This is a genomic window from Marinobacter sp. G5_S1_61_S3 (genome assembly GCF_054968585.1).
The window spans coordinates 1-42,083 of record NZ_JBQKUK010000026.1; the positions used below are offsets into that span (position 1 = coordinate 1).

The 42,083-nt window shown below is 59.4% G+C and carries 44 protein-coding genes; 17 read left to right on the top strand and 27 right to left on the bottom strand.

The window, feature by feature from the left end:
- Nucleotides 1-70 precede the first annotated feature (70 nt).
- The 7 genes from ACTRWH_RS19535 to ACTRWH_RS19565 all read right to left on the bottom strand — a co-directional run bounded on the left by ACTRWH_RS19535 (nucleotide 71) and on the right by ACTRWH_RS19565 (nucleotide 6,427).
- The gene (locus tag ACTRWH_RS19535; protein ID WP_462826753.1) at nucleotides 71-952 is read right to left on the bottom strand and encodes an alpha/beta fold hydrolase; all 882 of its coding nucleotides are present in this window, start codon (nucleotides 950-952) and stop codon (nucleotides 71-73) included.
- 96 nt (nucleotides 953-1,048) lie between these two features.
- A complete protein-coding gene (gene modC / locus ACTRWH_RS19540) occupies nucleotides 1,049-2,125 on the bottom strand; it encodes a molybdenum ABC transporter ATP-binding protein (protein WP_085678748.1) in 1,077 nt (358 codons plus the stop codon).
- Nucleotides 2,122-2,802 (bottom strand): molybdate ABC transporter permease subunit, encoded by a 681-nt coding sequence (modB, locus tag ACTRWH_RS19545; RefSeq protein ID WP_462826754.1) that lies wholly within the window; start codon nucleotides 2,800-2,802, stop codon nucleotides 2,122-2,124. Before modB ends, modC begins: the two co-directional genes overlap by 4 nt.
- A complete protein-coding gene (gene modA, locus ACTRWH_RS19550) occupies nucleotides 2,802-3,602 on the bottom strand; it encodes a molybdate ABC transporter substrate-binding protein (RefSeq protein ID WP_462826755.1) in 801 nt (266 codons plus the stop codon). Before modA ends, modB begins: the two co-directional genes overlap by 1 nt.
- 23 nt (nucleotides 3,603-3,625) lie before the next feature.
- A complete protein-coding gene (locus tag ACTRWH_RS19555) occupies nucleotides 3,626-4,423 on the bottom strand; it encodes an SDR family oxidoreductase (RefSeq protein ID WP_462826756.1) in 798 nt (265 codons plus the stop codon).
- A gap of 64 nt (nucleotides 4,424-4,487) precedes the next feature.
- Nucleotides 4,488-5,405 carry an alpha/beta fold hydrolase gene (locus tag ACTRWH_RS19560; RefSeq protein WP_305936496.1) on the bottom strand — a complete coding sequence of 306 codons (918 nt, stop codon included), beginning with the start codon at nucleotides 5,403-5,405 and terminating at the stop codon, nucleotides 4,488-4,490.
- A gap of 98 nt (nucleotides 5,406-5,503) precedes the next feature.
- Nucleotides 5,504-6,427, bottom strand: coding sequence for a sterol desaturase family protein (locus tag ACTRWH_RS19565; RefSeq protein ID WP_305936497.1), 924 nt, complete (start codon nucleotides 6,425-6,427; stop codon nucleotides 5,504-5,506).
- 134 nt (nucleotides 6,428-6,561) lie between these two features.
- On the opposite strand from ACTRWH_RS19565, the gene ACTRWH_RS19570 reads away from it, so the two are divergent.
- Nucleotides 6,562-7,575 carry a helix-turn-helix domain-containing protein gene (locus ACTRWH_RS19570; protein ID WP_421859527.1) on the top strand — a complete coding sequence of 338 codons (1,014 nt, stop codon included), beginning with the start codon at nucleotides 6,562-6,564 and terminating at the stop codon, nucleotides 7,573-7,575.
- Here ACTRWH_RS19570 and ACTRWH_RS19575 read toward each other — a convergent pair.
- Nucleotides 7,565-8,302 (bottom strand): glutathione S-transferase family protein, encoded by a 738-nt coding sequence (locus ACTRWH_RS19575; protein WP_036210924.1) that lies wholly within the window; start codon nucleotides 8,300-8,302, stop codon nucleotides 7,565-7,567. The genes ACTRWH_RS19570 and ACTRWH_RS19575 overlap by 11 nt on opposite strands.
- A 139-nt stretch (nucleotides 8,303-8,441) precedes the next feature.
- On the opposite strand from ACTRWH_RS19575, the gene ACTRWH_RS19580 reads away from it, so the two are divergent.
- Nucleotides 8,442-9,218, top strand: coding sequence for an META domain-containing protein (locus tag ACTRWH_RS19580; protein ID WP_462826757.1), 777 nt, complete (start codon nucleotides 8,442-8,444; stop codon nucleotides 9,216-9,218).
- Here the strand turns inward: ACTRWH_RS19580 and ACTRWH_RS19585 are convergent.
- The 4 genes from ACTRWH_RS19585 to ACTRWH_RS19600 all read right to left on the bottom strand — a co-directional run bounded on the left by ACTRWH_RS19585 (nucleotide 9,193) and on the right by ACTRWH_RS19600 (nucleotide 13,341).
- The gene (locus tag ACTRWH_RS19585; RefSeq protein WP_036210927.1) at nucleotides 9,193-10,059 is read right to left on the bottom strand and encodes a substrate-binding periplasmic protein; all 867 of its coding nucleotides are present in this window, start codon (nucleotides 10,057-10,059) and stop codon (nucleotides 9,193-9,195) included. The genes ACTRWH_RS19580 and ACTRWH_RS19585 overlap by 26 nt on opposite strands.
- Before the next feature lie 104 nt (nucleotides 10,060-10,163).
- A complete protein-coding gene (locus ACTRWH_RS19590) occupies nucleotides 10,164-11,222 on the bottom strand; it encodes a betaine/proline/choline family ABC transporter ATP-binding protein (RefSeq protein WP_036210930.1) in 1,059 nt (352 codons plus the stop codon).
- Between the two features lie 11 nt (nucleotides 11,223-11,233).
- Nucleotides 11,234-12,268, bottom strand: a complete 1,035-nt coding sequence (locus ACTRWH_RS19595) for an ABC transporter permease (RefSeq protein ID WP_091642485.1) — start codon at nucleotides 12,266-12,268, stop codon at nucleotides 11,234-11,236.
- A gap of 104 nt (nucleotides 12,269-12,372) precedes the next feature.
- Nucleotides 12,373-13,341: a glycine betaine ABC transporter substrate-binding protein gene (locus tag ACTRWH_RS19600; protein ID WP_462826758.1), complete on the bottom strand. Its 969-nt coding sequence runs from the start codon at nucleotides 13,339-13,341 to the stop codon at nucleotides 12,373-12,375.
- A 297-nt stretch (nucleotides 13,342-13,638) separates the two neighbouring features.
- Between ACTRWH_RS19600 and ACTRWH_RS19605 the strand changes: the two genes are divergently transcribed.
- The 4 genes from ACTRWH_RS19605 (at nucleotide 13,639) to ACTRWH_RS19620 (ending at nucleotide 16,803) form a co-directional block, all read left to right on the top strand.
- Entirely contained in the window at nucleotides 13,639-14,739 is a 1,101-nt protein-coding gene (locus ACTRWH_RS19605) for a M14 family zinc carboxypeptidase (RefSeq protein ID WP_085678757.1), read from the top strand.
- 2 nt (nucleotides 14,740-14,741) lie between these two features.
- Nucleotides 14,742-15,476: an alpha/beta fold hydrolase gene (locus ACTRWH_RS19610; RefSeq protein WP_462826759.1), complete on the top strand. Its 735-nt coding sequence runs from the start codon at nucleotides 14,742-14,744 to the stop codon at nucleotides 15,474-15,476.
- A gap of 96 nt (nucleotides 15,477-15,572) precedes the next feature.
- Nucleotides 15,573-16,190: a glutathione S-transferase family protein gene (locus tag ACTRWH_RS19615; RefSeq protein ID WP_036210943.1), complete on the top strand. Its 618-nt coding sequence runs from the start codon at nucleotides 15,573-15,575 to the stop codon at nucleotides 16,188-16,190.
- A gap of 4 nt (nucleotides 16,191-16,194) precedes the next feature.
- A complete protein-coding gene (locus tag ACTRWH_RS19620) occupies nucleotides 16,195-16,803 on the top strand; it encodes a DUF4202 domain-containing protein (protein WP_075194226.1) in 609 nt (202 codons plus the stop codon).
- Between the two features lie 51 nt (nucleotides 16,804-16,854).
- Here ACTRWH_RS19620 and trpC read toward each other — a convergent pair whose 3' ends face one another.
- The 6 genes from trpC to rpe all read right to left on the bottom strand — a co-directional run bounded on the left by trpC (nucleotide 16,855) and on the right by rpe (nucleotide 22,355).
- Nucleotides 16,855-17,667: an indole-3-glycerol phosphate synthase TrpC gene (gene trpC, locus ACTRWH_RS19625; RefSeq protein ID WP_462826760.1), complete on the bottom strand. Its 813-nt coding sequence runs from the start codon at nucleotides 17,665-17,667 to the stop codon at nucleotides 16,855-16,857.
- 13 nt (nucleotides 17,668-17,680) lie between these two features.
- Nucleotides 17,681-18,709, bottom strand: coding sequence for an anthranilate phosphoribosyltransferase (trpD, locus tag ACTRWH_RS19630; protein WP_091642476.1), 1,029 nt, complete (start codon nucleotides 18,707-18,709; stop codon nucleotides 17,681-17,683).
- 11 nt (nucleotides 18,710-18,720) lie between these two features.
- Nucleotides 18,721-19,302, bottom strand: coding sequence for an aminodeoxychorismate/anthranilate synthase component II (locus ACTRWH_RS19635; protein ID WP_036210957.1), 582 nt, complete (start codon nucleotides 19,300-19,302; stop codon nucleotides 18,721-18,723).
- 16 nt (nucleotides 19,303-19,318) lie between these two features.
- Nucleotides 19,319-20,806 (bottom strand): anthranilate synthase component I, encoded by a 1,488-nt coding sequence (trpE, locus tag ACTRWH_RS19640; RefSeq protein ID WP_462826761.1) that lies wholly within the window; start codon nucleotides 20,804-20,806, stop codon nucleotides 19,319-19,321.
- A 176-nt stretch (nucleotides 20,807-20,982) separates the two neighbouring features.
- On the bottom strand, nucleotides 20,983-21,672 hold the full coding sequence (locus ACTRWH_RS19645) for a phosphoglycolate phosphatase (protein ID WP_036210963.1): 690 nt from the start codon (nucleotides 21,670-21,672) through the stop codon (nucleotides 20,983-20,985).
- A complete protein-coding gene (gene rpe, locus ACTRWH_RS19650) occupies nucleotides 21,669-22,355 on the bottom strand; it encodes a ribulose-phosphate 3-epimerase (RefSeq protein WP_036210966.1) in 687 nt (228 codons plus the stop codon). The genes ACTRWH_RS19645 and rpe overlap by 4 nt, the downstream gene beginning before the upstream one ends.
- A 167-nt stretch (nucleotides 22,356-22,522) precedes the next feature.
- Here rpe and ACTRWH_RS19655 point away from each other — a divergent pair, with 167 nt between their 5' ends.
- Nucleotides 22,523-23,542, top strand: coding sequence for a DUF3530 family protein (locus ACTRWH_RS19655; protein WP_051947071.1), 1,020 nt, complete (start codon nucleotides 22,523-22,525; stop codon nucleotides 23,540-23,542).
- Between the two features lie 7 nt (nucleotides 23,543-23,549).
- Here ACTRWH_RS19655 and ACTRWH_RS19660 read toward each other — a convergent pair whose 3' ends face one another.
- The 4 genes from ACTRWH_RS19660 to ACTRWH_RS19675 all read right to left on the bottom strand — a co-directional run bounded on the left by ACTRWH_RS19660 (nucleotide 23,550) and on the right by ACTRWH_RS19675 (nucleotide 26,449).
- Nucleotides 23,550-23,837 carry a type VI secretion system PAAR protein gene (locus ACTRWH_RS19660; RefSeq protein WP_007155253.1) on the bottom strand — a complete coding sequence of 96 codons (288 nt, stop codon included), beginning with the start codon at nucleotides 23,835-23,837 and terminating at the stop codon, nucleotides 23,550-23,552.
- Between the two features lie 138 nt (nucleotides 23,838-23,975).
- A complete protein-coding gene (locus ACTRWH_RS19665; protein WP_036210969.1) occupies nucleotides 23,976-24,731 on the bottom strand; it encodes a DnaJ domain-containing protein in 756 nt (251 codons plus the stop codon).
- 3 nt (nucleotides 24,732-24,734) lie between these two features.
- Nucleotides 24,735-25,415: an N-acetylmuramate alpha-1-phosphate uridylyltransferase MurU gene (murU, locus tag ACTRWH_RS19670; protein ID WP_085678780.1), complete on the bottom strand. Its 681-nt coding sequence runs from the start codon at nucleotides 25,413-25,415 to the stop codon at nucleotides 24,735-24,737.
- Nucleotides 25,412-26,449, bottom strand: a complete 1,038-nt coding sequence (locus ACTRWH_RS19675; protein ID WP_036210976.1) for an aminoglycoside phosphotransferase family protein — start codon at nucleotides 26,447-26,449, stop codon at nucleotides 25,412-25,414. The genes murU and ACTRWH_RS19675 overlap by 4 nt, the downstream gene beginning before the upstream one ends.
- A gap of 341 nt (nucleotides 26,450-26,790) precedes the next feature.
- Here ACTRWH_RS19675 and ACTRWH_RS19680 point away from each other — a divergent pair, with 341 nt between their 5' ends.
- The 9 genes from ACTRWH_RS19680 (at nucleotide 26,791) to slmA (ending at nucleotide 35,342) form a co-directional block, all read left to right on the top strand.
- Nucleotides 26,791-29,091: an LPS assembly protein LptD gene (locus ACTRWH_RS19680; RefSeq protein WP_462826767.1), complete on the top strand. Its 2,301-nt coding sequence runs from the start codon at nucleotides 26,791-26,793 to the stop codon at nucleotides 29,089-29,091.
- A 64-nt stretch (nucleotides 29,092-29,155) separates the two neighbouring features.
- Entirely contained in the window at nucleotides 29,156-30,478 is a 1,323-nt protein-coding gene (locus ACTRWH_RS19685) for a peptidylprolyl isomerase (RefSeq protein WP_036210979.1), read from the top strand.
- Nucleotides 30,475-31,476 (top strand): 4-hydroxythreonine-4-phosphate dehydrogenase PdxA, encoded by a 1,002-nt coding sequence (gene pdxA, locus ACTRWH_RS19690; RefSeq protein WP_462826762.1) that lies wholly within the window; start codon nucleotides 30,475-30,477, stop codon nucleotides 31,474-31,476. Before ACTRWH_RS19685 ends, pdxA begins: the two co-directional genes overlap by 4 nt.
- Nucleotides 31,473-32,303, top strand: coding sequence for a 16S rRNA (adenine(1518)-N(6)/adenine(1519)-N(6))-dimethyltransferase RsmA (rsmA, locus tag ACTRWH_RS19695; protein WP_462826763.1), 831 nt, complete (start codon nucleotides 31,473-31,475; stop codon nucleotides 32,301-32,303). The genes pdxA and rsmA overlap by 4 nt, the downstream gene beginning before the upstream one ends.
- Nucleotides 32,296-33,096 (top strand): symmetrical bis(5'-nucleosyl)-tetraphosphatase, encoded by an 801-nt coding sequence (locus ACTRWH_RS19700; protein WP_305936507.1) that lies wholly within the window; start codon nucleotides 32,296-32,298, stop codon nucleotides 33,094-33,096. Before rsmA ends, ACTRWH_RS19700 begins: the two co-directional genes overlap by 8 nt.
- A gap of 61 nt (nucleotides 33,097-33,157) precedes the next feature.
- Nucleotides 33,158-33,478 (top strand): DUF423 domain-containing protein, encoded by a 321-nt coding sequence (locus tag ACTRWH_RS19705; RefSeq protein WP_227544346.1) that lies wholly within the window; start codon nucleotides 33,158-33,160, stop codon nucleotides 33,476-33,478.
- 27 nt (nucleotides 33,479-33,505) lie between these two features.
- Entirely contained in the window at nucleotides 33,506-33,706 is a 201-nt protein-coding gene (gene thiS / locus ACTRWH_RS19710; RefSeq protein WP_075194233.1) for a sulfur carrier protein ThiS, read from the top strand.
- A 55-nt stretch (nucleotides 33,707-33,761) separates the two neighbouring features.
- Complete coding sequence (locus ACTRWH_RS19715) at nucleotides 33,762-34,571, top strand: thiazole synthase (RefSeq protein WP_085678789.1); 810 nt, start codon at nucleotides 33,762-33,764, stop codon at nucleotides 34,569-34,571.
- Between the two features lie 174 nt (nucleotides 34,572-34,745).
- Nucleotides 34,746-35,342 (top strand): nucleoid occlusion factor SlmA, encoded by a 597-nt coding sequence (slmA, locus tag ACTRWH_RS19720; protein ID WP_075194234.1) that lies wholly within the window; start codon nucleotides 34,746-34,748, stop codon nucleotides 35,340-35,342.
- Here the strand turns inward: slmA and ACTRWH_RS19725 are convergent.
- The 3 genes from ACTRWH_RS19725 to ACTRWH_RS19735 all read right to left on the bottom strand — a co-directional run bounded on the left by ACTRWH_RS19725 (nucleotide 35,333) and on the right by ACTRWH_RS19735 (nucleotide 38,335).
- Nucleotides 35,333-36,157 carry an inositol monophosphatase family protein gene (locus ACTRWH_RS19725; RefSeq protein ID WP_041336399.1) on the bottom strand — a complete coding sequence of 275 codons (825 nt, stop codon included), beginning with the start codon at nucleotides 36,155-36,157 and terminating at the stop codon, nucleotides 35,333-35,335. The two genes, slmA and ACTRWH_RS19725, sit on opposite strands and share 10 nt — an antisense overlap.
- A 49-nt stretch (nucleotides 36,158-36,206) precedes the next feature.
- Entirely contained in the window at nucleotides 36,207-37,502 is a 1,296-nt protein-coding gene (locus ACTRWH_RS19730) for a pyridoxal phosphate-dependent aminotransferase (protein ID WP_036210999.1), read from the bottom strand.
- A gap of 92 nt (nucleotides 37,503-37,594) precedes the next feature.
- Nucleotides 37,595-38,335: a transporter substrate-binding domain-containing protein gene (locus tag ACTRWH_RS19735; protein WP_462826764.1), complete on the bottom strand. Its 741-nt coding sequence runs from the start codon at nucleotides 38,333-38,335 to the stop codon at nucleotides 37,595-37,597.
- A 186-nt stretch (nucleotides 38,336-38,521) separates the two neighbouring features.
- Here ACTRWH_RS19735 and ACTRWH_RS19740 point away from each other — a divergent pair, with 186 nt between their 5' ends.
- A complete protein-coding gene (locus ACTRWH_RS19740) occupies nucleotides 38,522-39,184 on the top strand; it encodes a response regulator (protein WP_051947072.1) in 663 nt (220 codons plus the stop codon).
- 5 nt (nucleotides 39,185-39,189) lie between these two features.
- Here ACTRWH_RS19740 and ACTRWH_RS19745 read toward each other — a convergent pair whose 3' ends face one another.
- Entirely contained in the window at nucleotides 39,190-40,932 is a 1,743-nt protein-coding gene (locus ACTRWH_RS19745) for an ATP-binding protein (RefSeq protein ID WP_462826765.1), read from the bottom strand.
- A 76-nt stretch (nucleotides 40,933-41,008) separates the two neighbouring features.
- Nucleotides 41,009-42,083, bottom strand: a 1,075-nt coding sequence (locus tag ACTRWH_RS19750) for a lipase secretion chaperone (protein ID WP_462826766.1), incomplete at its 5' end; no start/stop codon positions are given.

Here is a 42,083-nt window from a genome sequence, read left to right on the forward strand (position 1 = left end):
GAACCGTATGCCCGGTGGTGTGAGAGGACGGGGGAGGTAACTCCCCCTCCTACTCGATGTATGGGGCAGCTCAGGGGTGTGCAGCCACGAATGTGCGGACGGCACGAGATACGGCTTTGGGTTCCGTCAGTGGCGCCCAATGGGTTGTATCCAGCGTTTGCAGGGTTAATTTTCCGGTCCAGCGAACCAGATGCTCGTTCAGTTGAGGGCGCACATATGCGTCCCTGGTCGGGATGATTACCTGGACCGGACAGCGCGCCACCCGGGTTCGTGGCCGCAGCAACCGGGTCAGGAAGTTCGCCCGGTAAAGCTTGACCCCATACAGCCCGTCGGACTTCTGGGAGGCGCTGAACCTGGCATCGGCAACCTGCTCATGATGCTTCAGGTACCCTGGCCAGAGCCTGTCGAGGCCGGCTTTCCAGATCATTTCCGGGATCACAGGCACTTGGAACAGGAACACGTACCAGGAGCTTGTGAGTTGCTGGAGTACCTTCGCTGCCCCTGCCAGCCCGGGTGTTGCCAGCTGTTTCCGGAGCCAGAAGCCGATGTGGTCCAGACAGGGGCCGGAAATGGAGGTGTAGGAGCGAATGCGATTCTGCAAGGGCTCTCCGGTGACGGACTCCCAACTCTGGATCGCCCCCCAGTCATGCGCGATCAGGTGGAACTCGCGTCCGGGGATCAGGGTGTCTACCACCGCTTGGAGGTCGTCGGCCAGCAGGGCCAGGCGATAATCCCGGGTTTTTCGGGGCTTGCCGGACTTGCCGGCACCACGGACATCGTAACGGATCACCAGATACTCCTGGCTCAAGGCGGCGCTGACCTTGTCCCAGACCTGAAGATTGTCCGGGTAGCCATGAACCAACACCAGCGGCGTCGAGTCCGGATGGCCTTCGGTAACGGCATGGATAGTGAGCCCGCCGCTGTGCACCCAGTGTGTTTGATGATTGCCCACAATCAATACCTGCCCTGTGTTTGAGAGTCAGGTCAGGGTAACCATCCTGGCGCCGACGCCGGATAGCAGGGCGGGCCAAACACCGGGCCAAAGGTGTCAGTCCACGAGAGCTACGGACTTTATTTGCATCCACACGGTCTTGCCGGGTTCAAGGCCGAGCTGGTCTACGGAGCGGGTGGTCAGCCTTGATAACAGCGGGGTTGGCCCCGCCAGAAGCCGGACAAGGCTAACGCCCGGCGCCACATCCGGATCGACCTGATCGATGATGGCCGGAACCAGGTTCTGGATGCTCTGGTCGGAATGCTCAGCCAGCGCGAGGCTGATATCCCGCGCCAGGACCTGCACACGAACCCTGTCTCCCGGTGTCAGCCGGTCGTCCTGGCGCAACCACAGTTGGCCCCCGTCGAACCTGAACAGGGCCAGATGCCAGCGTGGGTCCAGATGGTCGATCCGTCCTTCCAGCAGAACCCCGGCATCGTCTTCCAGTCGAAAGGGGTTGTTGGTGCGGGCGAGCGTTTCCTGCAGCGGGCCCTGGGCCACCACCCGGCCATCCTCCATCATCACGATGTGGTCGGCCAGGCGGGCGACCTCTGGCGTGGAGTGGGACACGTAGATGATGGGAATCGCGAGGGTGTCCCGGAGCCTCTCGAGGTAGGGCAGGATGTCCTGTTTACTGGCTCGGTCCAGAGCAGACAGCGGCTCATCCATCAGTAACAGCCTTGGACTGGTCAGCAGTGCCCGCGCAATCGCGACCCGCTGGCGCTCACCGCCGGAAAGTCCGGCCGGCATGCGCTCCAGGAGGGATTCCAGGCCAAGCCAGCGAACGGCGTCATCGAATCTGATCTGTCGTTCGCCGGCGGGAATACGGCGGTAACCGAACTCCAGGTTCCTGCGGACGTTCAGGTGGGGAAAAAGCTGGGTTTCCTGGAACACGTACGCCAGGGCGCGCTTGTGTACCGGCCGGACGAACTCTTCCGTCTGCCAGGGTTCGCCCAGAACGGTCATGGTTCCGGGCGCGTTCTGAAGGCCTGCCATGCACCGAAGCAGCGTGGTCTTGCCGCAACCGGAGTGCCCGAACAGGGCGGTAATGCCGGTACCCGGGAGGGTCAGGTCAACGTCCAGGTCGAACCCCGGAAAGGCACACCGGAAGCGGGCATGGATAGTGGCGGTCATCTGAGAGCTCCCGCGCGGGCTTTGCCGTTAAGCGCGTAGAGGGTCACCAGAACCACAAAGGAGAACACCACCATGCCGGCGGACAGCCAGTGGGCCTGGGCGTACTCAAGGGATTCCACGTGGTCGTAGATGGCCACCGACAACACCTTGGTTTCACCCGGGATGTTGCCACCGATCATCAGGATCACGCCGAACTCACCGATGGTGTGGGCGAAGGTGAGCACGGAGGCGGTCAGGAATCCGTTTCTTGCCAGGGGCACGGCGATAAACAGGAACCGCTCCCACGGGGCGGCACGAAGGGTTGCGGCGGCTTCCATGAACCCCTCGCCTACGGCTTCAAAGGCATTCTGCAGAGGTTGAACGGTGAATGGCAGGGAGTATATGACCGACGCCACCACCAGGCCCTCAAAGGTAAATGGCAACAGGCCGATCCCGAGGGACTGTGTTATCTGGCCAACCCAGCCGTCAGGCCCCATGACCAGCAACAGGTAGAAACCGAGCACTGTGGGTGGCAGCACCAGGGGCAGGGCGACGATCGCTGCAACCGGCTGGCGCAGCCAGCGCCGGGAGCGGGCCAGCCACCAGGCGATGGGCGTGCCAATGAGCAGCAGCAACAATGTGGTGGTCGTGGCCAGCCTGAGTGTCAGCCAGACCGGGTCCCAGTAGGTTCCAAGCATCAGTCAGCCGTGTCGTAAGCGGGGTCATAGCCATAGCCCCGGATCGTGGCGATGGCAGTGTTCGATTTCAGGAAATCCATCCAGGCCAAGGCTGCCTCATTGTTGGTTCCCCGGTTCAAAAGGATAGCCTGTTGGTCAATGGGTTGGTAATAGTCCTGGGGCACGTTCCAAAGGGAGCCTTCCTTGTCGTCCCAGGATGTTACCTGAGACAGGGCTACAAAGCCGGCCTGGGCGTTGCGGCTGACCACAAACTGAAAGGTCTGGGCGATGGAATCGCCACGAACCAGCTTCGCCTGCAGTGCCTGCCAATGGCCTAAATGTTCCAGAACCTGTTGTGCTGCAAGGCCGTAGGGCGCGGTCTTCGGGTTTGCCATGGCCAGCCTTGCGAACGTTTGCTGGGCCAGGTAGCTCTCAGCGTCCCCGAAAGCGTCCGGGGTCGGGCTCCAAAGCACCAGCTTGCCCCGGGCATAGGTGAAGCGGGTATTGGGGGCGCCGGCCCGCGCCTTCTCAATAAGCGCCGGCCTGCGTGCATCGGCGGCCATGAACACGTCGAAGGGCGCACCGTTCCGGATTTGGGCGTACAGCTTGCCGGTGGACCCGAAGCTGGCTGAAACCGTGTGGCCGGTCTTGGCTTCAAACTGTTTGGCCAGTTCGCGGGTGGTGTCGGTGAAATTAGCAGCAACGCCGAGGCTGACTTCACCGGCCATGACCGGGAGGCTGGCTATTGAAAAAAACAGCAGCGTGGCAATGCGTAAGAGACAGACTCTTGGTAGATGATCCGCTGACGTGGATTGGTACATAACCGTTTTCAGTGACTCCAGATTCAGTTCTGCTTGCGCGCCAACTTAAACATCATCTCGGGAGCGACACGCTTGACCCAAAGCGCTGCCATTTCCTTGCCCTTGCCGACGGGAATCTCGCGTTTTCCCTTGGCCAGCGCACTGACGATGACATCCGCGCACTCGCCGACGTCCATGCCACCGGCAATGTTCTCGTCTTCCTCGCCGAAGGCAGAGCCATCGGCCGCCAGGGCATTGCGGGAAATGTCCGTGCGGATAAATCCGGGGGTGATGGTGGAGACCAGAATGCCATCGTCTTCCACCTCGGCCCGCAGGGCGTCGAAGAAGCCCATCACCGCGTGCTTGGCGGCACAGTAGCCGGTGCGCAGGGGGACGCCGACTTTACCGGCCACGCTGGCGGTCACCGCCAGGTGTCCGGATTGGCGCTCCAGCATATGGGGGAGCACGGCCTTGGTCAGCGCAATCTGCCCCATCACATCCACATCCAGTAGCTTCTGGTACACCGACAGATCGGTATCCTTGCACAGAGAGCGTTGGGAAAGGCCGGCGTTGTTGATCAGCAGGTCGATCTGGCCGAAGTGACTGATGACGTGGTCGGCAGCTACCGGAAGTGAGGGCAGGTCGGTAACGTCAAGAGGCAATACCAGCATGTTTTCCGGGGCGGCGCCGGCATCAATGCAGTGCTGGCGGACCCTCTCCAGCTCTGGCTGGCGTCGCGCCGAAAGAACAACTCTTGCATTTTCGCGCGCAAACCTGGCTGCCAGGGCCTCACCAATGCCGGACGAGGCGCCGGTGATCCACACGACTCTGTTGGTAAACATGGGCTTACTCCGATTAGTTGGGTGGCATTGATCTTAGCGCCCCGGGCCGGTCGGCGTCATGTTTTTACGCGCCGGAGTCTGTCCCGGTACGCAGGCAGTCGAGGATGTGGTGCCAGACCGCGTCAGCATTGGTTTCATTGACCAGTTCGTGACGGGCGCCGGGAAACAGACGGTCGGAGGCAACGAGCAGGCCGGCGCCACGAAGGTTGGCAACATGCCGGTTGAAACCGTGTCCCATCTCGCCAACCGGGTCGCTGTCACCGGCCAGCAGGTGTATCGGAAGGTCCTTGCGCCATGTTTTTGGATTGATGGTCAGCATGCCACCAATGAAGTCGGACCATAGGCCTGCCGTGCAGGGAAAGCCGCAGAGTGGGTCTCTCAGGTAGCGGTCCACCTGTTGCGGGTCGCGGCTGAGCCAGTCATGGCTGGTGCGATTGGGGGAGAACGCCTTGTTGAAGGCACCGAAGGTCATATTGTCGATCAGGCGGCTGTGGTGCCGCTTCCCGCGCAGTGCCCGGATAGAGCGGACCAGTGCCAGGGAGGCCCGCAACTTCGGCTTGTCGATACGATTGGTCGCGCAGAGGATCAGTCTGTCGATCTGGTCACCATACTGCTGGCTGAAGGCCTGGGCGATGAACGAACCCATGCTGTGGCCGAACAGCGTTAGCGGGAGGTCGGGGTGTTGCTTTCTGGCATGGACAACGACTTGCTGCAGGTCGTCCACTACTTTCTGCCAGCCCTTGTGGTCGGCGTAATGGCCAAGGTCAGTTTCGGGGCAATGCGGTCCGTGGCCTCGATGCTGGATCGCAATCACCGATACCCCCTGCTGGTTCAGCCAGAGCGCCAGCGGCTGGTAGCGGGCTGCATGCTCCGCCATGCCGTGGGCAATCACCAGCACGGCCGACGGGGCCTCCGCCGCCCACGACAGCAACGGAATTCGATGGTGATCGGGGCTGTTGATGAAACTTTCCTGCAGGTCCATGTTGGTCGATTCCGGGCGGGTTGTTGGCGTAAACGGGAGTCTAGCCGGAAATCGGACCTTAATGTGAGACGGAGCCGGAAAATCCGGCTTTTGTGGCGCTAGTCCGCGTCCCGATCCCATTCGGGTGGCTTCCACAGGTGCTTCAGGCGGGCTTGCAGGCCGCCTGGTCGGGCCATGGCCCGGAACAGGTCCACGTACTCGTGGGTCCACAGCACCAGCAGGTTCCTGGAGTGTATTGGTCGGGTAATGCCGTAGTCCGGTGGTGCCTGTTCGTCTTCGGCGACAAAGGTGCCGAACAGTCGGTCCCAGACGATCAGGGTGCCACCGTAGTTGCGGTCGATATAGCCGGGGTTGCGGCCATGGTGAACCCGGTGATGGCTGGGGGTGTTGAACACGGTTTCCACCCAGCCTGGCAGTTTGCCAACCAGCGTGGTGTGAATGAAAAACTGGTACACCAGTGAGAGGGCATAAGCCACGCCGATCCACACAGGATTGAAGCCGATCAACGCCAGGGGCACATAGAACAGCCACATGCCGTTAAAGATATTGGTGGCATTCTGGCGCATGGCGGTGGAGAAATTCATACGCTCGGAGGAATGGTGGACCACATGGGCGGCCCAGAACCAGCGTATGCGGTGGCTGGAACGGTGCATCCAGTAGAAACAGAAATCCACTCCAAGAAACGTCAGAAGACCCGTTGCCCAGTTCAGTTCCAGATCCAGCAGGCGGTGATGGTAGAGGAATGCGTGTACGGGAAAGGCGATCAGGCCCGCGAACAGCAACTCCGTCAGTTGGTAGCCGGCACCCAGGGCAAAATTCCGCAGGGCTTCCGGTACGTCCATGCGCGTGGGGTCGTGGCGAATCCGCAGGTACTCCCACAGGGTGACGGCAATAAACACCGGCGTAGCGACAACGAATATCAGTTGGCGTTCGTCCAGTGCCAGCCAGGGGGCGAGGGTGTTCCAGAGGGGCAGCAACCCGCTCTCCTCAAGAACCGCCCTCATCATGTCCATCAATGCCATGGTGAAACCGTATTGTGATTGTAGGTGTGACTGTATTCTGCGCCGATGGCGATGCCATAAATTGACAATAAACGCCACAAAATTGATGATTAGTGCCAACAATGAATGACGCAGCGCGTGGAGGACCGTGAACGATGGCCAAGGTAATGCGGGTAACCGGAGCCTGGACGGGACTGCTATCGGACTGGCTTGAACAGGAGGGACTGGAGAATGCCCCGGTCAGGATAGCGCTGGCGCGCTGGGCGTCGGAAGACAACGTACCGGTGCCAGTGTGGCGTGACCTGCTGGCGCAGGGACTGGCTCTGGCGCCTCAGTATGCCGCTCCCGAGCTAAAGGTGGGGGCCTGTGTGCGTCCTGCCCATGTGGGTGTGCTCGGCTATCTGGTGCTGGCGTCCGACACCCTCGGCGAGGCCATGTTGGCCTACCAGCGCTACGAAACCCTGTTTTATGGTGCCAGCCTGGCGGAAATCGAGGTCGTCGGCGATCAGGCGGAAATGCGCTGGCCGCCCTCGGAGAATGAGCTTGGCCAGCAGGCGGACGGCGCTGCAATTGCAGCATTGGTGACCTTTATGCGTCGCCAGATTGATCAGCCACCTCCGCCCTCGCTAGTGAGTTTTCTGGGTGACGTCAGTGCTGAGGCGGCCAGGGAATACGAACGGTTTTTTGGCTGCCCGGTGACCTGGAACGACAGCCATGTGCGGGTCCGGTTTCCGCTGCATTACCTCAGCCTGCCCATGCCCCGGCGAGACCCGACACTTCGCGAGTTGCTGGACCGGCAGGCCCGTGCCCTGCTGCGGGCGTTGCCGGAGGCGTCACAGGCGGGCTCGGGCATTGATCGCCAGCTACAGCAGGTACTGCTGAAACTGTTGTCTGATGGCGAGCCCACCCTTGCGCGTGCAGCCCATGACATGCACATGTCACCGCGAACGCTGCAGCGACGCCTGGCTCGGTATCAGTTGAGCTGGCAGCAGTGGCTCGATCGGAACCGGGAACAGCTGGCGCGACAGTACCTGGACGACACCTCACTGACGCTGACCGACATTGCTCTGCTGTTGGGCTTTTCCGAGCAAAGTGCTTTTACCCGGGCCTACCGCCGCTGGACCGGCAATTCACCCGGCCGAGAGCGCCGTCAGTGGCTCAGCGATTAGCAGCATAGACCTTTTCCAGCGTGTGGATCTGTGGCTGCCATTGATCCAACCAGGCCTGGATGTCTTTGGGGATTTTCGCCGGTTTGGGCCAGGGCACCGGGTATTGGCCGGGCTGGAACATGGGTGCGAACAAGGATGCCGCGGCGAGGTCGGCGCGGGAGAAGCTATCTCCAGCCAGGTAGGGCTTCTCCTGGTAGGCATTCGCCAGTTCGGTCAGGTAGCGCTCCATGGTTTCCCGCGACTGCGCGGCGGTTTTCTCGTTGATCTTCATCCATTTGCGCATGACCTCGTCCACCCGGCTAAAGGCCAGTCTCAGTAGAATCCGATTGTAGAAGGGCGTGCCCGCAGCCAGCATGGGAACGACCACCTTGGGGCGTTGCAGGAAGTGGTGGTAGGAGTAACAGCGCACGCTGGGGCCGGCTTCGTCGTCCAGCCGCTGCTCCCAGGACAGCGCGGCCTCGCGGGCTTGCGGGTCGGTCGGCGTCAGCGGGTTTTCGGGAAACGTGTCGTCCAGATAGTCAATGATGGCTTTCGATCCCTGAACCCGGTGACCGTTATGGTCCAGTACCGGTACCGATGAATCAGCGCCCGTCAGTTTGCGGATGGTGTTGATGTGCTGGCCGGGCAGAAGGCTGATGGCTTCGTAGCTCAGACCTTTGTGATCCAGGGCCCAGCGAGCCTTTTCGCAGTAGTGTGAAATAGCAAACTGGTAGAGTTTTATCGCCATGACGTGGAATGCTCCCGGGTGTTTTGATGGCCTAAGCGTAATGCTTTAAGACAGGAAATGGTAACGGCTCTGCTTTAAAATCGGCAGCCATCATGGATAATCTGCAACTGTTACAACCACAGGGAATGAGGAATAGACAATGAAAGGAATCGCTGCGTTGTGGCCGCTGACGTTGGTCATGCTTGGACTAATTGCCGGCTGCGCGTCTGGCCCTGGTGAGGGTAGTCAGGAGGAAGCGGTCAAGGCCTGTAGCCAGGCGCTGCCGCCGTGTTTTGCTCCGGGACCCATTGAACAGCCTTTTGTTGCCCGGGGGAATGAACCGTTCTGGCGGGTGATCGTCGAGCCAGGGCAACTGGAGGTGGAGCGAATGGGTGTGGAGCCGGTCGCATTGCGTTATGACATGGTTGAGCAAAGCCCCACCGAGCGGACTTTTCGCGCTGAGGGCGATGGCATTCGGATTGAGCTCAAAGCGGCCAGCCAGTTATGTCGCGACTCCATGTCTGGCATGCCTTATCCCCGCCAGGTTCGTCTTGCCATAAACGGCGAGGCAACCAGCGGCTGCGGGGGTGACCCCGAAGAGTTGCTTCTGGGGCCTGAATGGGTTGTTGAGGATATCGGAGGTCGCGGCATTGTTGACAGCTCCCGGGTCACACTGAACTTTCAGGAGGACCAGCGTGTTTCCGGGCGTGCGTCCTGCAATCAGTTCAGCGGCGGATGGAACCTGACTGGCGAGGGCCTTGAGTTTACCCGGATGGCGTCCACCAAAAAGGCTTGTGCCCCGGCGCTGATGAACCAGGAAGACCGATTCCTGTTGCTGTTGGGTGAGGTTCGACGCTTCGACATTGGCCGGCACGGTGAGTTGCTGCTGGTGACCGGAGATGGACGTCTGATCAGGGCATTTCAGTCCACAGACTGAGTCCGTACTGGTCCAGGATCTGCTGTACCCGGCCGCTGTCCATGAGTTGTCGGGTGCCTTCCGTTAAGAGTTTCGCAAGTTCTTTTGCGTCTTCCCGTACCGGGGAAAACGCGACGAAGGCATCGATTTCGTCGACCAACCCTGCTTGCCGTGGCGCGGGGACAGTGTCGTTGTTGTTCATTTCCCACCAGGCCATCACGTAGATATCTTCCGCAAAAATGTCAGTACGGTGTTGGTCCAGCAGGTAGATGGCCCGATCAAGGGGTGACGGCCCCGCGATCACCCAGATTCGTTCCGGGTTGGCCTGATGCTCCTCAATGTACTGGTCCAGCTCATCGGTATAGGAGTACCCATTGATGACCAGCAGCTTCTGGTTATGGAGCGACGCCAGCCCGTCGTATACCCAGCGGTTGTCAGGGTGGGTAAACAGCGCAATGGCTGAGCGCCCCTGGGGGGTGTCTGGAAACACGAAATCCGGGGCATCGGTTGTGAAGGCACCGACCACTGCGTCCAGTTGACCTTCACGCGTTAATTGCAGCGCCCGTGCCCAGCTAACGTTGACGTACTCCACGGTATAGCCGGCTTCGCCAAGGACCTCGCGGGCAATGTCCACCATGTAGCCCTCGCGATCGCTCCCCGCTTCGCAGTTATGGGGGCACCAGGGATCGGATGCGATAACGATCGTCCGGGGCCGGGGTGTCGTATTGGAAAGGGCAGCGGACAGGGCCTCATTGGTTGGCGTCTGCGTGTCGACGTCTGAAGAAGGGCTCTCTTCGTCAGGAGGAGGTGAGCAGCCGTGCAACAGGAGTACGGTTAGTAGAGCCACTGCCAGTCTGGGCATGATCGTTGTCTGGGGCACCGCGAAGCTACGGCGACCTATTTATAATAGCCCGTCTGTCACGCTGCTGTCATCCAGGAGCCCACCTCCACCGGGATGGCCCCCGATCAGTAACGGCTGCGATTGTCTCCTTCCGATGCATCGACCGGCACCAGTGCCTTGACCAGTTCTTTCATCTCGAGAATGCCTACCTGATTGCCTTTTTTGACCACCCGATAGACAAGGTCGGTATCGCCGTCGGATCTTGCGATCACCGACTCCAGGTTGTCCCGATCGGAAATGTCGCCGGCACTGTCAGCGGGAGGTTCCGTGGTTTTTGCCATCACGGAACGCACTCTCAGAACCCGTGCACGATTGATGTCGCTGATGAAATCCGTAATGTACGGATCGTTGGGATGCATGAGAATTTCCTGGGGTTCGCCCTGCTGGACGATGTGTCCGTCCTTGAGGATAACCAGGTGGTCCGCCAGCTTTAGCGCCTCGTCCAGATCGTGGGTGATGAACACCACGGTTTTCTTCAGTTCCTCCTGCAACTCCAGCAGCAGGTCCTGCATGTCGGAGCGAATCAGCGGGTCCAGGGCGGAGAAGGCCTCGTCCATCAGCATCACGGGCGAGTTGGATGCGAGTGCCCGGGCAATGCCCACGCGCTGCTGCATACCGCCGGATAGCTGGTGCGGGTATTGGTTTTCGTTGCCTTCCAGCCCCACCCGGGCGAGCCATTTCTTGGCTTCGTCCTCGAAGTCCCGCACCGTATGGCCTCTTACCAGCAGCGCCATGCCGGCGTTCTCCAGCACGGTCTTGTGGGGAAGCAGGGCGAATTTCTGGAAAACCATCGACATTTGTTCACGCCGCAGCTTCCGCAATCCGTCCTCGTCGAAGGCGAGTACGTTTTTGCCATCCACCTTGATCTCACCGGCAGTGGGTTCGATCAGCCGGTTGAGATGGCGTATCAACGTGGACTTGCCTGAGCCCGACAGACCCATGATGACGGTGATCTCGCCTTCTCGCATATCCACGTTGATATCCTGGAGACCCAGTACGTGGTTGTGCTTTTCCAGCAGTTCGGCCTTTCCCATGCCCCGGCGGACATACGCCAGGGCGACATCGGGAATGGGGCCGAAAATCTTGTAGAGGTTCCGGATGGAAATCTTGATATCCCGGTCCACGATTCGCTCCCTTACTGTTTCTGTGAGGCGTTGATGCGCGCCAGTGAGGCCTTGGTTACCCGGTCAAGGATCACCGCCAGAATCACGATGCCAAGGCCGGCAACCAGCCCGACACCCAGTTCCAGGTTGCGAATGCCCTGAAGCACCAGCACCCCGAGCCCCGGTGCCGACACCAGGGAAGCGATAACCACCATGGCCAGGCTCATCATAATGGTCTGGTTTACACCCGCCATAATGTTGGGCAGCGCCAGTGGAATCTGGACCTTGAAGAGTTTCTGCTGGCTGGTCATCCCGAAGGCGTCAGCGGCTTCGATTACATCCTTGTCCACCAGGCGGATACCCAGGTTGGTGAGACGGATGACCGGCACAATGGCGTACAGGATGATGGCAATGCCGTAGAGCTTGGACTCGGTCACGCTGAACAGGAAGATCAGCGGAATCAGGTACACAAAGGGCGGCAGTGTCTGCAGCATGTCGAGCACGGGAATGGTCAGGCGCTGCATCATGTCGCTGCGGGACATGGCAATGCCGATGGGCACGCCCAGCAGCACACAGAGGAACGCGCAGACAAAGATGATCGATAGCGTCTCCATCGCATACTGGTAGTAGTCAATAAAGGCCAGCAGAACCAGGCTGCCCGCCACAAATCCCACCAGTTTCCAGGATTTGGTGACGACAAACACCACGGCCAGCAGCGCCGGTATCACGATCCACCAGGGCGTGTTCAGCATGCCGTAGAGTGTCCCGTCCAGAAACCAGCTTAGTGGTTGGGTCAAAGGGTCCAGAACAACACTCAGACTGTCCTTGATGGACAGGAAGCCCTCTTCAAGACCTTTTGTCAGTTCCCTGGATTTGGGGAAGGCCGCACAGGACTCGTTAAGCGCGTCCATGGATGGAAAAGGCAGGTCCCATAGTGACTCTGCTTCGGCGTCCGTTCCTTTGGTTTTTTGCAGCAACGCCGCCATTGACATGGGGGCATCACTTTGGCCGTCAGAGCACCAGTCTTCCAGACCCAGTGATGAAAACACGAAATCGTAGGTCGCCATTTGCGGTCAGTTCCCAGAAGCGTTCAGATGAAAATGGGTAATGTGAGTTCGCCTGTTCGGTTTGACAGGGCCGGGAGACGGCCCTGTCAGGGTAGGTGGAGAGATTACTCTCCCAGCACCGAAGCCAGGCGTTTCTTGGCCGAATCGTTCAGCCAGCTTGACCACTCGTCGCTGTTGTTGCTCAGGAAATACACGGCCGCTTCTTCTGCCGACGCGTTGTTGGAATCCATCCACGCCAACAGGGCGCTCATGGTGTCGGTCTTGAATGTCAGCTTGCTGAGCATTTCCGCGACTTCCGGCTCACGATCCTTGAAGTCCGTGGTCACGGATGTCAGTACGGTGGCGGCAGGAAATTCAGACACGCCAGGGTTGTCCGCTTCCTGGGTCTGATTACGGGTATGAACCTCCGGCTTGTAATCACCCAGTTCGACGCGGGTCATGTCGAACTTGCCGAGCGGGACAGTGGGGCCCCAGTAATAGCCAAACCAGGGCTCTTCAGACTGCACGGCGGAGGCCATGGACGAGGCCAGGGTTTCACCGGAACCGTGGTTGAACACCTCAATGCCAGAGCTTTCCAGGTCGAGCGCCCTGATCAGGTTGTCACTGACCACACGACAACCCCAGCCACTTGGGCAATTGTTGAAGCGGTTGTCCACCAGTTCCGGATTAGCCATGACACCTTCGATGGTGGTCAATTCGGGGTGCTTCTCGGCCAGGTAGGTTGGAATCCACCAGCCTTCAACGCCACCGGGCTCCAGTACTTTTGTCAGGCGCTCGATCTTGCCCTGTTCTTCCAGTTCCAGGTAGGCCTCACCTGCGGAGTTGAGCCACAGTTCGGTAACGATGTCCGGTTCACCATTTTCGGCGACCGAGGTAACAGCGGGGACGGTGTCGGAGGGAACCACGGTGACATCACAGCCGTACCCCTGCTCCATGATGAATTTGGCGACGCTGGTGACAACTGTGTTGGATGCCCAGCCCATTTCGGTGATGGAAACTTCACCGCAATCGGCCTGAGCAAGTGCAGGCACGGACATCGCGCAAAGCAGCGCGACTGGCGTTAGCTTTCGCATGATTGGTTCTCCTTATGGATTTTGAAAATACGCGGAAACAGATCCGCTGGAGCGGTTCTGAAGACCGCTCTAGAGGTGAAGACGCCGTATTGATACTGCGTTTTCAGAGGGCAAGACAAATGTTGTGACCTCGGTTACTACGTATCTTTAGAGTAACGCCCTGAGCGTGAGTTACAAGCCATTCATGTAAAATGTCACCAGAAAATGCACATGCTTTCCGGTGTTTTGAGCCCCAGTGTCAACGAACTGAAGCAATTCAGCAGTAGTTTGAAGGGTTGTCTGAAACGGGAGAGCCCCATGACCGAGTTGCGCAAACTGACCCCCCATTCTGCTATTCCTGCCGAACAGGCCCGTCGGGATAGCCGCCAACGCCATCTGCTGAGAACCTTTCTGCCGGAGATGATTCGTCTTGAGCGTGTGCTGGCGGAAGCGCCGGGACAGGTTACTGTGAAGACGCTCTCTCGGGTTGCGCTGAAACACATTGACCTTCCGATCTACCGGGTTGACCTCGGCAGCGAGGCACCCGATGCGCCAGTGGTGATGCTGGTGGGTGGCGTTCACGGTCTTGAACGCATCGGCAGCGAAGTCGTCATGGCCTGGTTACGCAATCTGCTGGCAAGGATGTCCTGGGACGGGCATCTCCAGGCCCTGCTGAAAAAAGTGCGGGTTACCCTGCTGCCCATCCTCAACCCCGGCGGCATGTACCTGAATCAGCGCAGCAATCCCAACGGGGTCGACCTGATGCGCAACGCACCGATCACCGCCCAGGACCGCAGTGCGTTCCTGTTGGGCGGGCAGCGCTTCTCTCCGCGCCTGCCGTGGTTCATTGGTGATCCCGAGCAGGGTATGGAAGCGGAGAACCAGGCCCTTGAGTCGGTGATCTCGGAGCTCCTGCCAGGCCGTCCTTTCAGTGTCGCGCTGGACTGTCATTCCGGTTTCGGCTGGCAGGACCAGATCTGGTTCCCCTATGCCTACCGTCGTCGCCCCATGCGACGGATCGAATCGGTGATGGCATTGAAGCTGATCTGGGAGCAGGCATGGCCGGAACACAACTATCGCTTCGAGCCCCAGTCCCGTCATTACCTGACCCACGGTGATCTGTGGGACTATTTCTACAAGAAGATCAACCGCAGCGGTGAGGGCGCCTTTATTCCCCTTACCCTGGAACTGGGCTCCTGGCGATGGATCAAGAAGCGCCCACGACAGTTGCTGCGACTGGACGGCTTTTTCAATCCGCTGGTACCCCATCGCCATCGGCGCGTACTGCGAAGTCACCTGACCTTTATCGATTTCCTGGTCAGCGCCGCCGCCCATCACGAAAACTGGTTGCCGCACTCGGATGAGGCGTCCATGCTAAGGGAGGCCGCCATCGCCCACTGGTACAGGGATCATCACTGACAATGCACTGGATTCTGTTGCGCGGACTGACCCGGGAGCAGTCACACTGGGGTTCTTTTCCCCACAGGCTTGAGGAAGCCTTTCCCGGTCATCAGTTTCATCTGGTTGATATTCCGGGCACGGGCGTGCACTTCAAGGATTCCAGCCCTGACCGTATCGCGGAGATCCGGGAGAAGGTTCGCCGCAGTGTTGGTCACATTCCAGCGCCATACAATCTCATCGCTTTGTCCATGGGCGGGATGGTCGCCCTGGACTGGGCTCAGCATGTCACCGAGGGTGAAATTCAGAACCTGGTGCTGATCAACACGAGTTCCGGATTCAGCCTGCCCTGGCGACGGATGCGTCCGGGGGCCTGGCCTCGTATCGTTCGCCTCCTGACGCGACGGGAACTGTTCGATCGTGAGGTGGATATTCTGCGGTTGACGAGCAATCGACCGGTCGACCTCGATGTCATGAAACACTGGTACAGCATCCAGCGCCAGCGGCCAGTCAGCTATGCCAACGCCTATGCCCAGATGAAAGCAGCGATGGCCTACAAACCCCTGCCTCAACGCCCTCTGCCGGACGCACTTGTACTTGCCAGCAAGGGTGACCGTATTGTCCATTGGAGCTGCAGCAAGGTGTTTGAGCAGCGTTGGCAATGGACGCTGAAAGTCCATTCGTCCGCCGGCCATGACCTGCCAATGGACGACCCTGAATGGGTCATCCAGCAGATAAAAAACTGGCTGCCCAAATGATTACGGTTGCTTGACGCAACCGGTGTTCCGCGTCAGTCTTCTACACAATTCCTCAGATTCACCCCGAGATACTTATTTGGATTGGAGTCGATAACAATGAAAATCTTTGAGACCAAGACAGCGCCCAACCCACGCCGGGTAAGGATGTTCATGTCTGAGAAGGGCCTGTTGGACAAGGCCGAGTTTGTTGAGATCGATCTGCAGAAGGGTGAGAACCTGACGCCGGAGTACGCGGCCAGGAACCCCATGAAGAAAGTACCCGTGATGGAACTGGACGACGGCACCTGCATCGCCGAAACCATGGCGATTTGCCGCTACTTCGAGGAAAGCTATCCGGATGCGCCAACCCTGCTTGGGGACACAGCATTGGAGAAAGCGCAGGTGGAACAGTGGCTGCGGTGGATCGAGTTCTCCTTTTTCCTGCCCACCGGTATGTGTTTTCAGCACACCAGTGGCTATTTCAAGGACCGCATGAACCCGATCAAGGAATGGGGTGAAGAGTGCCGCACCTCGGTGGAAAAATTCATGCACTTCCTGAACAAGCATCTGGATGGCAGGGAATACATCTGTTGCGACCGGTTCACGGCCGCGGATATTAATGCCTTTACCACGGTGGCCTTCGCCCGTGTGGTGGATATTCGCATCAAGCCGGAGCAGGCCAACCTCCAGGCCTGGTATGATCGCATCAAGCAACGTCCTTCCGCCCAGGTATGACCCGATGACCCAACAGACCCCACTGGCCTGTGCTCTTGATAGAATCGATACCGCCAACCGTGCAGACCCCAACATCGAGCAGGTTGGCGGAATACCCTTGCCCAAGGAATACGCCTACAGCCAGCACATGACCCGCTGGCTGTTTGAGCTTGAGCCGCAGCCCTCCGAACGCATGCAGATTGCCTGCCGCGCCCAGCACATCGAGCGCTGGACCATCCCCCGTAGCGATTTCCCGGAAGGTCGCAAGGCCTATTACGAATGGCGCCAGGCCTGCGGCCGCATGCATGGCCGCCGGGCCGCCGGAATCATGGAGGAATGTGGCTACCCACAGGAAGAATGCCAGAAGGTGGAAACCATCCTGACCAAGCGGGAGTTGCGCAAGGACGCAGACACACAGCTGCTGGAAGACGTTGCCTGCATGGTCTTCCTGGAACGCTATTTCGCGGATTTCTATGAGGAAAAAGCCGATTACGACCGGGAGAAATGGCTGCGCATTGTCCGCCGTACCTGGGGCAAGATGTCTCCGCGTGGGCATGAAGCCGCGCTGAAGCTGGCCGAAGGGATGCCGGCGCATTTGCTGGCGTTGCTGCAGGAGGCGTTGGCTGAGGATTAGTCCGTGCTCAACCCATGCCCGCTGACTTGTTCGAGCTTTGCGTAAGCCCTCCTAAAAAAACAGCTCCTGCAGTTTCTTGCCAGGTTCTTCGGCCCGCATGAAGGACTCGCCCACCAGGAAGCCGTAGATACCCCGGTTGGTCATGGTCTCCACATCGGCCCGGGTCATGATGCCACTTTCGGTGATCGTCAGGCGGTCGGCCGAAATCCGTTCATGAAGGTCGAAGGTGGTATCCAGTGAGACCTCAAAGGTGTGCAGGTTGCGGTTGTTGATGCCCACCAGCGGTGTTTTCAGGGTGAGGGCATCGTCCATTTCCTCGCCGTCGTGAACCTCGACCAGCACGTCCAGGCCAATTTCATGGGCGATGCCTTCCAGCTCCTGCATCTGGTCCCTGGTCAGGCAGGCGGCGATCAGCAGGATGCAGTCGGCGCCAATGGCCCGGCTCTCGTAGACCTGATACGGCGCCACCATGAAGTCCTTGCGGATGACTGGCAGGCTGCAGGCGGCGCGGGCGGCTTGGAGGTAGTCTTCATGGCCCTGGAAGAAATCCTTGTCAGTGAGTACTGACAGGCAGGCGGCACCGCCTTTTTCATAGCTTTCGGCGATGGCCTCGGGAACAAACGGATCGCGGAGAATGCCTTTGCTGGGGGAGGCTTTTTTGATCTCGGCAATGACCGCAGGCGTTTGCTGTTCGATGCGTCGGCGAAGGGCGCTCGCAAAGCCCCGCGCTGGCGGTTGATCGCCAGCCATGGCCTTCCGATCGCCAATAGAAACCCTGCGCGTACGCTCATCAATTTCCTCCCGCTTCCGATCAACGATCTTTCGCAGGATGGTAGGCGTCTTGTCCAGATGTCTGTCAGTCATTGTCAGGCTCGTATTAGAAACACTGCGAAAAGTCAGCAAGCTCGGACATCTTGCCGGCTGCCAAGCCTGAGCCCATGGCGTCCAGCGCCATCTCCACGCCTTCCGCCGTCGTCTTCGCCAGGCCTGCCACATAAATTGCTGCGCCGGCGTTCAGGGCGATCAGATCCCGCGCTTTCTCAGCCATTTCATCATGACCACGACCGAACGCGGCACGGATCAGTTTCAGGGAGTCCTCGGCGGTATCCACCGTGAGACCAACCAGCGCCTGGCTCTTGATGCCCAGGTCTTCCGGGGTGATGTCGTACTCAGTGACTTCGCCGTTTTTCAGCTCCGCCACATGGGTGGCGCTGGCCAGGCTGATTTCGTCCAGGCCATCCTTCGAGTGCACCACCATAATGTGTTCGGCGCCCAGGCGGTGCAGAACCTCCGCCATAGGGCGACACAGCTCTTTCGTGAACACTCCGATCAACTGGCGCTTGACGCTGGCCGGGTTGGTCATGGGGCCAAGGATATTGAATATGGTACGGCAACCCAGTTCCTTGCGCGGGCCAATGGCGTGTTTCATGGCGCCATGATGGGCCGGGGCGAACATGAAGCCAACGCCGATCTCCTCCACGCAGCGTGCAACCTCCTCAGGCGCCATCTGCAGGTTGATACCCAGCTTTTCCAGCAGGTCCGCGCTGCCGCTCTTGGAGGACACGGCACGGTTGCCATGCTTGGCCACAAAGCCACCGGCTGCGGCGACCACAAAAGACGCCGCGGTGGATACGTTAAACAGATTGGCACCGTCACCGCCGGTGCCCACGATATCCACCAGTGGGTCGGCGTTGACCGTCACGCGGGTGGCCAGTTCCCGCATGACTTCGGTGGCGCCGGTGATTTCGTCGATGGTTTCGCTCTTGATGCGCAACCCCATGAGAAAGGCCCCAATCTGCGCATCGGTGGCTTCGCCCTTCATGACGATGCGCATAACGTCCTTCATTTCCTCCGTGGACAGGTCCAGATTGGAGGCGATGCGGTTCAGTGCTTCTTTCATGTCCATGTGGTGGCCTCTTATCGTGTCTTCAGAAAGTTGCGCAGCAGCTCATGGCCCTGTTCCGTCATAATAGACTCTGGATGGAACTGTACACCTTCGATGGGCAGTGTTTTGTGCCGAACACCCATGATTTCTTCCACCGAGCCATCGTCATTGCGAGTCCATGCAGTGACTTCCAGGCAATCCGGAAGGGTGTCTTTGTCGATCACCAGGCTGTGATAGCGGGTCGCCTTCAGCGGGTTGCTCAGGCCACGGAAAATGCCCTGGTCCTTATGGTAGACCGCAGATACCTTGCCGTGCATCACCTGCCCGGCGCGAATCACCTTTCCGCCGTATACCTGCCCGATGGCCTGGTGGCCGAGGCAAACGCCCAGAATCGGCAACTTGCCGGCAAAGTGGCGAATGGTGGCCATGGAAATGCCTGCCTCGTTGGGCGTGCAGGGGCCGGGAGAGACAACGAGGCGCTCCGGTTTCAGGGCTTCGATGCCCTCCACGGTGATCTCGTCGTTGCGGTAGACATGAACATCTTCGCCCAACTCGGCCAGGTACTGCACCACGTTGTAGGTGAAGGAGTCGTAGTTATCGATCATCAGCAACATAATCTTATCCTCCGCCTCAGTGGTCGAAATCGTTGTAGGTCATGGCGACGGCGCGGAAAATCGCGCGGCCCTTGTTCATGGTTTCCTTCCACTCAAGGCGGGGCACCGAGTCGGCCACCACGCCGGCCCCTGCCTGAATATGCAGGGTGTTGTCTTTGATTACCGCCGTGCGGATGGCAATGGCGGTATCCATGTTGCCGTTGAACGACAGGTAACCCACGGCGCCGCCATAGACACCGCGCTTCACCGGCTCCAGTTCGTCGATGATTTCCATGGCGCGAATTTTGGGGGCACCGCTCAGGGTGCCGGCAGGTAGGGTGGCGCGCAGCACGTCCAGGCAACTGGTGTTGTCCTTCAGGCGGCCGGTGACGTTAGAGACGATGTGCATCACATGGGAATAGCGCTCCACAATCATCTTGTCCGTCAGCTTTACCGTGCCGGTTTCAGACACCCGGCCAGCGTCGTTGCGGCCCAGATCGATCAGCATCAGATGCTCGGCGATTTCCTTGGGGTCGGCCAGCAGTTCCGCTTCCATGGCCCGGTCTTCGGCATCGGTGGCGCCACGCTTTCGGGTGCCGGCGATCGGGCGCACGGTGACTTCGTCATCTTCCACCCGCGCCAGGATTTCCGGCGATGAGCCGACGATCTGGAAGTCTCCCATATCCAGGAAATACATGTAGGGGGACGGGTTCAGCACCCTCAGCGAGCGATACAGGTTCAGCGGTGGTGCCTCGAATGGAATCGACATGCGTTGCGAGATCACCGTCTGCATCACGTCGCCGTCCAGCACGTATTCCTTGATGTTGCCGACGGCCGCTTCGAATTTTTCCTGGTTAAACCCGGAGATGAAGTCGCTCTCATCCACGGTTTTACCGCGCAGATGTTCCGGTGTGCGGGGCGCGTTGGCCGTCTGCCGGTGCAAGCGGGACTCCAGGTCGTCAATTCGCTGGAGTGCCTGTTCGTAAGCACCCTCCTGATTTGGGTCGGCATGGACAATCAGGTGCAGTTTGCCGCGCAGATTGTCGAACACCACCACGTCATCGGACACCATCAGCAGGATGTCGGGTGTGCCGATCTTGTCCGGCGGGCAGGTGTTGCGCAGGCGCTTCTCGATGTAGCGCACGGTGTCATAACCGAAATAGCCAACCAGGCCACCATTGAAGCGGGGCAATTCCTCCAGGTCCGGCGCGTTGAAGCGGGCCTGATAGTCTTCCACGAAGGCCAGTGGATCGTCGACCGTGGTTTCTTCGATCACCTCGTCGTCGCGGGTAATGGTGACGGTGTGATCATGGACCTTTAGAACTTCCCGGCTTGGCAGACCAATAATGGAATAGCGGCCCCACTTTTCACCGCCCTGGACGGATTCAAACAGGTAGGAATAGGGGCCGCTGGCCAGCTTGAAATAGGTGCTCAGGGGCGTGTCCAGATCGGCAAGGACTTCGCGGTATACGGGGATACGATTAAAGCCGGCCTTGGCGAGCTCGGCGAATTGCTCGGGTGTCATGATAACGGTTCCTGAATCTGATCTGTATGGAGGACGTTCGGGCGGCATTCAGCCGGTGCGCCATCGCCACCATCGTGTTGCGCGGGTTGTCAGTATGCCCTGCGCTGTTATCAGACTCAGTCCCTGCACGGCAGGAATCTCCCGAATTGAAGGTTTCAAATCAATATCCTGTGAGATTACAAAAGCTGGGCCAGGGAATCAACAACGGCATCTGCACCGAGCGAATCCACGGGCGCCCCATAATTGTAGCCGTAGCGAACCGCCACCGAAGGAATACCCGCCGCCAGGGCCGCGCTGATGTCGGTGACCGAATCGCCCACCATCACCGTGGTGCCCCGGGTGCCGCCGAGTTCGGTCATGGCATGGATCAACGGTTGCGGGTCTGGTTTGCGCACCGGCAGGGTGTCTCCACCGATGCTGATATCGAACCAGTGTTCAATGCCCATCTGCTCGAGCAACGGTGCCACAAACTGTTCCGGCTTGTTGGTAACGATGCCCATGCGGCAGCCGTGGTCGGCAAGACGGGTCAGACATTCCTCCACGCCGTCGTAGAGCACGGCATGCTGGCCGTTAAGGTTTTCGTAGGCATGGTAGAACATCGCCAGGGCGTCATTGAACAGTGCGTCGTCCTTCGGGGTTGCCGGTTCCCAGTCCGCTTGCCCGGCAAGGGCACGCCGCACCAGCACGCTGGCGCCATTGCCCACCCATTGGCGTACATTGTCAGCGCCGGCTTTGCGGCGACCCAGCTGTTCCAGCATAGCGTCAATGGCCGCTGCCAGGTCGGGGGCGCTGTCAACCAGGGTGCCGTCCAGGTCGAACAGGGCCACTCCCGGCCAGCGTTGGCTGAACAACCCCGCCAGGCTCATCGGTTCGAACTCTGCTTGGCCAGTTCCAGCTCTGCCCGCATTTTGTCGATGGTGGCTTTGTAGTCGTCAGTGTTGAAGATGGCGGAGCCGGCGACAAAGGTGTCGGCGCCGGCTTCGGCGATCTCGCGGATGTTGTCGGTTTTCACACCGCCGTCGATTTCCAGGCGAATGTTGCGACCGCTGGTATCGATGCGCTTGCGGGCTTCGCGCAGTTTGTCGAGAGTGCCTGGAATAAACTTCTGGCCGCCGAAGCCAGGGTTTACAGACATCAGCAGGATCATGTCCAGCTTATCCATCACGTGATCGATGTAGTGCAGTGGCGTGGCTGGATTGAACACCAGGCCCGCCTTGCACCCGCCTTCACGAATCAACTGCAGGGAACGGTCAATGTGATTGGAGGCTTCCGGGTGGAAGGTGATGTAGCTGGCGCCGGCATCGATGAACATACGGATCAGGTCGTCTACCGGTGATACCATCAGGTGCACGTCAATTGGAGCGGTAACCCCGTGTTTACGCAATGCTTCGCAGACCATGGGCCCGATGGTCAGGTTGGGTACGTAGTGGTTGTCCATGACATCGAAGTGGACAATGTCGGCGCCGGCGGCCAGTACGTTATCGACTTCCTCGCCCAGTCGGGCAAAATCGGCTGACAGGATGGACGGGGCAATCTGGAAAGGGTTCATGACGGCTCTCTTGAACGGTTTGATAGTGATATCGACGATGGCGCGTACAGCGGTTTTCTCTGTAAAAGCCTGCAAAAGGCTGCAAGAGTCTGCAAAGGCTGCTGGGCCGCAAAGCTGCTAGTCTACCAGTTTGATGGTGATTTTTCGCACGGAATGAGTGACAGCCTGTGAGCAAATGGATTAAAAAACCGGTTGTGCAATGTCGGGTCATCCTGGCCTGCCTTGTTGCTTTCTGGGCCTCGTTAGCGTTGGCGCAGGCACCGAAAGAGGCGCAGAAAGGCGCGCAGAACCCGACCGGGAAGGAAGCCGGGAAACCCTCCGGGGCGGCTGTTGAAAGGCCGTTGATATCAACGGGGCTCGATTCGGATGCAATCGCCCGGGCCTGGCCGGACTCGTCTGTATGGCTGGAGCCACCGGAAGAAGAACCGGTGCTGGCCCTGTTTGAGCCGGAAGCCGAGACGCCTGCGAAGGGCGCAGTGCTGATTCTGGCCGATGAGGGGCAATCACCCGCTTCCGGATTGGCCGCTGCCCTGCGACGGCCGATGGCACGTGCCGGTTGGGCGGTGATGGTACTTGGGCTCGAGATGCCGCCATACGAGGTACAGGAAGCGCGTCGACAACGGGGCTTAGAAGCGCCTGAAGAGGCGGGCGCGCCGGATACGGACGCCGCCGATGAAACGGGCGATAAACCTGGCGAGTCGGTGATGATCGATGTGATGGCCAGTGACGATGTCGAGGCATTGGCAAACCAATACCAGGCACGCATTCAGAAGACCCTGGCCGCGGCGGCTGGCAACCTGGTTGGTCGTGGTTACAGCCGGGTGGTCATGGTGGGTGTCGGCCGGGCGGCTGGTCACGTCACCCGCGCGGCCACTGCCAGCGGGGGGCAGGATGTGTCGGCGCTGGTCTGGATTGCGCCAGCGTTTAGTCAGAGCGATTCGAAAGCCCTGACGGAGTCGCTTGGTGAGTCTGGTGCGCCCAAAGTCCTGGAGCTCCACAGTGCCCGCAGTTCATTGGGCGCTGGAGGTATGGCTCAAAGGTCACCAAAGCAACGGGAGGCCGCATTCAGGCGGGCGGGGATTGCAGGCTACTCCCGACAACCTGTCGCAATGACTGAACAGCCACAACCCAGAGAGGCGCAAGCGCTTACCAACCGCATTTCAGCCTGGCTTGACTCCGAACGCTAGAAAACCATCAGCCACCCACGGCGGTGGATGAGCCGATGACAACGCCACCACAGCTGACGGCATCGCCGGTCAGGGCGGCAGGTTTGCCTTCTATCATCACCGTCGGGCTGCCAGCTGCGATGGCGCGGGGATGTGGTGGATGCTTGGGCTTGGAGTGCATGGCAAGCTGGTCGCCCAGCCTCGCAACGGGCTTGCCGTCGATCAGTACAGTAGCGCTGCCGGTAATGACAGGGGTCGGGGGAAAGCCTTGGTGATCGGTTCCGATGTCGCCGAGCAGGACGAGTTTTTTACCCATGGGAATGCTCCTTTTCAGTGGGTCTGCAGGCCGCTGGTCCGTGGGCCTTTCTTTTGCACTTTTGTGCTTTTGCACTTCTGTGGTGTGGTTCTGATCTCGGAGTTTAGCAAGCTTGGCGCTGAACTCAAAACGCCGGATTCAAACCGACAGGCGCTGGCTGATCAGTTCCCAGGCTTGCTGGTAGCGTAAAAGGCGGTCCTTTGCCCTGGTCAGTTCCGCCGGGCTCAGCTTCTGTTGTGCCAGTTTGTCCGGGTGGCATTCCGACACTTTTTTTCGGTAGGCCCGTTTGATCACCTCGCGGCTGTCACGGCGGGTAACGCCGAGAACCTGGCAGGCCTGCTCGAAGGTGGAGGGTCGGGGCTGGCTCTCCGGTTCGGTGATCCAGACCTTACTGGCGTAACTGTCGAGAATGTCATCGCTGACCCTGATCGGCAGCCCCATCTGGTCAATGGCGTCCTCGCAACGATAGCGGCGGGGCTTCTCCGGGCGTCCCTGCAACTGCGCTGCGTGGCAAAGGCAGATGGCAACACGCAATGAGGGAGAGGGCCAGATTCTGTGGGTCAGGCGCAGGCCCAGCGCTTTCAGGGCAGGGATGCGCTCTGCAGTCTTACCCTTGCGGAAATGGCCAATGGCCTTGCGCCGCTGGCGGCCGGAGAGCTTCAGTGCTTTCATCAGGGTTTCGGCGAAACCGATGTCTTTCTCCGTTACCCGCCCTTCCGATTTGGCGATGTAGCCCAGAAAAAAGAACAGGCTCCGGCGACACCAGCGCGGCAGTCGGGTTCTGACCAGCAATTCGGTGGCCTGGTGGCCGCAGGCGGTCAACTCTCCAAGGAGCTCACTGAACTCTGCTTCCATTCGTGCGGGCAGGTTATTGTCTCTGGTCTCAGAGGTCATGGCTCAGCCCCCGCCTTCCATAAGCATCCGGTCCAGCTCCCGTAGCCGTTCCGGGGTACCGATATCCATCCAGTGTCCGCTGTGGCGAATGCCTTGCACCCGCCCCCGGGTCATAGCATCCCGCAGGATGGGCGCCAGTTTTCGGGCACCCGGTGTCAGCCCCGAAAACAGGCGACGGTTTAGCAGGCTGATGCCGGTAAACGTCAGTGTTTCAGGGCCGCTCTCAATCACCGTGCCATCCGCCCGCAGGCAGAAGTCGCCCGCCGGGTTGTGGTCAGGGTTGCCTGTCATGACCAGTAATGCGTCGGCATGTTCGGGTGGCGTCAAATGGGACAGATCAAAATCACACCAGATGTCGCCGTTGATCACAACGAACCAATCGTCGTCGCTGCTGGTCAACAGGGGCAGTGCCTGAATAATCCCGCCAGCGGTCTCCAGGGGATCGCTTTCCCGCGAGTATTCAATGACCAGCCCGACGTTACTGCCATTACCCAGCTCCGCTTCGATCTGCGTGCCCAGCCAGGCGTGATTGATCACGATCTCCCTGAAACCGGCGGCTTTCAGCCGTTCCAGATGGTGCACGATCAGCGGCTTGCCGCCGGCAGGCAGGAGCGGCTTAGGGGTGGTCAGGGTCAGCGGCCGCATGCGCTCGCCTTTGCCGGCTGCGAGAATCATCGCTTTCACTGGCCGAATGTCTCCACTGGGCCGATCTGCTGCTCAATGGGCGGCACCACGGTGTCTGTGAGCCATTCGTGGAAGTGGCGCAGGGCGGCCTGACGGCTGCTGGCCTCCACCAGATAGCCCACGGTGCGGGGAACATCCTTCAGGAAACCGGTCTTGCCGTCACGTATGGCCAGCCGGGCAAAGATGCCCGCGGCTTTCAGATGGCGCTGCATGCCCATGAGCTCCAGCCACTGGCGGAAGGTATCCCTGTCAGCCTTGTGGAGGCCGGCCTCGGCACTGAGCACGCGGAAATGGTCTGTCCACTGGTCGATGCGTTCTTCCGGCCAGCGGATATAGCAATCTTTCAGCAGCGATACCAGGTCGTAAGTGACCGGGCCGCGCACGGCGTCCTGAAAGTCGATCACGCCGGGCCTCGTGGTGCCTGCGCGGACCAGCAGATTGCGGGAATGGTAGTCGCGGTGCACCGCCACATTCGGCTGGGCCAGGGCGCTCTCCCGCAGGAAGGCGAAAGTGGTGTCCAGTAGCGCGCGTTCTCCGTTTGAGAGCGTCAGTCCCAATTGTTGTGTCAGCAACCAGTCCGGAAACAGAGCCATTTCCCGGTCCAGCAAGGCGATGTCGTAAGCCGGAAGTGGGTAGTCGGGAGCATCGTCGGCCTGCTGTATGCGGACCAGCTCGTCCATTGCAGCGCCATAAAGCTGGTCGGCGTTGGTGTGGTTTAAGGCGCCGAGCATCAGGGCGTCACCGAAGTCTTCCAGCAGCAGGAAGCCCCGGGTCAGGTCTTCGTGGACGATGTCCGGCACAGCGATATCAAGGCTGCGCCAGTGATGGGCGATCGCCACGAAGGGGTGGCAGTCCTCATGCTCGGGCGGCGCATCCATCACAATATACGGCTGGGCCCCGGTGCCATGTGGGTTGCCGCTGACGCGGAAGTAGCGGCGGAAACTCGCGTCGCCGGATACTGGCTCGGGTGTCGCCTGGTCAAAACCGGGAAGGTCTCTGACCCACTGGGTGAGCATTGTCAGGCGGGTATCCATGGAATTGGCTGTTATCCTGGCTCAGAAGTTATCGGTGACCTGGCCGCAACGAACCTGCGGGCTCATGGCCGAAAGTTAGCAGATCAGTATAGAGGCGGTAAAACGGTTTTGCAGCAATGGTCGGTTTCCGTTAACAAAGGCCGGTTTCCGTTAACAAGGCAAAGGGCGCCGTGTAAACTAGGCCGCTGTTAAGTGTCTCCGACAGCCGCGAATCCATTCTGGACAGGAACCCGCTCACCGTGCCAGCCCCAACAAGGAAGCTGCGAATGCCAACGCCCCGCATGCGGCACCGTCTCGGGTTGCTGTTCGCGTCCGCTACGGGTTGCACAATGTTGGCACCAATGCCGGTGGTTTATGCCCAGGAAGCCGCCCCTTCGGCTGCCGAGATTGACTGGCGGCCGAAGTCTGACTTGCCGGAGGATGTCCGTCGTTCCCTGCCGGACTTCTGCGAGGGCGGCTATTTGCCTTCCGCAGTGCCGGGGACGGTTAAAGGCGGCGCTGGAGAGCCAGCAGCGAAACATGGCCAGGCGCCCCTACAGGCCAGTGGGCTCAATGCGCGGTATGAACTCGACAACGAACTGTTTCTGCGGGGAGACGTTCGTCTGCAGCAGCCGGGATTCCAGGTGACGGGCTCCGAGGCCCGCTACAACCAGGCAACCGGTGCGGTGGCCATAGAGGGGCCGCTGACCAGCCGCGGTGACGGCTTCCTGCTGACCGGGGAACGTGCGGACTATGACGTCAACAGCGGCCGGGTGGACATCAATACCGCGACCTTTCTCCTGCACGGCCCGGAAATGCGGGGTTCCGCTACTCAGCTTTCCCGCACGGCGGAAGACCAGGTACGAATTCGTGGCGGCTCACTGACCACCTGCGCCCCGGACAACAACGATTGGTCCATCGTGGCGTCCGACATCCACCTGGACCAGGGCGAAGGTGTGGGCACCGCAAAGCACGTACGCCTTGAGATCAGTGATATCCCGGTGTTCTACTGGCCCTATGCCAGTTTTCCCATTGACGATCGCCGCAAGACAGGCTTTCTCTATCCGTCTTTTGGTACCTCCAACACGGGTAGCGGCGCTTTCCTGTCGGTTCCCTACTACCTCAACCTGGCGCCACACTACGACGCGACGTTGACGCCTCAGTACATACATGGGCGTGGATTGTTTACCGAGGCGGAGGGGCGTTACCTCAGCAGTCTTGGGGAATCGGTGCTTCAGCTAGGCTACGCGGGCAACGACACCGAGTACGAGGAGGAGTTTCCCTCGCAAGGGGGTGAACGCTGGGGGCTTGATTTCAGTACCCAGGCGAGATTCGGATACGGCTGGACCGGCTACGGGGATTATTCCGTGGTTAGCGACGACGACTACCTCAGTGATCTCAACCGCAACCTGGAGATCAATCGCGCAACCCATCTGCGTCGCCGGGGTGGTATCCGCTATCGGGATTCCTCCCAGTATTTCGAAACCTATCTCAACGGCTACCAGACCCTCAGCGATTTCATTGCCGACGAGAACATTCCCTACTCGCAATTACCAGAAGTATTGTACGGCGCCACCGTGGATGCGGGGCCGGCGGAACTGAATCTGGAAAGCCAGTACACGTATTTCTACCGCGATAATGATGACCTGACGGGGCTCGACCGGGCCAACGGCCAGCGCTTTCGCGCCATACCCGAGCTGGCATTGCCCATGCGGGCGCTCTGGGGCTATGCCAGACCTTCCGTCAGTGTCGATTACACACGCTATGAGCTGGAGGACTACACCACACGGGACCCTGGCTTTGATCGTACCGTTCCGGTCGCGGAGTGGGATTCCGGCCTGTATTTTGATCGCCAGTCCAGCCTGTTCGATATTCCCTATAACCAGAGCCTGGAGCCCCGGCTTTACTACGCCTGGGCTGATGCCGATGCGGACCAATCGTTCATTCCGGATTTCGACACCGCCATTCGCTCATTCAGCTTCGACCAGTTGTTCCAACGCAATCGTTTCAGCGGCGGTGATCGGGTAGGTGATAGCAATCAATTGACCGTGGCACTAACCAGCCGCTTCAATGATCTGCTCACTGGCGCTGAACGTGCCCGCTTCAGCATTGGCCAGGTTCACTATTACGATGACCGGGAAGTGACGCTCGATGGGGAGGGGGCCTCTGACGCCAGTGACTCCCCGCTGGCCGGTGAAATGGTTTTGCGACCGGTGGACGGCCTGGAAATTCGAACCTCCGGCCTGTGGGAGCCGGACACCAGTAAGACGCAGGAAGGTCGCAGTCAGCTGATTTTCCACTCCGATGATTACCGTTATCTGGCCAGCCTGGGGCACAGTTACCGGCGAGACGAATTCGAGCAGTCGGATATCGGGGGCGTTTTTCCTGTCACAGACCGTGTTAGTCTGATCGGCCGCTGGGTATACGATTCCGAGCTTGATCGTACGGTCGGTTCACTGGCCGGGCTGGAATACAATAACTGTTGCTGGAGTGTGCAGCTGGTGCACCAGAATTACCTGACGGACGACGAACAGCTTGAGAGTCGCATGCTGTTTCAGATCCAGCTCAAGGGACTGGGCGGGAGCGGCGGATCGTCCAGCCAGATTTCCGAAGCCATCTATGGCTTTGACGAAAGGGAACGTCGCCGTTTCGGTGATCGCTGATGCCTGACAGTCAGGCTCGGGATGCCGGGGTGACAGGCAGTATTCTTCCATACTAGAGGTGACTATGAAGGCGAACCTTCGCCATTGCGCACAAATGATGCTGGCACTGATGGTTGTGATGGTATCCGCAACCGTACAGGCGGACCGTAAACTGCTTGATCAGGTGGTGGCAGTCGTCAACGACGACGTTATTCTTCAGTCCGAGCTCGAGGCACGGATCAACACCATCACCGGGCGGCTGCGCGCTCAGGGCACCGGATTGCCCCCAAGGGATATTCTGGAAGAACGGGTTCTGGAGCAGTTGATCAGCGAGTCCATCCAGTTACAGATGGCGGACAGGGCCGGAATGCGCATCAGCGACAACGAGCTCAATGAAACTCTGGCATCCATCGCCCAGCGCAACAATATGACGCTGGCCCAGTTCGAGCAACAACTGGTCCAGGAAGGTGTCACCTATCGCGAGGCCCGTGAGCAGATTCGCAACGAGATGATTACCAGCCGGGTACAACAGCGCCAGGTTGGCAATCGCGTGCGGGTTACGGATCGGGAAGTTGAGAACTATCTTGCGGCAATGGAGGGCCAGGGCCGTAGCAATGCAGAGTATGAGCTTGCCCATATTCTCATTGAGGTGAACGATTTCAATGACGAGGACGAGGTCAGCGCTGCCCGCGAAAAGGTGGAGCAACTGCGTGAAGAAATTGCCGAGGGGCGGGACTTCCGCTCTGTTGCCGTTGCTGAATCCGATGCCAGCAATGCCCTCGACGGTGGCAACATGGGATGGCGTGCCGAGAACCAACTGCCGTCACTGGTGGCCGATGTGGTCCCGGATCTTGAAACCGGAACCGTCTCCCCGGTACTCAGGAACAGCAGTGGCTTCCACCTGGTGATGGTGATGGATCGCCGCGGCGGTGATAAAGCACAGTTCATCGAGCAGTCGAAAGTCCGTCACATCCTGGTACGCACCTCGGAAACCGTGTCGGAAGCCCAGGCGGAAGCAACCATTCGCGATCTCTATCAGCAAATCGATAATGGCGCCGATTTCGCCGTCATCGCCCGGGAGCACTCTGATGACCCGGTTTCCGGCTCTGACGGTGGTAACCTCGGATGGGTCAGCCCCGGACAGATGGTGCCGGAGTTCGAGCAGGCGATGATGGAAGCGGATGTGGGCGAGCTCAAGGGTCCGTTCCGCTCCCAGTTTGGCTGGCACATTCTGCAGGTGCAGGACCGTCGTCAGCAGGACATCAGCAGTGATGTACGGGAATCCGAGGCGCGGCAGGCCATCTACCGCCGCAAGTTTGATACCGAACTGCAGAACTGGCTGCGGGAGATCCGCGACGAGGCGTTTATCGAGTTCAAGAGCGGTTACGGAGCTGACAGCGAATCATGACACAGCCGGTCATCCTCGCACTGACAGCGGGCGAACCTGCGGGCATTGGCCCGGAGCTTTGTTTGCAACTGGCCCTGAAAAAACGCGGGCCCGGCATTGTGGTGGTGGCCAGCAAACCTCTGCTGGAGGCGAGGGCCCGACTGCTTGGGTTGAATGTAGAGCTGGAAGACTGGGCGCCGGGAGCACCAGCCACTGCTGAACCGGGCCGGCTCTCCGTGCTTTGCGTTGATGGATTGGCGTCCACTACGGCCGGCCAGCTGGATCCGGCGAATAGCGCCTATGTTCTGGAAACCCTGCGAGTAGCCGCCCAGGGCTGCCTTGATGGTACGTTCGATGGGATGGTGACGGCACCGGTTCACAAGGGCGTTATCAACAACGCCGGCATCGCCTTTAGTGGCCACACCGAGTTCCTGCAGGAGCTCTGTGGTGTTGAGCGTGTGGTGATGATGCTGGCCACGGACGAGTTAAGAGTGGCACTGGTGACCACCCATTTGCCCCTGAAGGACGTCTCTGCGGCGATTACGGCCGAGCGCCTGACCCAGGTCACCCGTATTCTGGACAATGACCTGCGCAAGTTCTTCGGCCTTCAGCATCCCAGAATCCTGGTTGCAGGGCTTAACCCCCACGCAGGTGAAGGCGGACATCTGGGGCGGGAAGAAATCGACGTCATCGAGCCGACCCTGGACAAGCTGCGCCGGGAAGGCATCGACCTGACTGGCCCATTGCCGGCGGACACCCTCTTCACCCCTCATTGGCTCGATAACGCCGACGCGGTACTGGCCATGTACCATGACCAGGGCTTGCCGGTTCTCAAATTCCAGGGCTTCGGCCGGGCGGTCAATATCACCCTGGGCCTGCCCATTGTGCGGACCTCCGTCGACCATGGCACCGCCCTTGATCTGGCCGGCACGGGCAGGGCAGATGCCGGCAGCCTGGAAACGGCAATCCGGGTGGGCGAACGAATGGCAACTTCAGCGAAAAGAGATCCTATCGAGTGAGTAGCAAACACGGCCATCAGGCCCGGAAACGCTTCGGTCAGAACTTTCTTCACGACCCCGGCGTGATTGAACGCATTATTCGCGCTATCCATCCCAAGCCGGACGATGCCCTTGTGGAAATCGGGCCTGGCCTGGGCGCTCTCACCGAGGAAATGCTTGCCGTTAACTCGAACCTCCAGGTGGTGGAGCTGGATCGGGACCTGATTCCTGTGCTCAGGACCAAATTCTTCAATTACCCCAACTTCCGCATTCATGAAGCGGATGCGTTGAAGTTTGATTTCGGCGAACTGGTTGCCGACAAGCCCCTGAGGATCATCGGCAACCTGCCGTACAATATTTCCACGCCATTGATTTTCCACTTGCTGGGGCATTCCGGCGTGGTGCAGGACATGCATTTCATGCTGCAGAAGGAAGTGGTTCAACGGATGGCGGCGGTGCCCGGAGACAACAACTACGGCCGGTTGGGGATCATGACCCAGTATTTCTGCCGGGTGCAGCCGTTGTTTGAAGTTGGCCCAGGCGCTTTCCGGCCGGCGCCGAAAGTGGATTCCGCCATCGTTCGGCTGGTGCCCCATAAGACGCTGCTGCATCCGGCAAAGGATTATAAGCTGTTGCAGGCGGTGGTGCGCACCGCCTTCAGTGCCCGGCGAAAAACCCTCCGAAAGGCGCTGGCCGGCATGGTTTCCGTGGATCAACTCAACAGCGTTGGCATCAACGATGGCCTGCGCCCGGAAAACCTTGGCCTGGCAGAGTATGTTGCGATTGCCGATTTGTTGGCCGACAGTAAACCTGAAAATTTCGGTGCTGATGAGGTAAGTCATGACTGATTACGCCATCGGCGATATCCAGGGCTGCTATGAACGTCTCCTGGATGTGCTCGCCAAGGTGGATTTCTCACCGTCGCGGGATCGGCTCTGGGTGGCCGGCGACCTGATCAACCGCGGCCCGTCTTCGCTGGAAACCCTGCGCTACGTTGAAAGCCTGGGTAGCTCTGCAGTGGTGGTGCTGGGCAATCACGACCTGCACCTGCTGGCGGTGGCCATGGGTGGCCATGCTCTGAGGAGCAAGGACACGCTCGCCGATATACTCGAAGCGCCGGATCACCAACGGCTTTTCGATTGGCTCCGACAGCAGAATCTTTGTGTTCATGATGAAGACCGCAATCTGGTGATGGTCCATGCCGGGCTGCCACACATCTGGTCTGTGGAAGAAGCGGTCGGCTACAGCCGGGAAGTGGAAGCGGTGATTCGCGGGCCCGAGGCCGAAAGCTACTTTGCAGATATGTACGGGAACTGGCCTGAACGCTGGCACCCGGACCTCAGTGGTATGGATCGGTGGCGGGTCATTACCAACTATTTCACCCGTATGCGGTTTATTGCCGAGGATGGCACCCTGGAACTCGCCGCCAAAGAGTCGGCCGCGTCGGCGCCGGATGGCTATGCACCCTGGTTTCGCTTCCCTCGCCAAGATGATGTGCGTGTGGTGTTCGGACATTGGGCGGCACTGGAAGGCCAGACTGAAAGCACCCGTTATTTCGGGCTGGATACCGGTTGTGTCTGGGGTGGAAAGCTTACCCTGATGAATCTTGATACCGGGGAAAAGATCCACTGTGACTGCTAGACAGATAGAACCCCTTCGCCCGGCACTGGTATTGGGCGCGCTGTTTGCCCTGTTAGCGGTGATGGCAGGAGCCTTTGGTGCACACGGGTTGCGTGGTGTAATTGACGAGCGGGGGCTTGAAGTTTTCCAGACTGCCGTCACATATCAGATATACCACTCATTGGCGTTAATTCTTGTCGCGATACTCCCGGTTGCGGGTCTGTCGCGGCGTTTGCTCGGCATTGCGGCCGGCTTTTTTGTTGCTGGAATCCTGTTGTTCAGTGGCAGCCTGTACCTCCTGGTGCTAACGGACCTTCGCTGGATGGGGCCGGTTACGCCGGTTGGAGGAATCGGCTTTATGGTGGGCTGGATATTGGTTCTGATGGCGGGATTCAGGCGTTAGAGACAGATGTTTAAGGCAGGTAACGTTATGCAGGTACAGGTCAACGGTGACGCCATGGAGCTTCCCGAAGAAGTCACTGTCGCGGTATTGATAGAGCGGATGGCATTGGTTGGCAAGCGATTCGCTGTGGAAGTCAACGAAGATATTGTTCCCCGCAGCCAGCACGCCACCTTCAGCCTCAGCGATGGCGACAGGGTAGAGGTGGTTCACGCTATTGGCGGCGGTTGATAACCGCCTTGCCATTCCTTTTCCACGATTTTTTTAATGAGTTCAGGTGTAAAGCATGAGTGACAGTTCTGAAAGACCGCTTCCCGAAGACAAGCCGCTTGAAATCGCCGGTCGGGTATACCAGTCCCGGTTGCTGGTAGGCACCGGTAAGTATCGGGACATGGCTGAAACCGGCCATGCGATTGAAGCCAGCGGTGCGGAGATTGTCACCTTTGCCGTGCGCCGTACCAATCTGGGCCAGAACCCGGATGAACCGAGTTTGTTGGACGTGGTATCCCCTGAGCGCTACACCATGCTGCCTAACACCGCTGGCTGTTACACCGCAAAAGATGCCGTGCGTACCTGCAAGCTCGCACGGGAGCTGCTGGATGGCCATGACCTGGTCAAGCTGGAAGTGCTGGGTGAGGAAAAAACCCTGTACCCGAACATGACCGAAACCCTGGTGGCCGCAGAGGAACTGATCCGCGATGGCTTCAAGGTGATGGTGTATTGCTCGGACGACCCGTTGCTGGCCAAGCGTCTTGAGGAAATGGGCTGTATCGCCATCATGCCGCTGGGCGCACCCATTGGTTCCGGCCTGGGTATCCAGAACCGCTACAACATCCGCCTGATCGTCGAGAACGCCAATGTACCGGTGTTGGTGGATGCCGGTGTAGGTACCGCTTCTGACGCAACCCTGGCAATGGAGTTGGGTTGCGATGGCGTGCTGATGAACACTGCCATTGCCCAGGCCCGGGATCCGATCCGCATGGCCAAGGCAATGCGCCTGGCCATTGAATCCGGCCGCGATGCCTATCTGGCGGGGCGTATGCCGAAGAAGCTTTATGCCAGCGCATCGTCGCCCCTTGATGGTACTTTCTTCTGATCAGGTCCAGAATTTCAACTGATGGTGCCAGTACAGGCGGGCGCATCCATTCGGGACACGCCGTGAATACGTCCCTGTAGGCTCGTAAAAAACATCCCTGTTTTTTACGGTCCCGAATGGATGCGCCCGCCTGCACCCAAATTCCGTAGATAAACAGAGCGCTGTAGTCCTGTTATGACAGAACAAAAAATCAGTCGCCGTGAAGCGATTCTTCATGCCCTCGTGGAGCTTCTGGAGAAAGATCCGGGAGCACGAATTACCACCGCTGGCCTGGCCAAATCCGTCGGAGTTACCGAGGCGGCCTTGTATCGACATTTCCCCAGCAAACGGAAAATGTTCGAGGCGCTGATCGAGTTTGCCGAGGAAGCGGTGTTCTCCCGTTGCCAGGTCATCCTGCAGGAACAGGAGGATGTTCGGGTTCGGCTACAGCAACTCGTGCATCTGGTGCTGGTGTTTGCCGAGCGCAATCCGGGGCTTTGCACGGTGCTGACCGGTGATGCCCTGATGGGGGAGAACGAAGCCCTGCGCAAGCGAGCGTCGCAGTTCTTCGAGCGCCTGGAAACCCAGGTACGCCAGGCACTCAAAGAAGGCGAGATTCGCCAGGGGTTGCGCCCGAGAACCAGTTCAGCTCGAGGCGCGGACTTTGTACTGGTGTTTATGGAGGGCCGGGTTCAGCGCTATGTCCGTTCCTCCTTTTCCCGATTACCCTCCAACGACTTTGAAGAGGCCTGGGGCCTGGTTTCAGAAGCGGTCTGGGGCGTTCAATCGTAGCCCGATGCCTTGCGCAGGATGTCACGAACCGACTCCCAGACCGCCGGGGCTGATATCAGAATATCCCGCCCCCACAGGTCCGCCGGATAACCCTCCGGCACCTCACTGAAATGTCCCGCCGTCGCACCCGCCTCCAGCGCAATCAACCGTGCAGCGGCAAAGTCCCATGGGCTGACGTTCTCGTAGTAGATGTCCAACCGCCCGCAGGCCACCCAGCAGATGTCCAGCGCCGCAGAACCGATACGGCGTAGATCCCGGCATTGATGAATCATCGCTTCCAACCGACTTATCAGGGGTTCAAGGCTGTCCTTGGTGTAGGGGAAGCCGGTCGCGAACAATGATTCCCTTGGCCGTGTCGCCCCACTGTGTTTGATGGGGTTGCCATTCAGGGTGGCACCGATGCCCCGCTTGGCACGGAAGGTTTCACCAGAAAACGGAGCGTGTACCACGCCTGCCTGCACCCGCCCCTTTTCCGCATAGGCGATGGAGACTGCCACCTGGGGGTGGCCGTAGGCGTAATTCACAGTGCCGTCGATGGGGTCGATGATCCACAGCGGAGTGTCTAGGTGTTCGGCCTGGCTCAAGTCCGGCATGGTTTCTTCGGAGAGGATGCGATGGTCGGGGAAGCGCTCGCGAATGGCGCCGGTGATCATCTCGTCGGCCATTACGTCGGCGTGGGTGACCAGCTCCGACTGCTGTTTGTAATCGGTACGAAGGGTGTTCTGTTCTCGTTCGTGCTTGATCAACTCACCGGCCTTCAGGGCCAGCTCTTCGGCGAATTCCGCAATGGCGGTAATGGCTTCCGGGTTAGACATGATGGCGCCCTCCGATCTGAAATGAGGGCGCCAGTCTATCATGACCCTGTTACAGGCCGGTGAGCCACTGCTCCATCTTGTCCATGGCTGTCACCAGTCGCGGACAGGCCTGTTTGACGAAATCGTCACTCAGTTCCTGTTCACCGTACTCTTTTCCGGCCAGCGCCAGAGCCTCAGCGCCGTCAAAGTCCACAAACGCGAGACGTGCGGCAAGGTGGTCCGGGACAAAGCCGAAATCACTGGCCGGCAGGATGGCCACACCGGTATTTTCCAGTAGCGACTGACACAGAGCCTGACTGGTTTTGATGTCGCGACGGGCCAGTGCTTCGCGGAAGTTGGAAAAGTCCGGGAACAGGTAGAACGCACCCTCGGGCTTTTGCACCACGGCCCCCATATCCGTCAGGCGGCGATGGAGGTATTCGCCTACCACCTTGAGCACCCGGCGTGACTGCTTCAAGTACTCATCCAGGTCTTCGCCACCATTAAACGCAGCAATGGCCGCATGTTGGATCGGAGCGCTGGTTGCGGTGTAGGTTTCGCTGGCGATGATCGCCATGGCGTCCTGCAAGGGGCGCAGCTCGGGCGGAAAAATAAACGTACCGAGGCGCCAGCCACCCGCGCCAGCCCACTTGCTCAGGCCAGTGCTGATAATGGTGCCTTCCGGGTAATAGCGGGCGATGGACTTGTGCCGTCCCTCAAAGTGCACTTCGCCGTATATTTCGTCCGACAGCAGGATCAGTTTGTACTTGCGAGCGACGTTGGCGATAGCCAGCAACTGGTCGTCTGTGTAGGTACAGCCCGTTGGGTTGGACGGATAGTTCATGATCAGGATACGTGGTCGTGACGGGTCGTCGCGGCAGATGATGTCCAACTCTTCCGCGGTCAGCTGCCAGTTGTTTTCCGCGTGTGTTGGCAACCAGTGTACTGAGCGGCCGATAATGCGTGCCTGCGGCGCGTAGGACACCCAGCTTGGGCGCGGGATCAGCAAGTCGCCATAATAGGCGAGCTGCAGCATGAACAGCAGCTCCTTGGAGCCGGGGCCAATCAGTACGTCTTCCCAGGTGCAGCGCATGCGCTCACTGCGGTTGATGTAGCCCGAAATCGATTCCCGCAGGGCCTTAAGGCCCTTCACCGGAAGGTAGTCCTTTTCATGGGCATGCTCGCGCAGGGCATCGACCACACGGTCGGGCACCGGAAATGGCGACTGGCCGAGCCCCAGCTTGATAATGTCCCGGCCTTCGGCGCGAAGCTGGTTACTGAGTTCGTTGATTCGGAGGGTGGCGGAGGGCTGAATGCCTCTGACGTTCAGGTTGATTGCGTAGCGGTGATCAGTCTGGATGTCCATGGTCCCGGTCTGTTGGTTGAGGGGTACAACCCGCAGTATAGGAAACCTTTATGCGCCTGTGTGGTTTCGCAGATAGGTGATTGCCGCAGACGCTAGTCGGAATTGCGGGTTTTCAGCTCGGCCAGCACCTTGTTGAATTCGTCGCGGAGCGCCTCCCCCTTCGGATGCTGGCGGGAGAATGCCGCCCGAAACCCCCGCACTTCGCCAACGGTTTGTGGCATTGCGGATACATTTGCCAGCTCCGGACGGTCGGCGATGTGTTTGTCGATCAGATACCGGCAGACGGTTTCCTCGCAGATGAACAGGTCGATACGGCCAAAGGCAATCATTTTCAGCCCCGTGAGTTCCGGGGATTCCTGGCTGATCTGAACAACCCGGGCGTTGCCGGCGGCCAGCCATTCCATGAACTCGGGGGCATAACTGTAGGACGCGGATAGCCCAATCCTCAGGCCGGCGAGATCATCCAGCTCCTGCCACTGAAGGCCCCGGTCGGAAAGGCTGAAAAATACATCCCGGGCCTCGCTGATGGGGTTGGTGAAGTAGTAGTGGCGGGCGCGGCTTGGCGAGTATGTCAGGGAGTAGATCAGGTCGGCGGTTCCAGCACGAGCGCTCGCTTCCGCCCGGGCCCAGGGTACAAGCCGGAAAACGGGGTCATAGCCCATCCTCGTCAGGACCTGGCGAAGGGTTTCCGTGTGGGTACCCTTCACCTCACCGTTATCCAGGTATTGGTAAGGCGGATAGATCGACGTGACAACCGTCATTGTGGGGCGGTCGGCATGGGCAATAACGGGAATGAGCACAGCGAGTAGAAGTGCCGGAAAACGTCCAGACATCAGTGCCTTGATCCAAGCAGGTGAGAAAGTGTCGTGGCGCCAGTATAGCGATTACACCCCGCACCTGCACAGGTGGTGGAAGGGGCATGCATCAAAACTGTTAAACAGCGAACGGTCGATTCCGGTTTTCATCCGTATAGTATTCCGCACCGCAGTAACAATAACAGCCATTTTGCGGAGAAACCCATGGACACCAGAACGGCTGATAACGCCGACTGTGCGCTACTGTCATCCGGAGACTGCCTTCCCCTGGCCCGCGTGCTGATCGTGGATGATCATCCATTTTTCCTGTTTGGAATTACGGCGATTCTTGAGCAGGAGCAACTCGCCCGGGAGGTTGCAACGGTAGCCTCGGTCGCGGACGCGGTGGACGATCTCCGTTCGCGGCCGGAAACCTCTCTTGTCCTGCTGGACCTGACATTGCAAGGGGAGGCCGGCCTGTCGTTGTTTTCCGAGCTTGAACAGATCGGGCTGCCGATTTCCGTGGTGGTCATCTCCAGCCGCGAGGACGAGGCCTCAGTACGAGCGGCACGCTCTGCGGGCGCCGTGGGGTTCCTGCCCAAGTCTGCTGGCCGCCGCTCGCTGCTTCGAATGGTACAGCGGGTCAGCAACGGCCAGTTGTTCTATCCGTCGTTGCCGTTTCCTTCCCTGAGCCCGGAGCACCTGACCCCACGCCAACTGGAGGTTCTTACACTCTTGGCGGATGGGCTTCCCAACAAGCGGATTTGCCAGGCCCTCGACCTCACCGAGCACACAGTGAAGACTCACCTGAAAGCGATTTTCACCCATTTAGGTGTTCACAACCGGACCGAATGTGTCGCCGAGGCAAGAGCGCTGGGACTGCTCTGACGCGGTCAGTCAGCAAGACGATCCAGTTGGGTAATCGCGGCTCGCAGTCTCATGGGTATCAGCGGTTTGTGCAGTACCCAGAGTCGGCGTTCAGAGTCGTAGCCCTGGGGAATCGTTGTATCAGCCGTCATCAGGATGCCACCGCGGACCGACTTGCGAGCGAAAAGCCGATCGTAGAGGGCATCGCCAGACATTTCCGGGAGGTGGACGTCACTGACCAGAATAGCGTTGGACGATGCGCCCCAACGGGTGATTGCCTGTTCCGCGCTGGCAACGCCTCTCACGCTGTAGCCCCAGGACGCTAGGGTTTCGCAGGTCCAGTGACGAGCCTCATCGTGATCCTCCACAACCACCAGTGAGGGTGAGTGAGCGGAAGGTGGAACAGCCGCTCCGGAAACGGACTCTGTTGTCTCTGGTGCGGGCGTTGCCGGCAGGAAAACCCGGAAACAGGCGCCTTGCCCTGGCGATGAACTGACGTTGCAATGTCCCTCCATCATGCCCGTCAGCTCATGGACAATGGCCAGCCCGAGCCCCAGGCCGGGGCAACTACGCTGGCGCTGACTGTTGCGAAAAAAGGGAGTGAAGATCTGCTCGAGGCTGCCGTCATCAATGCCCCGGCCATCATCCTGTACCTCGAAGCACAGCTTTCCGTTGTCCTGATGGGCTCGAAGATCAATGCGGGTGGCGTCGCTATGTTCCAGGGCATTCGTTACCAGGTTCTGGAGCACGCGGTGCAGCAACTGCGGGTCTGCAAACACCCCACTGCCGGTGGCGGGTTTATGGATGACTAGCTGCGCGCCCGGGCGTTGTACCTGCTCGCTAAACGTCTCAGATACCTGCCGTATGACCTGCCACGTACAAAGCCTGGTGGGCTCAGGGGAGATCATGCCCTCCTGGATGCGGGAGATATCCAGAACCGAGGCCAGCAGGTTGTTGAAATGGGTGACCGAGGATTTCAGTCGCGACACCAGCGACTGCTGTTCACCTGGCAGACCGTCAGCGGTGAGGTTTTCCAGAATCAGGCTGATGACATTCAGGGGTTGACGAAGGTCGTGGCTGGCGACAGTAATAAGTCGGGTCTTGCGGTGATTCTCCTGTTCGGCCTGTTGTTTGGAGGCGTTGAGCATCTGGCGATCCAAAAAGTGGGCTCTCTGACGGTGTTCACTGAGCCAGGACCCTACCATCCCGATGATGTTGGCAGTGCCGATGAAAAAACCGTTAATCATGAGTTGGTGAGCCCCCGAACCGGTGGCGTGCTCCACCCAAAGATAGGCAACGATAACCAGCAGGGAGGCTCCGGAAACCGTGCGAAACGGGATGCCCATCACGAAGTAGCCAAACATCAGCATCAGCAGGATGCCTTCATAGGGCAGTGGGTGGTTCTCCAGGCGTGCAAGCCCAATAATGCCCACCACACTGAGGCCGCCAACCAGATAGGCGAGTGCATAGATCTTAACGAAATGATCGTCGCGAATGTCTCGATAGGACAGCCACCACACGCCGATGATGACCGGGCAGGTGACCATAAGCCGAACTGCGATGGTATCCCGTGCGATGGCCGCGGGCAGCATCAGGGAATCCAGCAGGGTATATACCAGGAACAGCGTCAGCGCACTGGCGGAGACCAGCCGTGCGCGTGACCGTATGCCTTCGTCCCTGACTCTGCGATAGTGGGCTTCCAGCGCAGGCTCAAACCGCAGCCGTCGAAACCCGTTGGCCCGTTGATCCCGAAGCTGGGAAAAATTCATCGAGGACTGTCCGGTTGTCGTTGTCGTTACCTCCAGTTTACGCCGGCCAGACAGTCAGGAATGGCATTGGAGCACACTATGGTGATTGCGACTCCAATGCCCGCAGTCGGGCCCAGGTGCGGGTCTGTTCGGTATCAAAGTGCTGTTTCAGTAACCGGTTCTTCTGGGTTGTCCTGTCCTCTTCCGCCAACCCTGAGTTGTCCAGACTCGCCAGTGCCTGCTGGAACTGCTGGTATTGGCTGTCGAACTGTTCCCGTACCTCCATGTAGGCGACCACTTCTCTGGCCTGGGCATCATCAACGCCCAGTTCCCGGAGTCTGCGTCCGGCCTCGGAGGGTGAGTCGGCGTCGGATAACGCCTGTTGTCTTGCCCGGTGGTTCCCGCTTTCCTCAATCATGCGGGTTTCGGTGCGGCGGATGACCTCAGGAAGCTGCTGTCGATGCCATTCAGCCAGTGTATTTTTTGCTTCGGCGGACAGGTCGGTGCGCTGCTGGATATCAAGGGTGGCGAGGGTATAGTCGCCGTAGGCCTCCTCCAGCCCGAAAAAGGCCTCGTGAGTGTCGGCGGAGAACATGCGCCGGCGCAGCTGTTTCATGTCGGCCAATGCACCCTTGAGCATTTCCAACTGGTAGGCGGGGTCGTGCTGCCGGGCGGGGTCAAGGCCCTGGTTGCCAAGTGCCAGTGAGGCATCCTTGTACGCCAGGTACCGGTTGAGCAGGGCCATGGCTTCGCGGGCGGCGCTTTCCGGCAGACTCTGTTGGGCCAGGGTTCTGATCTGGTCCAGTGCCTGCTCGGCTGATACCTCACCAATGGTGTTCAGGAAGTAGTCGAAGAAGTCGCGGGTTTCCAGATCAACGATCAATTCGCCGTTGGCGTCGGCCCGTAAGTTGCCGTCGATATTGGTACCCGCGAGGGAGCTGGCAAACGGTTGGTCTCCCAGGCTATCGGGTGTCTGGTAGGGGATGGGCGTATCCTCGCCAACGGCAAGTGGCGCCTCGGTAATACCGGGTTCTGGTTGTTCTGAGGTCGTGGCGGGAGTGCTCGCCGCCTTTGTTATTGCTTCACCGCGTGGCTCGTCCGCCAACAGGAACCACACACAGGCAAACACCACCGGAACGGTCATGATCAGGGGAAGTAAAGCCTTCTTGTTC

What these genes read in the sequence shown, in the direction of transcription:
- ACTRWH_RS19600 (WP_462826758.1), bottom strand. Translation starts at nt 13,341, where the DNA reads ATGCGAAAGCTAACGCCAGTCGCGCTGCTTTGCGCGATGTCCGTGCCT.
- ACTRWH_RS19620 (WP_075194226.1), top strand. Translation starts at nt 16,195, where the DNA reads ATGACCCAACAGACCCCACTGGCCTGTGCTCTTGATAGAATCGATACC.
- ACTRWH_RS19575 (WP_036210924.1), bottom strand. Translation starts at nt 8,302, where the DNA reads ATGGCGATAAAACTCTACCAGTTTGCTATTTCACACTACTGCGAAAAG.
- thiS (WP_075194233.1), top strand. Translation starts at nt 33,506, where the DNA reads ATGCAGGTACAGGTCAACGGTGACGCCATGGAGCTTCCCGAAGAAGTC.
- rpe (WP_036210966.1), bottom strand. Translation starts at nt 22,355, where the DNA reads ATGAACCCTTTCCAGATTGCCCCGTCCATCCTGTCAGCCGATTTTGCC.
- ACTRWH_RS19555 (WP_462826756.1), bottom strand. Translation starts at nt 4,423, where the DNA reads ATGTTTACCAACAGAGTCGTGTGGATCACCGGCGCCTCGTCCGGCATT.
- ACTRWH_RS19740 (WP_051947072.1), top strand. Translation starts at nt 38,522, where the DNA reads ATGGACACCAGAACGGCTGATAACGCCGACTGTGCGCTACTGTCATCC.
- ACTRWH_RS19705 (WP_227544346.1), top strand. Translation starts at nt 33,158, where the DNA reads ATGGCAGGAGCCTTTGGTGCACACGGGTTGCGTGGTGTAATTGACGAG.
- ACTRWH_RS19700 (WP_305936507.1), top strand. Translation starts at nt 32,296, where the DNA reads ATGACTGATTACGCCATCGGCGATATCCAGGGCTGCTATGAACGTCTC.
- ACTRWH_RS19645 (WP_036210963.1), bottom strand. Translation starts at nt 21,672, where the DNA reads ATGAGCCTGGCGGGGTTGTTCAGCCAACGCTGGCCGGGAGTGGCCCTG.
- ACTRWH_RS19610 (WP_462826759.1), top strand. Translation starts at nt 14,742, where the DNA reads ATGCACTGGATTCTGTTGCGCGGACTGACCCGGGAGCAGTCACACTGG.
- ACTRWH_RS19660 (WP_007155253.1), bottom strand. Translation starts at nt 23,837, where the DNA reads ATGGGTAAAAAACTCGTCCTGCTCGGCGACATCGGAACCGATCACCAA.
- ACTRWH_RS19580 (WP_462826757.1), top strand. Translation starts at nt 8,442, where the DNA reads ATGAAAGGAATCGCTGCGTTGTGGCCGCTGACGTTGGTCATGCTTGGA.
- modC (WP_085678748.1), bottom strand. Translation starts at nt 2,125, where the DNA reads ATGACCGCCACTATCCATGCCCGCTTCCGGTGTGCCTTTCCGGGGTTC.
- ACTRWH_RS19715 (WP_085678789.1), top strand. Translation starts at nt 33,762, where the DNA reads ATGAGTGACAGTTCTGAAAGACCGCTTCCCGAAGACAAGCCGCTTGAA.
- ACTRWH_RS19615 (WP_036210943.1), top strand. Translation starts at nt 15,573, where the DNA reads ATGAAAATCTTTGAGACCAAGACAGCGCCCAACCCACGCCGGGTAAGG.
- ACTRWH_RS19605 (WP_085678757.1), top strand. Translation starts at nt 13,639, where the DNA reads ATGACCGAGTTGCGCAAACTGACCCCCCATTCTGCTATTCCTGCCGAA.
- pdxA (WP_462826762.1), top strand. Translation starts at nt 30,475, where the DNA reads ATGACACAGCCGGTCATCCTCGCACTGACAGCGGGCGAACCTGCGGGC.
- slmA (WP_075194234.1), top strand. Translation starts at nt 34,746, where the DNA reads ATGACAGAACAAAAAATCAGTCGCCGTGAAGCGATTCTTCATGCCCTC.
- ACTRWH_RS19595 (WP_091642485.1), bottom strand. Translation starts at nt 12,268, where the DNA reads ATGGCGACCTACGATTTCGTGTTTTCATCACTGGGTCTGGAAGACTGG.
- modA (WP_462826755.1), bottom strand. Translation starts at nt 3,602, where the DNA reads ATGTACCAATCCACGTCAGCGGATCATCTACCAAGAGTCTGTCTCTTA.
- ACTRWH_RS19635 (WP_036210957.1), bottom strand. Translation starts at nt 19,302, where the DNA reads ATGTTGCTGATGATCGATAACTACGACTCCTTCACCTACAACGTGGTG.
- ACTRWH_RS19685 (WP_036210979.1), top strand. Translation starts at nt 29,156, where the DNA reads ATGAAGGCGAACCTTCGCCATTGCGCACAAATGATGCTGGCACTGATG.
- trpD (WP_091642476.1), bottom strand. Translation starts at nt 18,709, where the DNA reads ATGGACATGAAAGAAGCACTGAACCGCATCGCCTCCAATCTGGACCTG.
- ACTRWH_RS19745 (WP_462826765.1), bottom strand. Translation starts at nt 40,932, where the DNA reads ATGAATTTTTCCCAGCTTCGGGATCAACGGGCCAACGGGTTTCGACGG.
- ACTRWH_RS19725 (WP_041336399.1), bottom strand. Translation starts at nt 36,157, where the DNA reads ATGTCTAACCCGGAAGCCATTACCGCCATTGCGGAATTCGCCGAAGAG.
- ACTRWH_RS19585 (WP_036210927.1), bottom strand. Translation starts at nt 10,059, where the DNA reads ATGCCCAGACTGGCAGTGGCTCTACTAACCGTACTCCTGTTGCACGGC.
- ACTRWH_RS19665 (WP_036210969.1), bottom strand. Translation starts at nt 24,731, where the DNA reads ATGACCTCTGAGACCAGAGACAATAACCTGCCCGCACGAATGGAAGCA.
- trpE (WP_462826761.1), bottom strand. Translation starts at nt 20,806, where the DNA reads ATGACACCCGAGCAATTCGCCGAGCTCGCCAAGGCCGGCTTTAATCGT.
- ACTRWH_RS19560 (WP_305936496.1), bottom strand. Translation starts at nt 5,405, where the DNA reads ATGGACCTGCAGGAAAGTTTCATCAACAGCCCCGATCACCATCGAATT.
- ACTRWH_RS19675 (WP_036210976.1), bottom strand. Translation starts at nt 26,449, where the DNA reads ATGGATACCCGCCTGACAATGCTCACCCAGTGGGTCAGAGACCTTCCC.
- ACTRWH_RS19735 (WP_462826764.1), bottom strand. Translation starts at nt 38,335, where the DNA reads ATGTCTGGACGTTTTCCGGCACTTCTACTCGCTGTGCTCATTCCCGTT.
- ACTRWH_RS19570 (WP_421859527.1), top strand. Translation starts at nt 6,562, where the DNA reads ATGGCCAAGGTAATGCGGGTAACCGGAGCCTGGACGGGACTGCTATCG.
- trpC (WP_462826760.1), bottom strand. Translation starts at nt 17,667, where the DNA reads ATGACTGACAGACATCTGGACAAGACGCCTACCATCCTGCGAAAGATC.
- ACTRWH_RS19730 (WP_036210999.1), bottom strand. Translation starts at nt 37,502, where the DNA reads ATGGACATCCAGACTGATCACCGCTACGCAATCAACCTGAACGTCAGA.
- modB (WP_462826754.1), bottom strand. Translation starts at nt 2,802, where the DNA reads ATGCTTGGAACCTACTGGGACCCGGTCTGGCTGACACTCAGGCTGGCC.
- ACTRWH_RS19680 (WP_462826767.1), top strand. Translation starts at nt 26,791, where the DNA reads ATGCCGGTGGTTTATGCCCAGGAAGCCGCCCCTTCGGCTGCCGAGATT.
- ACTRWH_RS19565 (WP_305936497.1), bottom strand. Translation starts at nt 6,427, where the DNA reads ATGGCATTGATGGACATGATGAGGGCGGTTCTTGAGGAGAGCGGGTTG.